This is a genomic window from Aeromonas sp. 603757 (assembly GCF_049171255.1).
Taxonomy (GTDB): Bacteria; Pseudomonadota; Gammaproteobacteria; order Enterobacterales; family Aeromonadaceae; genus Aeromonas; species Aeromonas veronii_A.
In genome coordinates this window covers 114519-171502 of sequence record NZ_JAAKOE010000006.1, presented here as the reverse complement: position 1 = coordinate 171502, position 56984 = coordinate 114519, and the positions used below count along the sequence as shown (strand labels likewise).

Here is a 56984-nt window from a genome sequence, read left to right as displayed (position 1 = left end):
AGCGCCAGGCCACGGTCAGCGGCGCTTCGCGACTCAGCCTTGGCTGCAGAAAGTAACCGGCACAGAGGAAAAACAGCGGCACGGCAAAGCGGCATAACTGGTTGATTGTGCCGCTCAGCCAGAGCCAGGATCCGCTTCCCCACAGGGCGGGATTGAACGGATTGGCGAAGGGGGATACGTGAATGGTCATCACGGCCAGAATGGCCAGTACCCGCCCGCACTCGATACTGGAAATACGCATGGTGGCTCGTCGCTACAGGGGTTGTGATGGCACGCTAAAATTCTTGCCGAAAACTTACAACCAATTGATTCTATTAGTGTGAATCACGCTGTTGAGTAGTTACGTTTTGTAACGGGATGGCGGAAGGTGTTACCTGTAACGGGAGCAAGCTCCCGTTTTTAGGCGCGCTCATGCAGATAAAAAAAGCGAGGCGGGCGCCTCGCTTGGTTGGGGATCTCGAGCTTACTGGTGAGTTAGCATGTTGTTCTGGTTGGCTGCCAGGGTGGTTCTGCCCGAGCTCTCCAGCCAGGTTTTGATCCGCTTGGCGTCGGCGACCCGATCGTTGGTGGTCTCGGCATTGAGCAGCACCATGATCACCGGCTCACGATTGACCTTGGTGCCCAGCACCAGACAGCGGCCCGCTTCGCGGATATAGCCGGTCTTGGAGAGGGTGAACTCCCATTGCCCTTCGCGGATCAGCCGGTTGGAGTTGAGGTAGTGCAGCTGGCGCTTGTTGGTGCGCACATAGCTCTGCTCGTCGGTGGAGTACTGGCGGATCAGCGGATAGGAGGCGGCTGCGGCGGCGAGCTTGGCGAGATCCTGCGCGGTGGAGACATTGCGCGGGTTGAGCCCGGTGCTGTCGGCGTAGCGGGTATTCCACATCCCCAGCATGCGGGCCTTGGCATTCATCGCCTCGACGAAGGCGCGCTGGCCGCCGGGATAGTGGCGGGCCAGCGCCGAGGCGGCGCGGTTTTCAGAGGACATCAGGGCGATATGGAGCATTTCGGCGCGGCTGAGCCTGGAACCGATGGCCAGGCGCGAGCCGGTTCCCTTGATGCGGTCGATGTCGGCATTGGTCACGGTGAGCATTTCGTTGAGGCGCAGGTTGGCATCCAGCACTACCAGCGCCGTCATCAGCTTGGTGAGTGAGGCGATGGGCATGACCCGGTTGCCGTTGCGCTCGGAGATCACCTCGCCGGTTCTGTGGTTGGCCACCACGAAAGCGGCCGAGCTGAGGTTGGGCACATCCCGTCGCTCGAGAAAGCCGCTGCTGCTCTTGCTGCTGGCGGAAAAGGGGTTGGCATGGGCACTGTCCATAGTGGCCGGCAGCATTACTGCGCCAAGCAACAGGGGAAGGAGGGAACGCATCATCATGATCAGCTCTACCGGACGAAATACAGGGATATCTCGCTAAGTTATATGTCGTGAACTGGCGCTTCACAATCATTCTCACCTTGATATTGATAATTTACGGCGTTGAGCGCGCTCTGATGGCGAGGAGAGCGTAAAAGAGGTCTCCATGGAGTCTTTTTTTTGCATTGAAACTATGGGCTGGCCGTGATGGCGAGCGGAAGCCGGCGCTAAAAAAATCGGGACCAGAACGGTCCCGATTGGCATGGAGCATTGCTTATCGTTTAGTGGGCATCTTCCTGCTTTATCTTGAAGCGCATGGCGATCACCACGAACAGCAGCGGGCCAATGATGGTCCAGACGCCGGTGGAGATATCGCCGGAGATAAAGGGGGCGACCACGGTAAAGACGTTGCCGAAGGCGACCAGGATCAGGCTGATGATGGTAGCCAGCAGCACGGAACCCGCGCTCTTGAAGAAGATCAGGTCCTTGCCCAGCGCCGGGTTGTTGCGATAGCGATACCAGGCGTAGATGAGGAACATGTAGGGCAGGGTCATGCCGACGTTGGTCATGGTGATGATCAGCTCATAGAGGGCGGCGGCCCCTTCCGGGTTGATCAGGGTAAAGATGGACTTGGCGGCAATGAACAGACAGACCACCCAGGCTTGCACCTTGAGGGCTTCAATCCGCACGCCATTCTCGTTCTCGCGTTGGAAACGCTCCGGCCAGAAGTAACTCGGGGTGCCGGTGATGAACTGGCGCAGTGGCGCGTATGAGAGGGCGATAAAGGCGCCCAGATAGCTCAGGAACATGCCAAGGCCAGCAAAGCGCATGAACACCTGTCCCAGCCACTCGCCACCGAGATGGCGCCCCAGCTCCAGCATGATGATGAAGAGGGCGGAGAGAGAGGTGATCCCCTCGGCCGGGAAGTCGCTCCAGCGCATGATGGAGCCGACCGCCAGAAAGCCGATGATGTAGCAGAGCACGATGAAGGCGCCGGAGAGGAAGATGCCGCGTTTGAGGTCACGCTCCGGATCTTCCAGCTCGTCAGCCACCCCGGCCATCGCCTCGACCCCGCCGTAGGCGAAGATGGCGAATACCATGAAGCCGAGGAAGGGGATGATGTCGTTGAATGCGGCATTGGGAGAGGCTGCCAGTGATGCCTGGGTGAGGGGCTCCTGCAGGGTCATGCCGCTCACCGCGAAGGTGAAGACGCCACCGACCAGCAGCAACACGTTGAGTGCCACCACGGAGAGACCGCCGATGGCCGCCACTTTGGCGAAGCGGGCGCTACCCAGGGTGATGAGCTTGGTGACGGTGGCAACCAGCGCGATGGCGACCACACCCAGAATAAAGGGGCCAAAGTCGATGCCGGTACCCAGGGTGACCGGGATGACGGTGATGTCGCGGCCAAACAGCATGAAGGAGAGGGGCACCCACATAGAGAGCGCCTTGCCAAACATCCAGATGACGTAGGAGGCGAACCACATGGTCAGCCCGATAAAGGCGAATCGGGTCGAGACCGAGTGGCGCATCCAGGTAAAGATGCCGCCCGCCTCTTTGCGAAAGCCGGTGCCGAATTCGATCATCATCAAAATGAACGGGATGAAGAAGAACAGTCCGCCGATCACGAACATCGGAATGGCGGCATATCCCATTCGGTAAAAACCGATCCCGATATTAGTGACGCCAAATACCGATGTTAATATCATCAATATAAAGGCGCCCAACTTCAGCTTTTTTGCTGACATATTAAAAACTCCCTGATGGTGCTGGATTTAAAATAATCAAAAATTAAACAGACGAAACCGGACCCATTAATAACGCGGTAGCGCCATGCCATCCTGCTGTGGCGGGCGCGATCGGGTCATCTCTGACCGGGCTGGCTTACCCGTCAGGCGGTCAATGAATGTATGGGCGGAGCGGCATGGTCTGTGCCATGCGCGGTATTGGTCAGCGTTGCCGAAAATTAACTGTGAACGATTTTATCATTAATGCTGCTTGGCAGGTAAGTTTCCCAAATGAAGCTGTGGTTGAAATAAACAGACCTGCCAGTTAATTGATACGTTGCGGATGTAAACATTTACGCCCGGGCCGACACTTATTTCCATTATTGGTATTCGGCATATTTGGCGGAGTGAATTACGCCATCCTGTCAGATAAATCTGCACCAATGGCGACAGCGCTTATCCTCCCAGCCGGGTCAGCAGCACGCCGCCGGTGATAATGGCCGCCGCCGTCAGCCGCATGCGCCCGAGCGGCTCTTTCAGCAGCCAGACCGAGAGCAGCATGGCAAACAGCACACTGCTTTCGCGCAGAGCCGCGACCACGCCAATGGGGGCTTGGGTCATGGCCCAGATAACAATCCCGTAGGCGAGCAGTGACATGGCACCTCCTGCCATTCCCGCCATCGCATGGCGACGGATCTGGCGCCATGCGTTGCGTTTCTGGTGGACGATCAGCACCAGCAGCATCGCCAGCCCGGTGCAGGCAAAGAGCCAGAGTGTGTAGCGTACCGGTTCACCCCCTGCGCGGGCGCCGGCTCCATCCGAGAGGGTATAGGTCGCCGTAAACATGGCCGTGATCAGGGCCGCCCGAACTGCCTTGCTGTCAAGGCGCTGCTGCCCACCTCGCCAGGCCATCAGCAAGACCCCCATGATCAGCACGCAGGCGCCGACGATGCCGCCGTAACCGGGGTAGTCCCCCAGCAGCAGGGCACTTAACACCATGGCAAGCAGCGGGGCACTGCCACGGGCTAGCGGATAGATCTGGCCAAAATCGCCCTGATTGTAGGCATGGCTGAGAAACAGGCAGTAACCGATATGGAGCAGGACTGAGAGGCCGAGCCAGGGCAGCTCGGCAGCAGAGGGAAGTCCCATGGGCAGCAGCGCCACGGCGGCGATAAGCCCTGAAAAGATCGCCACCAGTGACACCCCCACCAGCCGCTCTTCGCCAATTTTGACCAGCGCATTCCAGCTGGCGTGAAGCAGGGCTGCCAGCAGAACGGCAAAAAAGACGGTGGTGCTCATGGGAAAAGGCTCTCGGGCGATGGGGGCCAACAGCATACCCGTCTGGAGCCTGATTGGCCGAGATCTTTATCAAAGCTTCGGTTTCTCGGGGTTCTTCTCCTGCTTGGTGGTGCTGCCCAGTTGCCCCAGCACCAGTTTGGGGTGGGGATCTGTCTGCAGCGGAATATCCTGCAACTGCGTTCCCTGCTGGTGGCGATGGATGATTACTGCGGCCATCTTGCCCAGCGCCTCGTAGCTGCTGATGGTGCCAACGCTGCAGCCGTGCTCGACGAACAGCTCTGCACTGCAGATGGTAGGGATGGCAGCTGCGTTGAGTGCATTCAGCAAACGGGGGGCGATGGAGAGCAGATAGCTGTCTGCGGCCAGAAAGACGATGTCGTTTTTGGCATCCTGTTGCAGCCGCTTCAACTCGTTCTCCAGTCGCTTTGGATCCGGTGCTATACGCCAGGTTGCGACTTGCCATTGGTAACCTTTGGCCGCGTTGATCAGCATGTCGGCCACCAGCAGGGTGTTTTGCTCCCGCGGGTTGAAGGGTAGCAGCAGCCGCTTATCCGATGGGAGGTACTTGCTGGCATTGGCCAGTTGCAGCGCCATCGGCACCATATTGCTTACCCCGGCGACCATGCTGTTCTGAGCCTTGTCCTCAGAGAGAAAACCTGCCCCGACAGGATCTGAAACCACATTGAATATCATGGGCTTGCGATTGGCGACCAAACTCTTTGTCATGGTGGTGGCTGTGGTACCGAAGGTGTAGATGTAGTCGTATTCGGCCAGTTTCGGCAGCATCTGCTGACGTAGCATGGTCGCCAGCGCCGTGCGATCCTGATTGGCATTGTAGACGGTGATGGTGGTCTGATAGCCAAGTCGGGTCAGTTCGGCCCGAAAGCCCGCCTCGGCGGCGGTTTCGCCACGCCACAGTACCATGGCGATATTGAGGGCGTGAGCGGGAAGAGCCAGCAGCAAGAGCAGGACGAAAAGCAGCCTGACCATGATCATCTCTCCGGCGATACATCTACTGTTGAGCCTAGGCCAGTTTGTGGTTTTCTGAGCAACAGCGACGAAAAAGCGCGATGGCAAGCCATCGCGCTTTGGGTATCAGAAAACCTCGATTAGAAGTCGTAGCGAGCAGCCAGCTGGAAGTCATCCTTGTTGGCGGTCGCTTTGCCGGCAACGCTGTCCAGATTGTTGATGCGGTACTCGCCGATCACCCGCAGGTTCTTGTTGAACTTGTACTGGGCTCCCAGGGTGTAGTAATCCACATTGTCTTTCTTGGTGCCAGCCTTGTCCTGCTCCTGTTTGTTCCACAGCGCCATCAGACCGAAGCCATTCTCGAAGTTGTAGCCCAGCGCGGCTTCCCAACCGGTGTGATCGGTGCCGGTCGCCAGGAAGTCGCTGCCATCGGCATAACTGAGGGCGGCGTAGGCGGCCTTGTTGTCAAACTTGGCGGAGATCAGCCACAGTTTTGCATCTTCTTCACCGCTCTTGTCGCGCAGGCCGACGTTATAGGCAGTACCCAGCGACAGGTTGAAAGGGAAGGTATAGGCCACGGCTGCTCCGTAGGCCGCGTCGCTATCCTTGCTGGTAGTCTCTTCGGTGTCACCACCGTCGAACTTGTAGCTGGTGTCGAGCTGGAAGCCATTGAACAGGCCGGAGTATTTCAGTACGGAACCGGCGCGGTTGGTGGCGAAGGTGTCGGTCTTTGCACCCAGCGCTTCGTTACCGTAGCCGTCGGAGAGGGAGACATCAGTCCAGTCCGCCAGGAAACCCGGGGCACCTTTCTGGCGACCGAAGGTCACTGTACCCCAGTCAGCGCCCACACCGGCAAAGGCCAGACGGGTACGCAGGTTGTCGGAGCTCTCGCTGATGGTCTTCTCGCTGTCGTTGATGTACATCTGCACTTCGTACTGGGCCAGCGCCTTCAGACCGCTCTGGATCTGGGTCTCGGCCTTGGCACCGAAGCGGACAAACTGGTTAGCCCCTTGCTTGGCGCTGTAATCCTTGGTGCCATTCGGGTTGGCGGTATCGACGTTTTCTTTCTTGTCGCCGAAGAATTGACCGGCGTAGATGCGGCCATACAGGTCCAGCATGGCGGTATCATTTTTATACACCTCAACGGCTTGCGCCTGGAAGGCGGCTGTCAGAGCCAGTGCCACTACAGTCAGCTTTTTCATCTTAATCCCTTGTGTTGCAAGCTTTTGTTTTGAAGACGGGGCCATCCTAGGGAAGATGCATGACAGCGGGGTGACAACTGGATGAAGAGTCGATGGCAATTGGGTTGCAATTGGATGAATTGGCTACATTTATGCACCTGGCAGCTACTTTTGTGCGCAAAGGTTTGCCCTTGTGGTAGAATGCCGCCCGTTTTCGAGCTCCATAGGTTGGATATGCGATGAGACGTGAACTGGCAATCGAGTTTTCCCGAGTGACGGAAGCGGCTGCACTGGCTGGCTACAAGTGGCTCGGACGTGGTGACAAGAATATCGCTGATGGGGCGGCCGTAGCGGCCATGCGCCACATTCTCAACCAGATCGAGATCGATGGTGAGATTGTGATCGGCGAAGGTGAAATTGATGAAGCGCCGATGCTCTATATCGGCGAGAAGGTCGGTACCGGACACGGCGACGCGGTGGATATCGCGGTCGATCCCATCGAGGGTACCCGCATGACCGCCATGGGTCAGGCCAACGCGCTGGCCGTGCTGGCGGTGGGCGACAAGGGTTCTTTCCTGAAAGCACCTGACATGTACATGGAAAAGCTGATCGTCGGGCCCAAGGCCAAAGGCGCCATCGACCTGGATCAGGCTCTCGAGCTGAACCTGAAGTCCGTGGCCAAGGCGCTGGGCAAGCCGCTCTCCCGTTTGACTGTCATTACCCTGGCCAAGCCGCGTCATGACAAGGCAATCAAGGAGATGCAGGGTCTGGGCGTGCGGGTGTTCGCCATTCCTGATGGTGACGTTGCCGCCTCCATCCTCACCTGTCTGCCGGACAGCGAAGTCGACATGCTTTATGGCATCGGCGGCGCACCGGAAGGGGTGATCTCCGCGGCGGTGATCCGCGCGCTGGATGGCGACATGCAGGCCCGTCTGGTGCCGCGTCACCGGGTCAAGGGCGACAGCCCGGAAGTGCGTGCGCTGGGCGAGCAGGAAATTGCCCGCTGCGAAGCGCTGGGCATCGACGTCAACAAGGTGCTCAAGCTGGAAGATATGGCGAAGAATGACAACGTCATCTTCTCCGCCACCGGCATCACCAAGGGTGATTTGCTGGATGGCATCACCAGCGATGGCGTGATGGCGACCACCGAGACTCTGTTGATCCGTGGTAAATCCCGTACCATTCGTCGTATCAAGTCGATCCATTACCTGGAGCGCAAAGACAGCGTGGTACGTGACATCATCCTGTGATGATGGCTCGCTGAACCGGCTGTGTTGTTTGAAGCCCGATCGCCCGTGCGGTCGGGCTTTTTCTTGTGCGCCAGCTACGTTTGTGCCGCCGCTTCGGCTATGGTGGTTCAGACCGTCTCAAAGGAGTGGAGTCTATGGAGTGTCGTAGTGGCTGCGCGGCCTGTTGCATCGCCCCCAGTATCAGCAGTGCCATTCCCGGTATGCCAGATGGCAAACCGGCAGGTGTCCCCTGTATCCAGCTCGATAGCGCCCTTGGCTGCAAGATTTTCGGTCAACCGGAGCGGCCAGCGGTGTGCGGCGGTTTTCGCCCCATGATGGATGTGTGCGGCAGCCATCGCGCCGAGGCTATCTGGCTGATCGGCGAGCTGGAACGGCTCACCACCTGACGAGGGCAGGGCGAAGAGATAAAAAAAGAGGCCGCATCATGCGGCCTCTCGCGTTTCTATTTGCCGGGGATCAGATCCCCGCCAGTTCCAGTGCCTGACGATAGTACTCGTTGGCCTTGTTGGTGAGGCGGCGCTTGTCCATCAGCTGGCCGAGGGCGTGATAGGCGGCGGCGCTCGGCGCCCGCTCCACCTCCTGCTCCAGCAGCTTCTGGGCATCGTCCAGTTGACCGGCCAGCAGATAGAGCTGGGCCAGTGCGGTGTCCACCTCCGGTTGCCCCTGCTGCTTTTGCAACAGCGCCAGCAGCGGCTGATAGCTGTCGAGTTTCAGCTTGGGTAGGCGAGCCAGCAGCTGCGGCATCGGCTGTTTGCGCAGCGCCTCCTGCCACAGGGTGGCGGCCTCGCCGTCGGCGCCCAGCTGGCGCAGCAGATCGCCGTAGCAGGCCAGCAGCTCTGGCTCAAGGCGCAGCTTGCGCGGCAGATCCTGCCACACCGCCTTGAGGGTCTCGAGGCTGCTGGCAGCCTGTTGCAGGCGACCAGACCAGGCCTGTTGCAGCAGCTCTTCTTCCTGTTTCGGGGTCAGCTTGCCTACCTTGTGCAGTGCCGGGATCAGGTCGCACAGAGCGCTCCAGTTCTGACGGGCCAGATGCACCTGGCGCAGCTGATCCAGCACCATGGGGTGGCGCGGGTTGAGGGCGTAGACCGACTCCAGCATCGCCAGCGCCGTGTCGTACTGGCCCTGCTCGATCTGCAGCTGGGTCTGGGTCAGGGTGAGCGCCAGCTCGGCCTTGGGATTCTCCTCCTGCGCTTTTTGCAGGTATTGATCCCGGCGGGCGTCGTCACCACGGGCCTGTGCCGCCTTGGCGGCGCTCAGGTAGTTGAGCAGCGGGGTGTCGCTGTTGCTGGCCCCCTTGATCATCAGCTTTTCAGCCTGACTGTAGTGCCCTTCGGCCATCGCCAGGGTGGCGGCGACGGTCTGCTGATTGGCCTTGCGGCGGCGGCGCGAGCCGTACCAGCCGAGGGTCTTGCGGCGCAGGCCGAATACCCGGCCCAGCAGCCACTCGACGATCAGCAGGGCGCCGTAGAACAGCACGGCCAGGATCACCGCGCTGGTGACGGAAGATTCGATGGTGTAATTGCCAAGGGCAATCAGCACATAGCCCTTGTTGCCGGAGGCTTGCGGGCCAAAGATCAGCCCTGCGACCATCACGGCGACCAGAATGATTATACGGATCATGGTGCCCTCCTCAGCTGCTGGCCAGAATGCGTTGCAGGCGTTCGGTCAGCACCTGCTCCAGCATGGCCTGGGTCTTGAACTGGGCCGGATAGTCGATCTGGATCTGCTCACCCTTGAGCTTGTCGATCTCGCCCTGCATGTAGCGGGTGGCGCTGTTGTCGGTGTCGAAATATTGGGTCAGCCAGCGCTGGGCCTTGTCCAGGCTGTCTTCGTAGAGCGCCTGCTGCTCGCGATAGACGGAGAGCTGGGCCTGCAATAGCTTGGTTTTGAGGTTTTCACGCAGGAAGATCTCCTGCTGCGGCGAGAGCAGCGCCTCGACCGCGCCATCGCGGCGACGGATGGTGACGAAGTTCTCGGTGAACTTGACCCAGTTCTTCTTCAGGTTGCTCTCCCACTCGTCGGGATTGGCGCTGACCGCCTGATCCGGCTCGGCCTTGGCTTCCGGCATGCTGACGGTGGAGAGGGGCAGCAGCTCGATCTGGTCGGACAGTGCCGCCAGCTTGAGGGTCAGCCCCTCGCGGTCGATGCGCGGCATCCCCTTGAGCTTGGCGATATCCTCGGCCAGCGCCTTGCGGATCGGCATCAGGCTGGGGTCGTTGAGGGCGGCGATGCGCTCGTCAGCGTTGCCGAGCAAGGTGATGGCGGAGACGAGGTCATGTTCCAGCCACAGTTTGCGGCCCGCCATTCGTACCAGATATTCGGATTCGGCCAGCATCCAGTCGTTGGGGCGCTTGTCATTCAGGTCCAGTACCCGGTTCTGCAGACCCTGCATCTCCCCCTGCAGCCGCTGCTGGGTTTGATCCAGCGCGGCCAGCTGCTCGGCATCCTTGCTGCTGGTCTGGTCGATCTTGCTCAGGGCGCTCGCCAGCTGTTGCTTGAGCTGGGCCAGTTCAGCCTGCTGGGCAACGGCGTTCTTGTGGCCGTGCAGATAGAGACCGCCGGTCAGGCCAAGGGCCAGCAGGATGGCGACCCCTCCCAGTACGGCACCGGAGCGGCTCTTGCTGCCATTGACCGCAGCGGTCGGCTGGGGTTTGACCTGGGATTCTTGTTGTTCTGTCATTCCATCTTCCTCAGTTCCAGTGCGGCCGTCAGGGCCTGGTTGGATGCACCTTGGGCAATCGTGATATGGATAAAGCCCGCAGCACTGGCCATCTCGGCCACGCGCGGGCTGGGGACCACCAGCAGGCGGTCAAAAAGCCAGGGCCGCTGGTGGTCGGGAACCAGCTCCAGCAGCCGTTGCAGCAGTTCACCACTGGTAATGAGCAGGCTGTCCAGCCCCGCTGCCTGCCAGTGGCGGGTCAATGTCTCCCCGTCTAGCTCGGGGTAGTGGCGTTCATAGGCCGCACAATAGTGCACCAGAGCACCGCGTGAGGCCAGTGTGCTGGCGATGAGATCCCGCCCGCCATTGCCGCGCAGGATCAGTACCCGTTTGCCTGCTACCTGCTGCAGGGCGGGCAGGGCCAGCAGCCCTTCGCTGCGCGGGTCATCCGGGCAGCTCGCCGTGATGCCGATGGCTGCAAACGCATCTGTGCTGGCCTGACCCACCGCAAAGTACTCAATATGTGGCCAGGTCTGACCAGTTTGCAACAGAAAATCGTGTGCAAAATGAACGGCATGGATGCTGACGGCGATAACCACGTCGGCACTGCGCAGCAGGTCGGGCAGGAGAGGGAGTTCGCTGCCCGCCACGGTTTCCAGCAGCGGGCAGCAGAGTGGTGCATGGCCGTGCTGGCGCAACAACTGCACCAGTTCGGCGGCCTGGGCGGCCGGACGCACCACCAGCGGGGTCATGCGCGGTAGACCTCGGCGAGGATCTCGTCGGCACCGGCGGCCAGCAGGCGCTGGGCCAGTTGCTCGCCGAGGGCCTCACCATCGGCCAGCGGGCCGCGGATCTCGTCATGGATTACCTGGCTGCCATCCGGGCTACCCACCAGACCGCGCAGCCAGATCTGCTCGCCTTCGACCAGTGCGTAGGCACCGATAGGCACCTGACATCCCCCTTGCAGGGCGCGATTCATGGCGCGTTCGGTCAGCACCCGGGCGCGGGTCTCGGCGTGCTCCAGCGGCGCCAGCAGGGCGTGAAGCTCAACATCGTCGAGGCGACATTCGATACCGACGGCACCCTGACCGTTGGCGGGCAGGCTCTGCTCCGGCTCGATAAAGGCGGTGATGCGGTGCGCCATCTCCAGTCGTTTCAGACCGGCGGCGGCGAGGATGATGGCGTCGTACTCACCGGCATCCAGCTTGGCGAGGCGGGTGTTGACGTTGCCACGCAGGTCGCGGATCACCAAATCCGGGCGCGCCGCGCGCAACTGGCACTGGCGGCGCAGGCTGGAGGTGCCGACCACGGCCCCTTGCGGCAGTTCGGCAATAGCCTTGAAACGGTTGGAAACGAAGGCGTCGCGGGGATCTTCCCGCTCGCAGATAGTGTGCAGACCAAGTCCCTCGGGGAACTCCACCGGCACGTCTTTCATGGAGTGAACGGCGATATCGGCCCGCCCTTCCAGCATGGCGGTCTCCAGCTCCTTGACGAACAACCCCTTGCCACCGACCTTGGCCAGCGGGGTATCGAGGATCTTGTCACCCTGAGTGCTCATGGGCACCAGTTCGACCTGCAACTGCGGGTGCAGGGCTTCGAGCCGGTCTTTGACAAAGTTGGCCTGCCACAGGGCCAGAGGGCTCTTGCGAGTGGCAATTTTCAGGGTTCGGGCTGCCATATCAATCAGTTGTTTCATTTTTAGAAGGAAATCGATATTACCACCCTTTGCCCGGGCTTTCATGGCGGAGCCGGCAAAAGCGGGGCCAAGCTCAAAAATGCATGCTGAAAATGATTTTCATTAAGCAAGCGGCCTTGATTAATTCATTGAATGCATTGGAATTTAATGATTTCCCCTGATACTTGATGTGGTCATACCAGAAATAATCTGACGTTTAGCTGAAGGCTTGTTTACCACCGCTGTTTGCATTGTTAACATGATCACACTTTTTTGACGTATCCCTCTTTTGGTGCGTCATTTTCACTTAGGTGATAGGCAGGGCATTGCAGGAACACATCGATACGCTGGTTGCGCGTTATGACGACATTACCCGTCTCAAGACGCAACGGGCGTTAGGTCTCATGAGTCGCTACGGGCAGCAGGTATTCCAACTGCTGCCCGTCATGCTGCACTTCAATCACCCCCTGCTCCCCGGTTATGTCTCCGGTGATGTTCCTCATGGCATCTGGAGCTTCAGCGCCAGCGCCGAGCAGCAAGCCTTTATCGATGACCTCTGTCGCAACGCCAACTGTCAGAGCGGCCTAGCAACCCATGATCGAGCCATTCAGGGGCTCTACTCCATGGGCAGCACCTCCTCCATCGGCCAGTGCTGTCACTCCGATCTCGATATCTGGGTTTGCCACGTGGCTGGCTTGTCGCAGGAGCGGCTCGCCCTGCTGGAGCAGAAGTGCCGGTTGCTCTCCAAGTGGGCGGAGCAGCGCGGGGTCGACCTCAACTTCTTCCTGATCCCCGAAGACAAGTTCCGCCAGACCAACGATGCCGAGATGCAGGGAGAGAGCTGTGGCAGCGCCCAGCACCTGCTGCTGCTTGACGAGTTCTACCGCAGCGCCATGCGCATCGCCGGTAAGCGACTCATCTGGTATCTGGTTCCTGTCGAGTGTGATGATCACTACGACGACTATGTGAACGGGTTGTTCGAGAGTGGCAAGCTCAGGCAGGATGACTGGCTCGATCTCGGCAGTTTTGACCGGATTCCGGCGGAGGAGTATTTCGGCTCTGCCCTGTGGCAGCTCTACAAGGGGATCGATTCCCCCTATAAGGCGGTGCTCAAGTCGGTGCTGATGGAGGCTTATTCCCACGAGTACCCCAACACCCGGTTGCTATCGATGATCAGCCGCGACTGGTTTCAGCACAACGAGGGGATGCACTACCGGCTCGACAACTATTGTCTGATGCTGGACAAGGTGACCAATTACCTCAAGTCCATCGGCGACATGGCGCGACTCGATCTGGTGCGCCGCTGCTTCTACCTCAAGGTGTGCGATGGCCTCAGTCATCCCAAGGATGATCACTCTCCCGAGTGGCGCCGCGAGCAGATGAGCCAACTGGTCTCCTACTGGGGTTGGAGCCAGGATAAACTGTACCACCTCGATCATCGCCACGAGTGGAAGGTCGAGGAGGTGAAGATCGCCCATGCCGAGTTGCTGGAGGCTCTGATGCAGAGCTACCGCAATCTGATCCAGTTCGCCCGTCGCAACAACATCAGCGAGTCGATCAACCCGGAAGATATCGGCATCCTGTCGCGCAAACTCTATGCCGCATTCGAGAGCCTGCCAGGCAAGGTGCAGCGGGTGAACCTCAAGATCGCACCGGATCTGAGCGAGCCTGATCTCAGCTTCGTGCAGGTGCCGCACGGTCGCCTCAACCGTGCCGGCTGGTATCTCTACAAACATTCGCTGGAGCCGGTGGACATCATTGGCCGGGCGCCGCTCGAGTTCAACGGTTACATCAGCAAGCTGGTCTCCTGGGCCTACTTCAACGATCTGCTGACCCCCCAGTCGCGGGTGCACCTGTTCAATCAGGGCTCGGATCTGCACATCGACAATCTGCACCAGTTCTGTCGCGATCTCTCCGGCTGCTTCCCCGAGAAGTACCCGCTTGCCACCAACCTGGCCCTCAGCCGCCCGTGCGAGATCCGCCAGCTCTCCATCTTCCTCAATCTGGAGATGGACCCGACCAGCCATTGGGTCGGTCAGGTGATCGAGTTCGACGCCAACACCGTGGATGTTTTCTCGTTCGGTCGCAATCAGGAGTGTCTGGTTGGCTCGGTGGATCTGGTCTACCGCAACTCCTGGAGCGAGATCCGCACCCTGCACTTCCAGGGGGATGAAGCTGTGGTCGATGCCCTCACCACCATCCTAGGCAAGATGCATCAGGATGCCGCCGCTCCCGAGATGATCGAGGTGTTCTGCTATAGCCAGCACTTCCGTTCTCTGGTGCGCTCCCGCTTCCAGACCCTGGTGGCGGAGTGTATCGATCTGCGCCTGGCCCGCGACAAGCAGCAGCTGGTCAAGACCATGGCGCTCGGCCGTGAAAAGTACGGCATCTTCTTCGAGCGGCGCGGGGTGTCGGTGAAGAAGCTGGAAAACGCCATCGATTTTTACCGCCACATCTCCCACAACAAGCTGGATCATCTGCCGCTGCGGCTCGACAAGACCCACAGCCAGCATCTGCCGAGCATCGTCGATGCCTACGCCAGCGAAGGGCTGGTGCAGTTCTTCTTCGATACCCGTGATGCGGGCACCAACATCTATATCCTCGATGAGGCGAACCGGGTGGAGATCTACCAGCACTTTGCCGGCAACAAGGATGAGCTGGTGGCGGGGGTCAACCGCTTCTACACCTCCAATCACGAGCGGTTCAGCGATGATGGGCAGTTCATCAACTTCAACCTGCCGCAGTACTACGAGATAGTACAAGTGAATGGCGAGCTGGATGTGATCCCCTATCGCAGTCAGGGCACTCTGCGCGAACAGGTGCCACCCGCTCGGGAAGTGGGCTGACCCGTCAGTTGGAATCGCAATAAAAAACGGCCTGCAGATGCAGGCCGTTTGCTTTGCCGGAAGGGCTCACGCGCCGAGGCGGGCCAGCAGCCAGCTGCGAATGTCGCCCAGCTGCGGGCGGCAGATCTCGTGACGCATCGGGTACTCGTGCCACTCGGGGGCGAGTCCGGCGCTTTCCAGCCAGTTCTTGGCATCCCAACCGAGCGACAGGCTCACCACATCGTCATAGATGCCGTGCATGTAGCAGATGGGCAGGGTGCGAGCAGCCTCGCTCATCTCGCCGAGCAGCTGGTCGGGGGCTGCCAGATAGGTGGACATGCAGAGCAGGCCCGCCAGCTGTGCCTGGTAGCGCAACGCGGTGAAGGAGGCAATCACCCCGCCCTGAGAGAAACCTGCCAGCACGATATGCTCGGGGGCAAACCCGTCGGCCACCAGCTGATCGAGCAATGCGACAATCTGGTCGGCTGATTCACGGACATGGGACTCCACGGCCCGCTCGGCGGGATCCTCGAAGCTCCTGATGTCGTACCAGCCGCGCATCTTGTAGCCCATGTTGATAGTGATGGGGCGCTCGGGGGCATCCGGCAGCAGGTGACGCACCGGTAGCTCGGCGGGCAGATCCAGCGCGTCCACCAGCGGGGCGAGACCGGCGCCGGAATCACCCAGCCCATGCAACCAGATCACCGCGTGACGGGCGCCCTGCGGGTGCAGGTCGATCATGGGAACACCACCTCTTCGCCCGCCTGAGCGGTGCAGGATTGGCTCAGCAGCGCCTTGAGCTCGTGGCCGAAGCGGTTGTCGATCCAGGTGTCACCCTGCAGTTCGAAGTGGAAGCCGTTCTCGCGGGTGGCGACCCAAATCTGGTGCAGTGGCTCCTGCTTGTTGATGATGATCTTGGTCTTGTTCTCGAAAGAGAGGGTCAATACGCCGCCGCTGCGTTCGCAGTCGATATCCGGATACCCCTCGTCGAGCGTGTCTTCCACATATTGGAAAAAGGCGTCGGTCAGGGCGTGATACTCGTGATCCTTCATCGGTTTATCCTGTTGCTTTTAACAATGTGAGTGCGATTATAGAGGGCCAAAAATTTTTTCGCAGCGAACCATTATGATCACCCAGTTCACCAAGTGTCTGCTTGCCACTCTTCTGTCCCTCGGGTTGGCCGCGTGCGGTCTGAAGGGGCCGCTCTATATGCCGCCCCCCGAGCAGCCACAGAGCCAGAGTACACCGCAAGCAGCACCGCCTGCGACCACTGAGGCTGCCACCGAGGCCGCGCCGCACTAATGCCGCACACATTCTAGGAAGGAACCGCCCCCTTGGATCACTTTAACTACGACGCCGACGGCCAGCTTCAGGCCGAGCAAACCTCGCTGCAACAGCTTGCCGAGCAGTACGGTACCCCGCTTTACGTCTACTCCCGTGCGACCCTCGAGCGCCACTGGCACGCCTTCGACAAGGCCGCTGGCGATATTCCCCATCTGATCTGCTATGCGGTGAAGGCCAACTCCAATCTGGCGCTGCTCAACCTGCTGGCCCGTCTGGGCTCGGGGTTTGACATCGTCTCCGGTGGCGAGCTGTCGCGGGTTCTTGCGGCGGGCGGTGATCCGGCCAAGGTGGTCTTCTCCGGTGTAGCAAAGAGCGAAGCGGAGATGCGCCTCGCGCTGGATAAAGAGATCCTCTGCTTCAATCTGGAGTCGGAAGCCGAGCTGGAGCGCCTCAATCGGGTGGCGGGCAGCATGGGCAAGAAGGCTCGCGTCTCGGTGCGGGTCAATCCGGATATCGATGCCGGTACCCACCCCTATATCTCCACCGGCCTCAAGCAGAACAAGTTCGGCATTCCCATCGAGCAGGCGCCCGCTATCTATCGCAAGGCGGCCGCGATGGCGAACATCGAGATCGTCGGGGTGGATTGCCATATCGGCTCGCAACTCACTGAATTGAATCCCTTTATGGAAGCGGCTGACAAGTTGCTGCGGTTGATCGACGGGCTGGCTGCAGAAGGGATTCATATCCACCATCTGGATGTGGGGGGCGGTCTTGGGGTCAACTATGGTTCCGAGCAGCCACCGCACCCGACCGAGTATGCCGAAGCGCTCAAGCAGAAGCTGGCGGGGCGGGACCTGACCCTGCTGTTCGAGCCGGGCCGCGCCATCGTCGCCAACGCCGGCGTGCTGCTGACCCGGGTTGAGTATCTGAAACCTGGCGAGACCCGCAACTTCGCGCTGATCGATGCCGGCATGAACGACATGCTGCGCCCCTCGCTCTACGGCGCCTGGATGAACATCATCGAGGTGGATAGCCGTGCCGGTCATGCTCCCGCGCTCTATGACGTGGTGGGCCCGGTGTGCGAGACCGGCGACTTCCTCGGCAAGGAGCGCACTCTGGCCATCGCCGAGGGGTCGCTGCTGGCGGTGCGTTCGGCCGGAGCCTACGGCTTTACCATGTCATCCAACTACAATACCCGTCCGCGGGCAGCCGAAGTGCTGGTGGACGGTGCCGAGGCGCACCTGATCCGCGAGCGTGAGCAGTTGGCCGATCTCTGGCGCGGTGAGCACCTGCTGCCCTGATGCAGTAGATAGAGATGACAGAATTTTACAGCCCTGACAGCACAGGAGTGCGCGATGTGGACAGATTGTTCCAGGATGCATGGGGCTGTGGCCAATGACTTCATAGTGGTTGATGGCGAGTATTTACAGCCCTAACAGCACAGGAATGCACGATGTTGATAGATTGTTCCAGGATGCATGGGGCTGTGGACAACGACTTCATAGTGGTTGACGGTGAGTTTTTACAGCCCTAACAGCACAGGAATGCACGATGTTGATAGATTTTTCCAAGATGCATGGCTTGGGCAACGACTTCATGGTGGTGGATGGCGTCACCCAGAAGGTATTTTTCAGCAATGACGTCATCAAGAAGCTGGCAGATCGCCACTTCGGGATCGGCTTTGACCAGCTGCTGCTGGTGGAGCCGCCCTATGACCCTGAACTCGACTTTCACTATCGCATTTTCAATGCCGATGGCAGCGAGGTGGAGCAGTGTGGCAACGGTGCCCGCTGTTTTGCCCGTTTCGTGCGTCTCAAGGGGCTGATCAACCGGGATCGCATCGCGGTCAGTACCGCCCGGGGTCGCATCGTGTTGCAGCTGGAGGGGGAGAATCAGGTCACGGTCAACATGGGGGTTCCCCAGTTTGAGCCGGGCAAGATCCCGTTCCGGGCCCAGAAGGCGGAAAAAACCTATCTGTTGCGGGCGCAGGAGCATACCGTGATGTGTGGCGTGGTCTCCATGGGCAATCCCCACTGCGTCATCGAGGTGCCTTCGGTCGCCGATGCGCCGGTCGAGACGCTCGGTGCCATCATGGAGCGCCACGAGCGTTTTCCCGAGCGGGTCAACGTTGGATTCATGGAGATGGTCAATGCTACCGAGATCAAGCTGCGTGTATTCGAGCGGGGCTGTGGCGAGACCCTGGCCTGCGGCACCGGTGCCTGTGCGGCGGCGGTGATTGGCATCAGTCAGGGCAAGCTCAAGGAGCGGGTCACCGTCAGTCTGCCGGGCGGCAAGCTGACCATCGCCTGGAAGGGGCCGGGCCAGCCGGTCTACATGACAGGCCCCGCCGAGCATGTGTTTGACGGCCAGATAGAGGTTTAGCCGATAAAGGTTCAGGTACGGGGGGCGTTGGCCCCCTTTGCCCATGATGTCGGGGCCGCGAGTCCCATTTCTCTGATGGATCAACCAATTTATGAGCGAACTCAAACGGCAGGAGCAATCGGTGGATGAAGCCACTGTGCTGGAGTACCTGGCCCGTTATCCCGAGTTTTTCCAACGCCATGCCGCCGTGCTGGACCGGATCCGCATTCCCCATGAACGCAAAGGGTCGGTCTCGCTGGTCGAGCGCCAGCTGGAGCGCCAGCGCGAGCGGATCGAACAGCTGGAGCAGGAGATCACCGAATTGATGGAGATCGCCAGCGAGAACGAGCGCATATTCCGGGTCTATGCCGATCTCTACGGCGAGCTGTACGGCTGCCAGACCCTGTTCGAAGTGAGTGCCGTGATGGGCAAGGCCTTTGTCCAGCGGCTGCGCCTGACCGGGCTGCGGCTCTGGCTCAATCCCAAGAAGTTTACCCTGAGCGGGCCCGAGCAGCGCTTTCTGGCACAGGGCAAGCAGCTCGAATCCCTGCTGGGTCAGCGTCTGCCGGGGCAGGATTACTACTTTGGCCGCCTGAGCCAGAGCGAGAAGCAGGCGCTGTTTGGCCACGATGTGCTGGTCAACTCGGTGGCCCTGATGCGGCTCGGCGATCTCGGTGTGCTGGCCTTCGCCAGCTCGGATCCCGGCCACTTTACTCCCCACAACGACACCCTGCTGCTGGGCCAACTGGGGCGCCTGCTGCAACTGCGTCTGCCCGAGTTGACTCATGGCTAGAACACCGGCCAGGGCGCCCGCCAAAGCTCCCGTCGTCACACCGCCACTGCCCGCGGCACTGGCGGACGAGCTGGCGGCCTTTATCGAATACCTGAGGGTCGAGCGTCAGCTCAGCCCTCATACCCGCAATAACTATCAAGCCCATCTGGAGGCGATGACCGCCGAGCTGGTAGCCCTGGGGCTCACTGACTGGGGTCGGCTTGAGGCGAGTCAGGTGCGCACTCTGGTGACCCGGATGCACAAGGCGGGCCTTGCTCCTCGTTCCCTTTCCACCAAGGTCTCGGCCCTGCGCAGCTTTTGCGACTGGCAGGTGCGGCAGGGGCGACTGACCGCCAATCCGGCCCGTGGCATCGTCACCCCCAAACAGGGGAGGCCGCTGCCGAAAAACCTCGATGTGGACGAGATGCACCAGCTGCTCAACATCACCGACGAGCAGGATCCGCTGGCGGTGCGGGATCGCGCCATCATGGAGCTGATGTACTCTTCAGGGCTGCGTCTGGCCGAGCTGGTGGGGATCAATCTGGTGGATCTGAAGCTCGACGACCGCCAGCTCAAGGTGACCGGCAAGGGCTCGCGGGAGCGGGTGCTGCCCATCGGCCGGATGGCGGTCGAGTGGCTGCAGAAGTGGCTCAAGGTGCGCCCGCTGCTGGCTGGGGATGAGAGCGAGGCGCTGTTTGTCTCCAGCCGCAAGCAGCGGCTGTCGGCCCGCTCGGTGCAGGCTCGCCTCGATGGCTGGGGCAACAAGCAGGCGCTCAACGCCCACGTCCATCCCCACAAGCTGCGCCACAGCTTCGCCACCCATATGCTGGAGTCTTCCGGCGATCTGCGGGCGGTTCAGGAGCTGCTGGGACATGCCGACCTCTCCACCACCCAGATCTATACCCACCTCGACTTCCAGCATCTGGCCAAGGTCTACGACAGCGCTCACCCAAGGGCCAAGCGTGACCCGGATGCACAGGACGATGAATAACGGGCCCTGAGCCCCGTTGCAGAGGAGAGTCCATGCACTTCTATCGCCGCTGGCAGCCGGTTGCTGCCATCTCGTTTGACCTCGATGACACCCTCTATGACAACGGCCCCGCCATCGTGCGCGCCGAGCAGTGGATGCTGAACCATCTGCGCAGCGAATATCTGGCCACCGCCATGCTCGACAAGCCGCGCTGGCTGGAGCTAAAACGCGCTGTGTTGATGGCTCGGCCCGAGCTGCGCCACGATGTCAGCCTGGCGCGCCAGCAGACCATCCGTACCGCCATGGTCGAGGGGGGGATGGCCGACCAGCAGGCCAGCCGCGAGGCGGAGCAGGTGTTTGCTGCGTTTCTGGCAGAGCGCTCGAAGATCGAGGTGAGCGAGTCCACTCATCAGCTGCTGACCAGACTGGCCGAACGCTATCCGCTGGTGGTGATCACCAACGGCAATCTGGATCTGCTTCAGGCAGGGCTGGATCGCTACTTCACGCTGGTCTGCAAGGCGGGGGCGGGCGCCAGAATGAAACCGGCGCCGGATATGTTTGAGCAGACCCGCAGCGCCCTCAAGCTGCCAGCGGAGCGGATCCTCCATGTGGGGGATCATCCCGAGACCGATGTGCTGGGGGCCCGTTTGCACGGCTTTCGCGCCGCCTGGCTCAACGAACGGCAGCAACCGTGGCAACGGCTGCAACTGTTGCCGGACGTGGAGCTGACGGCTCTGGAGGATCTGGCTGAGCTGCTGCTCTGATGGCGCTGGCGGGTGGCCCGGCTCAGGCGGTAATGGCTGTCATCGAATAGCGATATATGGCAAGGGGTTACGCCCGCTATTTGCGACAAACCAGCCCGAGCAGGGTGTAGCGGTCGCGCTGGTTGACGCGGCAGTAACTGATGCCGACGGGCAGCGCCTGCTGCAGGGTGATGGCGCTGTTCTGATAGCGGCAGACCAGATAGAGTGGGCGCAGGCTGCCATCGAGCTGGCTCCAGTAGTGGATCTCGTCGCTGTCGCCATTATCCGGTTTGAGCTGAACCCGCTCATCGGGATTTCCGTCAAACAGGGAGAGACGATCCAGCCGATGGGTGAGGCGCTCGCCAGGTTTGCCGTTGTCGTTGCGGGTCACGGCCTGCCAGCCCTGCTGCGGGGTCAGCAGCTGCTGGCGAGTCTCGATGGTGGCAGGACAATCAAATTGCAGGCTGGCGGCAAGGGCCAGGGTTGTCAGTAACATGGCTGCTGTTCTCTCTTCACGTCCTCAACAAGATGCCATGCTACGTCATCTGTCCCCGAACAGCTTCATCAGTTTATCAAGCAGATCAAGCTGTTGTGGTGGCCGTTTCATTGACTCTGCCTCTCGTTCCAGCAGTGCCTGTTGCTCCTGCTGACGGTCACTCAGTACTCGATAGAGGGGCTCGACCAGTGACTCGCGCTGGGCGACCAGCTCCTGGAACATGCTCTGATTGATGCGATAGGTTTCGACGGTGGTCACCGCCCGCACGGTGAAGGTACTGGGTTCGCCGGTGAGCAGGCTCAGTTCCCCGAAGAAGTCACCTGCGCCGAGAGTGCCCAGTTTCAACTCTTTCCCTTCCAAGTTAATCAGCATCTCGGCTTCACCTTTGACCAGTACGAACAGCCAGCTGGAGACCTCACCCTGCTCCAGCATGATGTCACCGCTGACAAAGGGGGCAAACTTCACCTGGTCCGCCAGTCTGATCAGCTCATCCTCCTGCAACATGGCAAACAGCGGCAGCTTGCGCAGGGTATCGGTTCGTTCGGCGGTGTGGCGCTTGTGGCGGGCATCCAGGTGCTGCTTCTCCTTGGCCATAAAGACATTGAAGATCGGTGGGGTAAGACGGCGATCGTTGCGACGCAGGGCGGCATCGATCAGGCTGCGTACCATGGAGTCGGTCGGATCGTCGCGAGCCAGATCGGTCAGCCAGTAGCGCACCGCATAACGGGCAATCCCCCCCTCGACATTCATCAGCAGGCAATCCGGTTGCGGATGCTTGGCGACGCAGGGGAGCTTGGTCTCTCGCAGGGATTTCTCGATCAGGGCGATGATCTGGGTCGGCAGGGTATCCAGGGTCAGATCGAACCAGACCCAGCGTCGCCACTGCAGCGGCTCGCCACGGCGACGCCCGAGCACGGTGAAGCGCTGTTTGAGCAGATGACTGTTGGGGATGACCACAGTTTCCCAGTTGCGGGTCTCGATGGTGGTGGCACGCCAGTTGATCTCCACTACCCGGCCCTGGGTGGTGTCCACTTGCAGCCAGTCCCCGATGGCGATGGAGTTGTCGAGCTGAATGGAGACCCCGGCCAGCAGATTGCCCAAAGTATCCTGCATGGCGAAGGCGATGACCGCGGTGATCACCGCCGAGGTGGTGACTATCTCCCCGAGCGCCATGCCGGAGGCGTAGAGGCGAAACAGACCCCAGCCGATATAGCCGATGGTGATGACGATGTCGGCGATGATCCGCGGGATGCGGATCTGGCAGAGGGGCAGAAGAAATTCGAACAGCAGTATCCCCCACACTTTTACCAATATCAGGCCCGCCAGCAGGGTGGAGATCTCGATCAGCAATTGATGGGGCAGCGGCAGTTTGAACCAGCCCCCTTCCAACTGGATCAGCAGGATCACGACAGTGCTTATCATCACGAAGCTGAGCTCGGAGAGCAGCTCCCGTCGTTGCCCGGGGCGGCGCCAGAAGTGGAGCAGCATCAGAGAGAGTGTGAGCAGGGTCCAGAACGGGTGTTCGCGGATCCATATCAGTGTGGGTAGCGCAGTGAGGTTGTCGCTGAACATGACGGCCCCTTGTGATGGTTTTATTTCCAGCATAGCCGTTCCGGCACGGGGAAATGGTGCGTTGGGGCAGCAATTTATTTATCCTGTGCAGAACCGGGCAAAGGAGTGCGATTGAGTGAAATTTTCAAAGAAAATCATCTGTTTGATGGCCCTGTTGCCACTGGCTGGCTGCGATCTGCTGGTCGAGAAGTATCGGGTCGAATTCCGGGATGGCTCCTGGCGTGAAATAGCTATTACCCCCTTCTCCAGCGAGGCGCGCTGGCGCGAGGGGTGTGCCACCGGCGAGGTGCTGAGCGATATGAAGGTGCCCATCAAACGGGGTGATACGGTCAATGGCCGCGAGCAGTTGCTGATCGGCGGCGAGAAGTTCGAGCTGGATGACAACAACCTCTACCGCAGCAACGGCATGGTGTTTGGCCATTCGCCTGACCATATCCAGCGTGGGCTCAAGGGGATGGATATTTGCCGTACCCTGCGCCCCGAGCGGGGCGGATTGCCCAAGCTCAAGGCGCGAGGATTTGGTGAATAAGCGTTAACGATTATCTCTCTGACGGCGTCGGCAGGCGTCACCAAAGGCCTGGAAGATCTTGATGGAGTGAGGATTCTCGCTGGCTTTCCACTCCGGGTGCCACTGTACTGCCAGCAGGAAAGGGGAGAGGGTAGGGGCATGGATGGCCTCGACCAGTCCATCTTCGGCATGGGCCAGCGGCTCTAGGCCATCACCAAGACGGTTTAGCCCCTGTCCATGCAGGGAGTTGACCGGTATCTGTTCAGCCCCCATCAGTTCGGCAAACCAGCTGCCCGGCAGCAGCTCAATCTGATGGCTTGGCCCATACTGTTCGTCGACCGGATCGTCGGCATCTTCCCGATGATCGTCATAACCCGGTTCGGTGTAGACCTTCTGGTGGATATCTCCGCCCAGTGCCACGTTGATCTCCTGCATGCCGCGACAGATCCCGAGGATCGGCATGCCACGGGCGAGGGCTCCCTTAATGAGGGGCAGATCGAACAGGTCGCGATCCCTGTCCTGCTGTTTCTCCGGGGTGAGGTTCTCCTGTCCGTAAAGCGCCGGATCGATGTTGGAGCCGGCGCCGCTCAGATAGATGCCGTCAGCCAGATCCAGATACTGCTCCAGATCGGCGGTGCCACAGCAGGTGGGCACCAGCAGCGGGACACAGCCGCTGATCTCGACCAGCGGCATGATGTATTTGTGGGTCATTACCTGATAGGCGTGGCCGTTGCGGGGCTGGGCCCCCATGGTCATCAGCACGACGGGTTTACGGTTGGTGACGAGTATGGAATTTGGCATAGAACACCCTGATTATCCCTGGCGTTGAAGTCTCATCCTGCACCTTGGGCAGACCCTTGCACATCGGCTGGGCAAGGGCATGCCTCAAGGTATGGTCATGGGATCCCGCGTCTTACCGGGTGGCAGAATCGAATCGTCGGTCAGCCTCGGCAGCGACAGCCTGGATCCTCTCCCCAGTCTGCCAAGGCTGTTCAATATGTCAAACAAAATGATGCAAAATTGTTAATGCGATAGTTTTGAATGGTTCTTTAGTGGCGATTTTACTGGGAAAAACGGATAGGGATGTATGCCAGGAACACCAGAGTGGTGGATATATTAAACGCACAGGGAGGGGGTAGGGGAAAAGGCATCAAGATAAACACGCCTCCGCAAGGGGAGGCGTGTTTCGGGGGTCACAGCAGGTCTTCGATCTCGCCGCGCAGATACTGGTACATCTCGCGGTAGGCGACCGGCGGCTTGTTCAGCTCCCGCTCCTTGTTGGCGGAGCGGATCAGCTGGCGCAGCTTCTGGCGATCCAGCTCGTGGAACTGGGACATCAGCTCGTTGAGGGCGCTGTCACCTTCGGTGATCAGGCGCTCGCGCCACTGCTCCAGGCGATGCAGGCGTGCATTCACGGTGGAGTGACGGTTCTTGATGATGGAGAGCGCTTCGGCAATCGGCTCGATATCGCGGCTGCGCATCAGGCGGCCGATGAACTGCAGATGGCGACGGAAGGACTCATCCTTCTTCGGCTTGAGTTTGCGACCCAGCTCGACAGCTTCTGCAAGCTCTTCATCCAACGGGATTTTTTCCAGCTCGCTGTGGCTGAGGGAGACGATCTCTTCCCCCATTTTCTGCAATGCTTCGGCATCGCGCTTGAGCTGGCTCTTGCTGGGGCCCCAGTCTTCGAACTCGTTGTCGTCTTGATATTGACTCATCGGTCTCTTGATTCCTGTCATTCACGTTTGGTGGATATGTTACCAGCTTCTCCCGCTGGGCGCAGGGGTCTGATATGCTTACCCCCCCTTTCCTTCTTTCATACAGATGTGAGTTATGGATCAGCAAGACCAAATCCGCCAGGATCAAGCCCATCTCGAGGCCGTGGTTGCCGAAGCCCTGGAGATAGCCAAAGGACTGGGCGCCTCGCTGGCCGAAGTCTCCATCAGCAAGCAGACCGGGTTGTCGGTGAACACCCGGGGTTGTGAACTGGAAAGCATTGAATTCAATAAGGATGGCGCCCTCGGCATCGCCGTCTATCGCGATGGTTGCAAGGGATCTTCCTCGACCACCGATCTGAGCAAACCCGCCATTCGTGCCGCCGTTGAAGCGGCCATCGAGATTGCCCGCCACACCTCGGCGGATGATTGCGCCGGTCTGGCGGACGCCGAGCTGCTGGCCTGGGATGCCCCCGACCTGCAACTGTGTCACCAAATCGAGCTGGATCCCCAGCGCGGCATCGATCTGGCCATCGAGTGCGAACGACTCGCTCTGGGTCGCGATGTCCGTATCAAGCACTCCGACGGTGCCGGTTTCTCCAGCCATCTTGGCATCAAGGTCTATGGTAACAGCCACGGCTTCGTCAAAGGCTACGCGGCGTCGCGTAACTCCCTGAGCTGCGTGCTGATCGGCGAGCAGGATGGCGACATGCAGCGGGATTACGGCTACTCCTCCAGCCGTTCCCTCGACGGGCTCTGGAGCGCGCAGCGCATCGCCGACGAGGCGGTGGAGCGTACCGTCTCCCGTCTCGGCGCCCGCAAGATTTCTACCCGCCATGCCCCTGTGCTGTTCCACCCCGATACTGCCTCCGGCCTGTGGGGCCATCTGGTAATGGCCATCAGCGGGGGCAACCTCTATCGCAAGTCGAGCTTCCTGCTCGACAAGTTGGGCAAGCAGATCCTGCCAGAGTGGCTCACCATTCAGGAGTTCCCTCACCTGCTTGGCGGGCTCGCCAGTACTCCGTTTGATGGGGAAGGGGTGCGTACCTGCGATATGGATATCATCCGTAACGGCGAGCTGATGAGCTGGCTGCTTACCTCCTACTCCGCTCGCAAGCTGGGGTTGACCACCACGGGTCACGCTGGTGGCATCCACAACTGGCAGGTTTCCAATACCGGCCAGGATTTTCAGGGCATGCTGAAAGAGATGGGCACCGGCCTGTTGGTGACCGAGCTGATGGGGCAGGGGGTCAATATCGTCAATGGCGACTACTCCCGCGGCGCCGCCGGTTTCTGGGTCGAGAATGGCGAGATAGCCTATCCGGTCGAGGAGATCACCATCGCCGGCAATCTGGCCGAGATGTTCGGCCACATCGTGGCGGTGGGCCGTGACGAGGATGAGCGCTCCAGTCTCAAGACCGGCTCGGTGCTGGTAGAGAATATGAAGCTGGCGGGTCACTGATCGCCGCTGCAGCGAGATAGATATTGTCTAGTCCTTAAATAGGTTTACACATTTTCAACTAGCATTTCTCTACTCAGAACCCCCTATGTACCGCATCGGGGGTTCTGTATTTCAACGCATGATGCGGCCGCTCCGCGTTGTAAATATCCACCGCTTCACGCACCATTTCCCGCGCTTGCGCCAAATCCTGCGGGCTTTGCAACAATAACTCTCCTTTCAAAATCCCGTTCACCCGCTCCGCCAACGCATTCTGGTAACAGTCATACCCATCCGTCATCGAGCATTTCACCCCGTACCGTTCATGTAATGACTGATACAGCCCCGAGCAATACTGCACGCCGCGGTCTGAGTGATGGATGAGTTCACCGCCGCCACGCCGTTGCTTCAGCGCTTTCTTGAACGCCATCGCCACCGATTCGGCATGCATTCCTTCGTGTACGTGATGGCCCACTATCTTGCGTGAGTACGCATCCGTCACCAGGCTCAGGTACAGCGGTCCGCTCCTGGCTGGCAGATAGGTGATATCAGCGACCCAGACCTGCTCCAGGGCCACCGGTGTGACCTGCTCTGGCCCCGCCTTGAGCAAGTTGGGATGACGATAGAAACGGTGAAAACTGTGGGTGGTCTTGTGATACGCCCGTTTGGGCAGCACCAGCAGGCGGTGCTCGGCCAATATCTGAAACAGCCTGTCCCGCCCTACTTTGAGCCCGCCATCATCCTGAACCTGGAGCAGATAATGCAGCTTGCGAGTACCCACCCGAGGTTGTCGCAGTCGAACCTGACGCACAAAGCGCACCACCTGCAGCCCTTGTGCATGGCGCTCGTCGGCGACCCGATTGCGCTTGTAGTAAGCCTGCCGGCTTATCCCCAGAAACAGGCAAGCCCTGACGATGGTCAGCTTCTCGACTTGCCGCTGCGAGAGGACTTGCCGGGTCGCTTTTTTACGATGGAGACGCCGTAGTCATTCTTCAGTACATCGACAACGGCCTCAAAGAACTGGGCCTTCTGGCTCATCAGCGCCAGCTGTTGCTCGAGTTCCTTGATGCGCTGTTCTGGCGTCTGGTTGTCGGGGTCAGGCATGGTGATGCTCCTGCCGGCACGTACAGAAGCCCCCTGGCTCCAATCTTGCCGACCATGTTTACGCAACCATACCAGAACGGTGGAGCGGCCCTGAATGCCATAACGCACCTGAGCCTGTTTGTAGGTGAGCTCGCCTTTTTCAATCTGCTCGACCAGTGACAGTTTAAAAGTCAGCGAGTAATCGCGCTGTGTCCGTTTCACACCTTGTCCCATCGAGTTCTCCATTTATTGGGGGGAAAGGTGTAAACCATATTCAGGATGGGACATATCCATAAAAAGAGGGTCGCAATCGCGGCCCTCTGTCTTATTTGCCTGGCGGATTAACCGGCCTTGACGCTGCGGCGACGCTGCAGCCAGACGATCACCCCGAACAGCAGGAAGCCCGGGATCCACATCCACTCCTTGCGCCAGCGATCGGTGGGCGCCTTGACGGTGAGGATCTCCTGATCGAACTCCAGCCCCATGGTGGCGGCCGGGCTGCCAAAGGCGACGTTGTCGATCAGCGTCTTGCCATCCTGCTCATAGAGGCTCAGCCCCAGATTGGCCAGCCGCTCCTCGCCATTTGCCCCATCCGGTACGGCGACCAGCAGGGTGAACTTGCGTGGCTTGCCCACGGCATCTTCACCGAGGATCCGCAGCCGCAGGGTGCTCTCCGCCTCCACTTCACCCATGGTTTGGGCCAGCTGGGCAGGCGGGGTCTCGCGATAGGGGTCGTGCACCATGTCCATCCAGAAACCCGGGCGGAACAGGGTAAAGGCGACCAGCAACAGCAGCACGCTTTCGTACCAGCGGCTCTTCACCAGGAACCAGCCCTGAGTGGCGGCGGCGAAGATCAGCATGGCGATGGTCGCCACGATGAAGATCAGCACCCCGTGGGCGAAGTCCACGTCGATCAGCAGCAGATCGGTGTTGAAGATAAACAGGAACGGCAGCGCCGCGGTACGCAGGCTGTAGTAAAACGCCGTGATCCCGGTCTTGATGGGATCGCCCTTGGAGACAGCGGCAGCCGCGAAGGAAGCCAGCCCCACCGGCGGCGTCACATCCGCCATGATGCCGAAGTAGAAGACGAACAGGTGCACCGCGATCAGCGGCACGATCAGCCCGTTTTGCTGCCCCAGCGTCACCACCACTGGTGCCAGCAGGCTGGAGACCACTATGTAGTTGGCAGTGGTCGGCAGCCCCATGCCAAGGATCAGGCTCAGCAGAGCGGTTAGCAGCAGCATCAGCAGCAGGTTGCCCATGGAGAGGAACTCCACCAGATCCGCCAGCACCAGACCGACCCCGGTCTGGGAGACCGCACCCACGATAATCCCCGCGGTGGCGGTGGCAATGCCGATACCGATCATGTTGCGGGCACCGGCGACCAGCCCTTCCCGCAGATCCACCACGCCGTCAGCGACGGTGCCGTAGTCGTGCTTGCCGTCCTTGCGCAGCCAGTTGAGCAGCGGGCGCTGGGTCAGCAGGATGATCACCAGCATCACGGTCCCCCAGAAGGCCGACAGCCCCGGCGAGAGGCGTTCCACCATCAGGCACCACACCAGTACCACCACCGGCAGCAGGAAGTGCAGGCCGGAGAGCAGCACGGCGCGGGTGTTGGGCAATTCGGTGAGCGGCTTGTCGGGATCTTCGGCAGGCAGCGGTTCATTGCTGGCAGCGATCTTCAGCAGGGCCACATAGGCGGCAGCCAGCAGTACCGAGATCCCCGGCAGGGCGTAGTCACCCAGAGCAGGTTTGAGCCAGCCGAGGCCATAGTAGACCGCCAGTGACAGGCCGCTGATGAGGGCCGCGCCAAAGGCAAAACCGGTCAGGCGACGCAGCCAGGGTTTGGGTTGATGGTTGCCGATGGGCTGCATGCCCAGTTTCAGCGCCTCCAGATGGACGATGTAGAGCAGCGCTATGTAGGAGATGGTGGCAGGCAGGAAGGCGTGCTTGATGATCTCCACATAGGGGATGCCCACGTATTCGACCATCAGGAAAGCCGCAGCCCCCATCACAGGTGGCATGATCTGGCCGTTGACCGAGGAGGCCACTTCCACCGCCCCCGCTTTCTCTGAACTGAAGCCCACCTTCTTCATCATCGGGATGGTGAAGGTGCCGGTGGTCACCACGTTGGCAATCGACGAGCCGGAAATCAGACCGGTCAGGCCGGAGGCGACCACTGCTGCCTTGGCCGGGCCGCCGCGCAGGTGACCGAGCAGGCTGAAGGCGAGCTGGATAAAGTAGTGACCGGCACCGGCACGCTCCAGCAGGGCGCCAAACAGCACGAACAGGAACACGAAGCTGGTGGAGACGCCAAGGGCAATGCCGAACACCCCTTCGGTGGTGATCCACTGGTGGTTGGCCAGCGCGGTAAAGCCTACCCCGCGATGTGCCAGCAGTCCCGGCATCCAGGGGCCCGCCAGGCTGTAGATCAGAAAGACGATGGCGATGACCGCGAGTGCCGGCCCCAGGGCGCGGCGCGCCGCTTCCAGCAGCAGCGGAATGCCGATGCAGGCGGTCACCAGATCGGCGGTGGTGAGGGTGCCGGGACGCAGTGCCAGCGCTTCATACATCACGAACAGGTAAGACGCGGCGCCAGCAGCGATCAGACCGAGGGCGATATCGCCGAGGGGAACCCGATCCCGCGGCGAGGAGCGAAATGCCGGGAATACCAGAAAAGCGAGCAACAGGGCAAAGGTGAGGTGAATGGAGCGGGTTTCGGTGTCATTGAGTACGCCAAACCCCACCATGAAGGGGAGTGGCGAGGCGATCCAGAGCTGGAACAGCGACCAGGCCAGCGCCAGTGCGGTGATGAGCCAGCCCATGATGCCAAGCGGCAGGCGAGCGCCCACATCCTGGGCGATCAGTTCCTCGGTAGAGAGTTGTTTATCTTGCATAGGGTTAACTTGTGCCAACGAGTACAACAAGAGCGACACCCGCCCCCGCAATCAGGCGGCAGACGGGTGTCGAAGAGAGTGACAAAGGCCCCGGGGCCTTCAATCAGAGCCAGCCGCGCTCTTTGTAGTAGCGGGCAGCCCCTTCATGCAGCGGTGCAGAGAGACCCACCTTGATCATGTCGGCCTCTTTCAGGTCGGCAAAGGCAGGGTGCAGGCGCTTGAAGCGATCCAGGTTGTCGAACACCGACTTGACCAGCTGATAGACCACTTCCGGATCGGTTTTGGCGCTGGTGGAGAGCACCGCTTTGCCACCGATGGAGGGGGTCGGTTTATCGCTGCCCTTGTAGATGCCGCCCGGGATCTCGGCCTTGCTGTAGTAGCTCTTCTCGGCCAGCAGCTTGTCGATGTCGGCGCCGGTCACAGGTACCAGTACTGCATCTGTGGTGGTGGAGGCTTCCTGAATGGCGCCGTTCGGGTGACCGACGAAGTAGCTCATGGCATCGATGTTGTTGTCACCGAGGGCGGAGGCCTGTTCGGCCGGTTTCAGCTCGGAGACCAGACCGAAGTCACCCTTTTTCCAGCCTTTGACCGCCATGATCTCTTCCATGGTGTCACGCTGGCCGGAGCCCGGGTTGCCGATGTTGACGCGCTTGCCCTTCAGATCGTCGAAGCTGGCGATCTTGGCATCGCGGCGAGCCAGGATGGTGAACACCTCGCTCTGCAGGGAGAAGACGGCGCGCATATCGTCCATGGCCCCTTCGGCCTGGAACGGTGGCAGCCCTTTCATCGCCTTGAACTGGTGGTCGGATTGCATGATGCCGAAGTTGAATTCACCGCTGCGGATGCCGTTGACGTTGGCAACACCGCCGCCACTGGCCGGGGCGTTGCACTTGATCTGGTGATCGGCGGCGCCGCGATTGAGGAAGCGGCAGATGGACTGGCCAGCGACATAGTAGACGCCGGTCTGACCGCCGGTGCCTATGGTCACGAAGCGCTCCTGCGCTTGTACCGGACCACCGAATGAGACACCGACCAGAGCCGCCGACAGGGCGCATGCCAAAGTTAATCCTTTCATTTTTTCTCCCTTTTCTTTGATTTTGTTTATCCGATCCCCGGATAAATTGATGGCAATCCCGTTCTGCGCCGGGCTTGCCTGCTCTTCTCGTTGCGCGAAAGCGGGGGAGTTGATTCCCCCCTTTCCGGCAGTCACCCTCATCCTGTGGTGAGGCTACCGACCTCCTGTCGGTCGAAGATAAATTGGCCCCTGAGGGGCCAAATAAAAAGTTGCAAGCACTCCGATTAAGCACATTCACCCAACATAAATCAAACGAAATGGCAAAATCACGGAGTTTAATCTTGAGAAACATGACCTTGATCATTCATTTTCTAGCCGAAGATTAATTTGATATGAAGGGAAATGGAAGAGGGAAAAACTAGGAGGGGATTCTTATGCGGCCCTTGTGTGACAAGGGCCGGGGTCATAATGGATCAGTTGGCCGGGGTGGCCAGATCCAGGATAAAGGCGTATTCCAGCGCGATATCTTCGTAGGCTTTGAAGCGGCCCGACTTGCCACCGTGGCCGGCGTCCATGTCGGTGTTCAGTAACAACTTGTTATCATCCGTCTTCAGCTCGCGCAGCTTGGCGACCCACTTGGCGGGCTCCCAATACTGCACTTGAGAGTCGTGCAGTCCGGTGGTGACCAGCAGGTTGGGATAGGCTTGTGCCTTGACCTGATCGTAGGGGCTGTAGCTCTTCATGTAGTCGTAGTAGCGCTTCTGGTTCGGGTTACCCCACTCGTCATACTCCCCGGTGGTGAGGGGGATCGACTCGTCCAGCATGGTGGTGACCACATCGACGAACGGCACCTGCGCCACCACGCCGCGATAGAGTTCGGGCGCCTGATTGATGACTGCCCCCATCAGCAGGCCGCCGGCGCTGCCGCCCATGGCGTAGACCTGATCCCTGGCACCGTAGCCTTGCTCCACCAGCGCCTTGGTGACATCGATGAAGTCATTGAAGGTGTTCTGCTTTTTCAGCAACTTGCCATCTTCGTACCAGTGACGGCCCAGCTCTTCACCACCCCGGATATGGGCGATGGCGTAGACGAAGCCTCTGTCCAGCAGGCTCAGGCGCGAGCTGCTGAAGTCGGGATCCATGCTGGCGCCGTAGGATCCATAGCCATAGACCAGCAGCGGATTCTTGGGCGCATCAGCCTGCTCTTTCTTGAACTTGTCCTTGCGATAGACCAGCGACACCGGCACCGATACGCCGTCGCGGGCGGTCACCCAGAGCCGCTCGCTGGCGTACTGGTCGGCCTTGAAGCCGGCCACCGGTTGCTGCTTGAGCAGGATGCGCTTGCCGCTCGCCATGTCCAGCTCATAGGTGGAGGCGGGGGTGGTCATGGAGGAGTAGCCATAGCGCAGGGCGCTGGTATCCGGCTCCGGGTTGTAGGCGAGCCAGGTGACATAGGCGGGATCGTCGAAGGCGATCTCCTTCTCGTCACCGCTCTGCCAGTTGATCTGGCGCAGTCGGGTCAGCCCCTTGTTGCGCTCTTCCAGTACCAGCCAATCCTTGAACAGGGCGTAGCTCTCCAGCAGCACGTCCGGATTGGGGGCGATCACCGCCTTCCAGCGATCGACCGGGCTCTCTTTGGTCTCGTAGAGGCCGAAGTTCTTGCCGTCCTTGTTGGAGCGCACATAGAAGCGGCCGCGGTAGTGATCCAGGCTGTATTCGTGATCCACCTGACGGGGCAGGAACAGGCGGGGGGCGTGCTCCGGCTGGTTGGCATCGATCAGCCGTGCTTCGCCGGTGGTGGTGCTGGAGAGGGCGATGACGATGAAATCTTCCGAGGTGGTGGCGTAGAGGCTGATGTAGAAGGAGTCATCCTTCTCCTCGTAGACCAGCTTGTCCGTGGCCGGATCCGTCCCGAGCGTGTGGCGATAGACCTGATAGGGCAGCAGGGTCTGCGGGTGCTTGCGCACATAGAAGACGGTCTTGTTGTCGTTGGCCCACACCAGATTGCCGGAGGTATTTTCCAGTTTGTCGGTGGCCCACTGGCCGCTCTCCAGATCGAGGAACTGGATCTGGTACTGACGGCGGGAGAGGAAATCTTCCGCCACCGCCAGCCAGCGGTTGTTGCGGCTCACCTCAAGGGCGCCGAGGGCATAGAACTCGTGCCCTTCAGCCCGCAGGTTGCTGTCGAGCAGCAGGCTCGCCTGCTCTTCACCGAGCTTGGTGCGCGAGTAGATCCCGTACTCCTTGCCCGGCTCATAGCGGGTCTGGTAGCGGTAGCCATTTTTCACATAGGGCACCGACTCATCCTGCTGGGGGATGCGGGCAACCATCTCTTTGTAAAGCTGTTCGCGCAGGGGTTGGGTCGGCTTGAGCATGGCCTCGGTATAGGCGTTCTCGGCCTTGAGATAGTCCAACACCTCGGGCTTCTGCCGCTCGTCGTCACGCAGCCAGTAGTAGTTGTCGATGCGGGTATCCCCGTGTTTTTTCAGAGTGCGGGGATGTTTGGCGGCCACGGGCGGCTGGATTGGATGTTCGCTTGTCAGCATGGCGGGCTCTTCATTGGCATAAGTGGGGGGGAGAACTGTCAGAAAGGCTAGCAGCAGAACTCCTCGGGAAAAGGTAAACATGTCGCATCCTTGGCGCTGGAAAGGGTTGGTAGACCTGAGCATCGGCTCCATGAATTGGCGTTAAATCTGCCCCTTGTTGCCGGTGGTTGCAAGCAATCCCTTGTTATTGCAGGAAATGTAATCAAAAAAAGCCGCTATCTCGCGATAGCGGCCCTCTTTCTGGCCATGAGCGGCAAGCGTCCGCTCAGGTGTGCCTCACATGATATGGGAGTGCCCTCTCATGGCCAGTTTTCGTCAGCCGGGGTAGCTCGACCAGCGGTTGGTCGCGCCCTCGTTGCTGATACTCAGTACCTCATAGGGATGGCCCGGAATATCCATGCCCGGCGCACTCTGGGGCATGCCCGGAATGGTCAGGCCACGGATCGCCGGTTTTTCCCTGAGCAGCTTCTGTACATCGGCGGCCGGTACATGCCCCTCGATCACATAGCCATTTACGATACCGGTATGGCAAGAAGCCAGGTCCGGCGCGATTCCGTATTGCTGCTTCACTGCGCCAAGCTGCTCGGTTTCGATGACCTCCAGTTCGAAGCCATTCTGCTCCATGTGCTCGTTCCAGCTTTGGCAGCAGCCACAATATTTGGATTTGTAGACGGTCATCTTCTCGGCCGCGAGGGCCGAAAAGCTGACGGTACCGGCCAGCATGGCCAGTAACAGGGGTTTGTACATCACTCACCTCAGATTGAAAGAAAAGATGCCCGATACGGGATGCGTTTCAGATCTGGGGGCGTGGGGGACGTTCGAGCCGCTCGCACGGAGCGTCCGGCATAAAGAGAGAGGGGGAGGCGAAGTCGGGGGTATCCGGTTCCAGCACGGCGACCGTCAGGCTGTCGCTGCCTACCAGCGTCATCGAGAGGGCGGTGGTAAAGCTGCCGCAGGGCATTGCTTTTTCCAGGGTGCGCTCGCTCTGGCTGCAGTGGGTGGTCAGGGTACAGAGGTCGGTTGCGGCCCGACTGCCAAACGACATCAACACCAGCACCAGACTCCACAAGGGGAGCCAGCGACGGGCGTGAGCGAGTTGGCGACGGGTGAGAACCATGGAATGACTCGAAAATAACAAGGGGCACATGGTAACCCTGTGCCCCGGGGGAGGGTCAAGCCCTCCCCATAGAGTCAGTCAGCCAGGATTAAGGTTGCTGACGGGTCGCCGCCAGCACGATCTCGCGCACGCAGACGTTGGCAGGCTGGTTCCAGGCGTAGAGCACGGCATCGGCGATCACTTCCGGTGCAATGACGCCGCCCATCTGATCTTTCCAGTCGTGGTAACCGGCCTTGATGCTCTCGTCAGTGGTGTGGCTGAGCAGCTCGGTTTCGACCGCACCCGGGGCGATGGTCACCATCCGCACGCCGACATCGGCCACCTCTTCCCGGATGTTCTCGGTCAGGGCGTGCACGGCGAACTTGGTGGCGCAGTAGGCAGCATGGTTCGGGAAGGTCTTGCGACCGGCGATGGAGCTGATGTTGATGATGGTGCCGCTGCGGCGCTCCTTCATGCCTGCCAGCACTGCGTGGACGCCGTTCAGCACCCCCATCACGTTGATGTTGAGCATCTGCTGCCATTCGGCGGGATCCTGCACATCTGCCTGACCCAGCAGCATGACGCCGGCGTTGTTGACCATGCAGCCGACCGGGCCGAATTGGGCTTCTGCCTGCTGGACGGCGGCCTTCATGGCGGCGGTGTCGGTCACATCGACCCCGATGCAGAGGGTATCGGGCAGGTTCAGCGCCTGCATCGGCTCGACCCGGCGGGCCAGCAGCAGCAGCGGATGACCGGCGGCAGAGAAGGCACGGGCGATGGCGGCACCGATCCCGGCGGAGGCGCCGGTGATCACGACGAGAGATTTGGACATGGGTCTTTCCTTCTGATTAAAGAGTCGGTTTGAGCAAACAGGTGGCTGGCCAGCACGGAACCCAATCACTATAGTCACTGTATCTATAAGTGATAAATATTGTTTTCCGCTGGTTATCATCTGAAAAAACTATGGTTGGTTTATGCTGGACTTGAGATTGCTGCGTTTCTTCATCGCCATCTATGAAGAGAAGAACATCACGGCGGCGGCCGAGCGCTGCCACGTCAGCCAGCCCTCCCTCTCGGCGGGACTGCGCCAGCTGGAAGAGGCGCTCGGTGACAGCCTGTTTGTCCGGGGCAAGAAAGGGGTGGTGGCGAAAGATCCGGCCCATTATCTCTATCCTCACGCGGTCAAGCTGGTGGAGGAGGCGCGCCGTCTGCCGGAGCTGTTTCGCCAGAAAGCGACGCGTGCGAGGCTCAATATCGCCATCATGCCGGACTTGAGTCGCCGCCGGGTGGCCGGGCTGCTGCAGCAAGTACAGCGCGTGCTGCCGCAGCTGGATCTCACCCTCTCCGACTACACCACGCCCGCCGATTGCCGCTTGACGCTGGATGTCCTGCGCCGGGAGGACGAGATCTTTCTGCCGCTGTGGGAGGAGGATTACGTGCTCTGCGTGCCGGTCGATCATCCCCTGGCCAGTCGCGAAAGGATCGAGTTGGCCGAGCTGCAACATTATGATTTTATTGAGTGCCCGCCCTGCGAAGCCCATCAGCAGACTATCGGCCTGCTGGCCTGTGACCGCCTTACCCTCAATCTGGTGGCCAAGGCCGAGAGCAAGGGGCTGGTGATGGCGCTGGTGCTGGCGGGGGTCGGCATCAGTTTTCTGCCGGACGGGCTGGTGGAGGATGAGGCAGGGCTCTGTACCTTGCCGGTGAGCGGGCCGCGGATGTTTCGCCGGATCGGGCTCTGCTATCCCGCCCACCAGACCCTCAATCCGGCGCTGCGGGAGCTGATCCCCGAGTTGGCAGGCTATGGCGCTTCCTGATAAGGTCGCTCTCCTGTGCACCTTTACGATGCAGCTCCCCAGACTCCCCTTTTCTGTTTACCTCGCCTTGCACCGCAAGGCTTTGTTCGGGTGATGTGGTCATGAAACGCATTCTGGTTATTTTTTCCCATCCCGCGCTGCAGAGCTCGCGGGCCAACAAGCAGCTGTTGCAGGCGATTGAGGGGCTGGAGGGGGTCACGGTTCACGACCTCTATCAGCACTATCCCGACATGTTTATCGATGTGAAGCGGGAGCAGGCGCTGCTCTGTGAGCACGACATCATCGTCTTCCAGCACCCGTTTTACTGGTACTCCTGCCCGGCCATCATGAAAGAGTGGATGGATCTGGTGCTGGAGTATGGCTATGCCTACGGCCCTGAAGCCCACGCCCTCAAGGGCAAGCAGTGGCTGAGCGCCATCACCACCGGCGGGGCGCCGGAGTCCTACTGCAGCGAGGGTTACAACAGCCGACCGCTGCTCGATTTTCTGCTGCCATTTCAGCAGGCGGCCACCTTGTGCGGCATGAACTGGCTGCCCCCTTTCGTGCTCCACTCCTTTCACAAGATCAAGGATCCCGCCGCCCTGCGCCGCTGTGGGCAGGACTACCGCCAGCTGCTTTGCGCCCTGCGTGACGATCAGCTGACCCCGGAGCAACTGGCCGGGCGCCCTTATCTGCGCGACTTGCTGGAGGTGCTCTGATGAAACACGGGCAGCTTGCTGGCCGAGCTTATGAGCCGGATCTGATGTTCACACGGAGGGCTGACTGATGGGCCACGGGATCCTGTTTGATGCCTTTATCTACCTCTCCGCCGCCGTTATCGCGGTACCGCTGGCCAAACGCTGGGGGCTGGGCTCGGTGCTCGGCTACCTGCTGGCGGGGATCATCATAGGCCCCTTTCTGCTGGGGCTGGTGGGGGAACAGAAGGATGTGATGCACTTCGCCGAGTTTGGCGTGGTACTGATGCTGTTTCTGGTCGGTCTTGAATTGCGTCCGGCCCTCTTGTGGCAGCTGAAAGGGCCGATCCTCGGCACCGGTGGCCTGCAGGTGCTGCTCACCACGGCGGCGTTGACCGGCGTGGCGCACCTGATCGGTCTGCCGCTGCAACAGGGACTGGCCATCGGCCTCATTCTGGCACTCTCCTCGACCGCCATCGTGTTGCAGAGCCTGCAGGAGCGCAAGCTGATGCAGAGCGAGAGCGGTCGCTCCGCCTTTGCGGTGCTGCTGTTTCAGGATATTGCGGTCATTCCGATCCTGGCGATCCTGCCGCTGCTGGCCATGGCGCCGGTCGCCAGCAATGGTGGCTCCGAGCTGGCGGGGTGGCAGCATGGTCTGCTGGTGGTCGCGGCCATCTCCGGCATAGTGCTGGGTGGCCACTATCTGATGCGGCCGGTATTTCGTGCCATCGCCCAGTCCCATATGCGGGAGATCTTCGTCGCCGCCGCCCTGCTGCTGGTGATCGCTATCGCTGTGCTGATGGAGTCGGTGGGGCTCTCGCCCGCTCTCGGCTCCTTCCTCGCCGGGGTGGTGCTGGCCGACAGCGAATATCGCCATGAGCTGGAGGCCGACATAGAGCCGTTCAAGGGCTTGCTGCTCGGCCTGTTCTTTATGTCGGTGGGGGCGGGGATCGACTTCGGGCTGTTTGCCGAGCACCCCTTCCTGATACCCACTCTCGTCGTTGGCCTGATGGTGCTCAAATGGCTGGTGCTGATGGCGCTCGGCTTCATTATCCGCATCTCGCCGAGCCAGCGCTGGACCTTCGCGCTGGCGTTGGCGCAGGGGGGCGAGTTTGCCTTCGTGCTCTTTTCGTTTGCCGCGCAAAACAGGGTGCTGCCCGGTGAGACCATCTCGCTGCTGACGCTGGTGGTAGCGCTCTCGATGGCGCTCACCCCACTGCTGCTGATCCTCAATGATCGGGTGATCCAGCCCTGGTTCGATTACCGTAACCAGAGCGATGCGCCGCAGCATGAGCAACCTGAGCTGGTGGAGCATCCGGTGATCATCGCGGGCTTCGGCCGCTTCGGTCAGATCGTGGGGCGTCTGCTGCACGGTCACGGCATCGGTACCACCATCCTCGAGCAGGATGCCAGCCAGATAGAGACCCTGCGCAAGTATGGCTATCAGGTCTTCTATGGCGATGCCAGCCGGATCGATCTGCTCCATGCCGCAGGGGCGCACAAGGCGAAGCTGCTGGTGCTCTCCATCAACGATCCGGCTACCTCGCTGGCGGTGATCGAGATGGTGCAGAAGCACTTCCCGCACCTGAAGATCCTGGCGCGAGCGCTGGATCGACCCCATGCCCACGAGATCCTGCGCCACGGGGTCGAGAGCGTTCACCGGGAAACCCTGGGCTCGGCGGTCGATCTGGGGGTGGAAGCCCTGACCCAGCTTGGGTTTAGGGCCAACCAGGCCTGGCGGGCGGGGCAGACCTTCAAGCAGCACGATAACTGGCTGTTGCGCGAGCAGGTCAACTATCTGGATGACGAACACACTTATATCAACAAGAGCCTGCAATACCGGGAGATCCTCTCCGATCTGTTGCAAGACGACGAGGAGGGGCAGGAGCGTATCCATGCCCATAACTGGAACAGCGGGCTACCCGACGACGACAAGGAAGCAAAATGATTGCCTATTACCCCATGTTCAAACACCTGCATATGACGCTGGCGCTGGTCAGTCTGCTGCTCTTTATCTATCGCTGGAGTCTGGCGCTGGCCGGCAGCGATCGGTTGCAGCAGAAGTGGCTGAAGATCCTGCCGCATATCAACGACACCTTCCTGCTGCTGTTTGGTGTGTTGCTGGCGGTGGCCTTGCAGTTGAGCCCGGGTCAACAACCCTGGCTGATGGCGAAGCTGATTGCACTGGTGCTCTATATCGGTCTGGGTGTCATGGCGCTCAAGCGCCCGGCCCGCGGTCAGAAGCTGGTGGCCGGTGTGGCAGCGCTGGCGGTGTTTGGCTACATGGTCGGTGCGGCCATCACCAAGTCAGCCTGGTCGTGGCTGATGTGAGCAAAAGGGGAGAGTTATGCTCTCCCCTGAAATCATATTCTGCTATAAATTAATTAATCGGAGTTTTATGCTGGCAATAAATCGCAACATAGAACTTTCATTTGAGGGATTTTGGGCTAATTTTAGCCTCTAGCGGCTCCTTTTTAGAGCGCATTGTCTTTATAAATCAATTGTTTAGTGTGTTTTGTATGAAAATGGCGACAGTTGTCGCAGCAAAACTTGCGACATAGACTGTCGCAAGTCACGACTAGCATACAGTCAACGCTAAACCAGTGAAGGCAAGCACCATGAGCAAGAAGCTGTTACGACAACTGACCTTGGCGCGTTGCATCCCGCACCGCCCTTACAAGCTGACCGCCAGCCAACTCCAGGTAAAACTGGAAGAGGAAGGTATCCACGTCAGTCTGCGTACCGTGCAACGGGACCTGGAGGAGATGTCCGGCATGGGACTGTTCGACCTCACCTCGGACGAGCGCAGCAAACCCCATGGCTGGTGCTTCGAGCGCCACGGCCTCAACGACTTTGCCAATATCATGCCGCTCTCGCTGGCGGTGGCCCTGAAAACCTGGAGTGATCAGGCGAGCCAACTGTTGCCGGCGAGTGTACTGACCGAATTGAATCCGCTGGTCGACAAGGCGAGCCAGGTGATCCGCGACAGCCAGAGTGAACTGGCCGAACGCTGGCTGGAGAGTGTCCACCAGTCACCGCGCCCGTTTGCCGGCAACCCGGAGATCCGCCGCAGCACCCTGATCCGCGATGCGCTCTGGCGTGGTCGCAAGTTCAGTGCCGAGATCCAGCGCGTGATCAAAGAGCGCACCGTGTGGCTCTGCTACGACCGTATCAACCCGCTCGGCATTCTCAATCAGCCGGACGGTCCGATCCTGCTCTGCACTCTGTCCGAGCTGGATCCCAAGGTTTACGGCATCCCGTTCGACCATATCAAGAACGTGGAGCTGACCAACTTCAGCGCCACCCAGCCGAAGGATTTCAATATCCAGAAGCTGATCCGCGATCAGGGTTATCAGGATGTGAGCGGCCCGATCCGCTTCGTCGGCCGGATCGATGCCAACAGCCAGTCGCTGGTGGATAACCAGATCCCCGGCAACAATCCACGCATGACCCGCTATGACAAGCGCAGCGTGGTGGTGGAGACCGAAGTGCAGGACACCCCGGAGTTTCGCAGCTGGTTGAACAACATCGGCGGTGAACTGGAGGTGCTGGCACCTGAATCGCTGCGCAAGGCCTATCTCAATCCGGCCAACCGCTTGAGCTGATTAAAAAATTGGAATGTTGAAGAGTCGAGCCTGGTCTCGGCTCTTTTTTTTGCGGTTTTTTTAAGCATATTTATTCAACTAATTTTTAAGTCTTAACGTCAGGATTGAACCGTTTTCCTGCCCCGTTTTTGGGGGTGAAACCCTTGTAAGAGATCTGCCATAGCGACTGTAAGAGGCTGGCGCTTTGAGCCGTACGCGAAGCCATGCCAGAATGATCGAGCTTTCCCGTGAAACTAAATAAGTGGCTGATATTAAAGGGTTAGTTTTTAAGTTCATTTTTTGAGATGGGAGCTGCATCGGATCTTTATCATCGGATGGCCCTTGTTCGGGGTGCGCATTTCCTTAGTATGGGTCTCACAAGGACGGAGCTGGTTCGGCAGGATGCAGGACAGCGCATAAAGATGGAATAGTCCGCAGGATGTGGACAAGGGACACCTCAGGATGAGCTCGATAATCAGGATGATTATCGTCACGGATGAATAAAGGAACACCGCGGGATGCGGCAGGACACTCTCGGGATGGGAGCAGAACGAACGGAACCTCGTTCTTCAGGATGAACAGGACCTCGCCGGATGCGAGAGGAATACTTCAGGATGAAGTGAGATAACCCGGATGGTTATCTGTCAGGAAGACGCAAGGAACCCCACAGGACGTGGTAATGGACACCTCCAGGATGGAGACAGTGAAGCAGTTCAGGATGAATTGCCAGGCCAGGAACGCCGCAGGACACGCCAACGGATTGGAAAGGGGATATTCCAAAGGATTAGGATAACGTCAGGGATTGCAGGGAGCATTGCAGTTCTACGGACAGGACGACACGACTCTAGGGGACGGCTACCGCCGTCCCCTTTTCTTTTATGGTTTGTCCGAGAGATTGCCGCGCTGGGCGGCGTTGACGATCTCTTGCAGGCGCTGACGAATGTCGACCATGCCAAACACACCAAAGATCAGCACAGTCACAAACTCGGCCTTGGTGACAGCGAAGTAGCGTTTGCAAGCCGCCTTGATCATGCTGGCCTGCAGCCAGTGCAGCAGGGCGACGATCACGCCGCAGACCGGCAGAAAGCCGTTGAGTTTGCCGGGCAGCGGGGCAATCAGGCTCACCAGCACGCCAAACCAGAAGAACAATATCAGCCCCATCGCCAACAGATTAAAGACTCGCTTCATTGTTTACCTCCCTTAGATAGAGTTGATAGCAGACCTGACCGGCTTGTTTGTCCTTGAGTAGTTGCCAGCTGGCGGGCAGCGCCAGATCGGCCATCTCTTTTTCCCGCTCCAGATAGATGAGGGCGTCCGGTGCCAGCCAGCCGCGCTGCTCCAGCAGTTCGCACACTTGCGGCAGCAGCTCGCGGCGAAACGGCGGATCGAGGAACACCAGATCAAACGGCGTGGCCGGGCCTTGCAGCCAGCTCACTGCATCTGACTGGATCACCTGACCCTGACTGCTGCCGAGGGCGGTCAGGTTCTTCTTGATCTGGTCGGCGGCCCCTTTGTCCATCTCGATCAGGGTCACCTGCTCGGCATAGCGCGACAGAGCCTCCAGTCCGAGTCCGCCGCTACCGGCAAACAGATCCAGGCAGCGGGTGCCACGAATGTGGGGGGCCAGCCAGTTGAAGATGGTCTCCTTGACGCGATCCGTGGTGGGTCTGAGCCCCTCCACATCCTTGACCGGCAATTTGCGGCCTCGCCACTGGCCGCTGATGATTCTTACAAAGCCCGATTTTCCTTGCGGGGCGGGACTCTTGCTCGGGTTGCTACGGCTGGATTTCACTCTGGGCATCGCGTTTCATCGTCAGAAAATAAAGTGGTAGTATAAGGCGGTTCATTTTTATGCCGACCCGCCAAGGGACGGCTATCTTAGCAGTCAGCCTTTGATGTGAGTATTTTTAGATGGCAAAAGGTTTGTTTTCCTGGCTGGGTTTCGGCCGCAAGAAAGAAGAGGCTGAGGCTGTCCAACCACAGACACCCCAAGCCACCCCGATTACCGCTGAGCCTGAGGTCACTGCTACCCCCGCTCCCGTTTCCGATGTGATTGTTTCCGATAGTACGCCGGCCGTTGCACCCGAAGTGCCCGCCAGCGCACAGAATCCCGTTTTGCACGACGATTGCTGCCCGCCAACCGAGCTGGATGGTCATGGCCCGCTGGTGGTGGAGGAGTGCGCCTCCGATCTGGAGCCGGTGATCGTCAACGAATCCCTGATGGCAGAAGAGGAGCGTGCCGCCGCAGAGGCGCAAGCTGCCGAAGCTGCCCGTGTTGCCGCCGAGGTTAAAGCCGCAGAAGAGGCTCGCATTGCCGCTGAAGCTCACGCCGCGGAAGAGGCTCGTATTGCTGCTGAAGCTCGCGCTGCAGAAGAGGCTCGCATCGCCGCTGAAGCTCATGCTGCGGAAGAGGCTCGTATTGCTGCCGAGGCTCGTGCTGCGGAAGAGGCTCGTATTGCTGCCGAGGTCCGTGCCGCGGAAGAGGCTCGCATTGCTGCTGAAGCTCACGCTGCGGAAGAGGCGCGTATTGCTGCTGAAGCCCGCGCTGCGGAAGAGGCTCGTATTGCTGCTGAAGCTCGCGCTGCGGAAGAGGCGCGTGTTGCCGCTGAAGCCCGTGCGGCGGAAGAGGCTCGCATTGCTGCTGAAGCCCGTGCGGCGGAAGAGGCGCGTATCGCCGCCGAGGCCCGAGCCGCAGAAGAGGCTCGCATTGCTGCTGAAGCTCGCGCTGCGGAAGAGGCTCGTATTGCTGCTGAAGCCCGCGCTGCAGAAGAGGCTTGTATTGCCGCTGAAGCTCAGGCTGCGGAAGAAGCCCGTATCGCCAAAGAGGCCCAGCGCGCGGAAGATATGCGCCTGGTCGCCGCGATGGAGGCTGAGGCCGCCGCCCTGGCAGCCCTGCCGCTGGCCGCCAAGGTGGACGACGACACTCAGGACAAACCGCAGCGGGAGGGCTTCTTTGCGCGCCTCAAGCGTAGTCTGGTGCGCACCAAGGAGAATATCGGTTCCGGTTTCTTCGGCCTGTTCCGTGGCAAGAAGATCGACGATGAGCTGTTCGAAGAGCTGGAAACCCAGCTGCTGACCGCCGATCTCGGCGTCGACACCACCACCCGTATCATCGAGGGGCTGGTGCAGCACGCGGACCGCAAGCAGCTCAAGGATGCCGAGGCGCTCTACGGCCTGCTCAAGCAGGACATGGGCGAGATGCTGGCCAAGGTGGAGCAGCCGTTGGTGATCGACACCAGCAAAAAGCCTTACGTCATCCTGATGGTCGGCGTGAACGGCGTCGGCAAGACCACCACCATCGGCAAGCTGGCCAAGCAGTTCCAGGCCGAGGGCAAGAGCGTGATGCTGGCGGCTGGCGATACCTTCCGTGCTGCCGCCGTCGAGCAGCTGCAGGTGTGGGGTCAGCGCAACAACATTCCGGTGATTGCCCAGCACACCGGTGCCGACTCCGCTTCCGTTATTTATGACGCCATCGAGGCTGCCCGCTCCCGCGGGGCTGACGTGCTGATCGCCGATACCGCCGGCCGCCTGCAGAACAAGAGCAACCTGATGGAGGAGCTCAAGAAGGTGGTGCGGGTGATGAAGAAGCTGGATGAAGAGGCGCCCCACGAGATCATGCTGACTCTGGATGCCGGCACCGGCCAGAACGCCCTGAGCCAGGCCAAGCTGTTCAGCGAGGCGGTAGGCCTGACCGGTATCACCCTCACCAAGCTGGATGGCACGGCCAAGGGCGGCGTCATCTTCGCGGTGGCCGACAAGTTCCAGATCCCGATCCGCTATATCGGGGTGGGCGAGGGGATCGACGATCTGCGTCCCTTTGTCGCCAACGACTTCATCGAGGCGCTCTTCAGCCGCGATGAATAAGTCCGGCCGCGATGAGTCAGCTCAGCCGTGATGAGTAAGTGTTCCATACCCCGACTCCGGTCGGGGTTTGTCAATGTCAGGGAACCGTTATGATTCGTTTTGACAAGGTCAGCAAGGTATACAGCGGCGGCCATCAGGCGCTGCAAAAGGTCAGCTTTCACCTGCGCAAGGGGGAGATGGCTTTTCTGACCGGGCACTCGGGGGCGGGCAAGAGTACCCTCCTCAAACTGATCAGCGTGATGGAACGTCCGACCGATGGTCGCGTCTTCTTCCATGGCGACGATGTCAGCCATATCCAGCGCAGCCAGATCCCCTATGTTCGCCGCCAGATCGGGATGATCTTTCAGGATCACCGCCTGCTGATGGACCGCACCGTGTTCGACAACGTAGCGCTGCCGCTGGTGATCGATGGTTACAGCCATGCGGACATCAACAAGCGGGTGGCGGCGGCATTGGACAAGGTAGGGTTGCTCGGCAAGGAGCGTTACCAGCCGCGGATGCTCTCCGGGGGTGAACAGCAGCGGGTCGGCATCGCCCGTGCCATCGTCAACAAGCCGCCGCTGCTGCTGGCGGATGAACCGACCGGCAACCTGGATCCCCAGCTCTCCATGGATATCATGCGGCTATTTCAGGAGTTCAACAATTTTGGGGTCTCTGTACTGATTGCTACTCACGATCTGGGGCTGATCGCCCGCATGCGCTATCGCACCCTGACCCTCAAGGCGGGTCGCATGTATTCGGCCGGGGAGGAGCTCTGATGGCTATCGTTCGTCACAAGCAGCCGCCGCTGCGTCGTCTGATGATGTACGGGGTTGACCATGTGCGGCAGGCGTTTGCCAGTCTCGGGGAGCTGTGGCGAAATCCGCTCGCCTCCCTGATGACGCTGGCGGTGCTCGGTGTCAGTCTGGCGTTGCCCTCCTGCTTCCACGTATTGTTGAAAAACGCCGAGGTGGTGGAGGGGAGCTGGCAGAACAGCTCCCAGATCTCCCTCTATCTGCGCAAGGATCTGCCGGAGCAGAGCATTCTCGATCTGCAGCACAGGATCCTGCTCTATCCCGAGGTGGATTCGGTCACCTACCTGAGCCGTGACGATGCGTTGCGGGAGTTTCGCGAGATCTCCGGTTTCGGCGATGCCCTCGATTATCTGGACAGCAACCCGCTACCGCCGGTGCTGAGCGTCATTCCGGATCCGCGCTGGCAGAATCCGGAAGGGGCCGCCGAGTTGCTCGGCAAGCTAAACAATGAGGATGGGGTCGAGCAGGGCAAGCTGGATCTGCAGTGGCTGACCCGCCTGCAGGGGATCATGAACCTGCTGCGTCACACCATTACCGGTATCGCCGTGCTGCTGCTCTCCGCCGTGCTGCTGATCGTCGGCAACACCCTGCGTCTCAACATCCTCAACCAGCGTTCAGAGATCGAGGTGCTCAAGCTGGTGGGGGCAACCGATGCCTTCATCCATCGCCCTTTCCTCTATACCGGCATCTGGTTCGGGGTGATCGGCGGCATGCTGGCATGGTGGCTGACCGAGGTGATGGTGATCTGGAGCGAAGGGGTGGTGAAGGAGCTTGCGGGCTTGTATAACAGTAACTTCCGGCTGGTTGGCATGGGTCTGGTAGATGGGGTGAACCTGATCCTGCTGGGGGCCTTGCTGGGGCTGATTGCTTCCTGGTTTTCGGTTCATCGTCACATTCGAGATATAGAGCCATCCTGATTAATTTATTATCAAAGTAAATCGCTGGATTTTGAGAGGTGGATCAAGTAAAAGAGGCTCCGTTTCTGGCTTGGCCCCCATAGTCAGAGTATTCTGAATAACAATGATCTTCCGGATCTTCGCTAGATCCAGTGAACCTTCTGATTTATAAGCAGTCTATTAAAGCTGAAGCATTTATACGGGTGTGGCCCCTCTGCCTTGCTCGTCAGACTTGGCAAGCATGTGAAGGTTGCGAGCTCCGCAACAATGGACTTAGCATGCTACTTTTCGGGGGTCCTTCATTGTGACCCCCTTTTTTTGACTGTTCATTCATGATTCATCCTGCAGGCTTAAGATAAGCCGGTCTAAAACTGGGCATGTTCTTTGATACACGCCGCAGAATGGCATCCGGTCAGTAGACAGACCCTCTCAGGGTGTTAGACTGATTCGATTGAAAAGTAAGAGGTAACAGATGGGAACTTCATTGCAGCGCACTATGGCTCTGATTCCGCAAGGTAGTCTGGAAGGCTATATCCAGGCAGTAAACTCTATTCCTGTGCTGAGCGCAGAGGAAGAGCGTGAACTGGCTGAGCGTTTGCAGCAGGATGGCGATCTCGAGGCTGCTCGTCAGCTGGTTATGTCGCACCTGCGCTTTGTCGTTCATGTCGCCAAGAGTTATGCCGGTTACGGCCTGCCTCAGGCCGATCTGGTTCAGGAAGGCAACATCGGCCTGATGAAGGCGGTCAAGCGCTTCGACCCGACGGTCGGCGTGCGTCTGGTCTCCTTTGCAGTGCACTGGATCAAGGCCGAAATCCACGAATATGTCCTGCGCAACTGGCGCATGGTCAAGGTGGCGACCACCAAGGCCCAGCGCAAGCTCTTCTTCAACCTGCGCAAATCCAAAAAACGTCTGGGCTGGCTGAACCACGAAGAGGTTCAGGCCGTGGCGGCCGATCTCGGCGTCTCTGCCGCTGACGTGACCGAGATGGAAGCGCGGATGGCCAACTACGATCAGGCGTTCGATCTGGTTGGTGATGATGAAGAAGAGGGCGGTTTCGCTCCGGTTCACTATCTGGAGGATAAATCCTCCGATCTGGCCGCGACCATCGAGAATGACAACTGGGACGATCATGCCACCCGTCGTCTGAGCTCTGCCCTCGCCACCCTGGATGAGCGCAGTCAGCATATCATCCGCGCCCGCTGGCTCGATGATGACAGCAAGACCACTCTGCAGGAGCTGGCCGATACCTACGGCGTCTCTGCCGAGCGTGTGCGTCAGCTTGAGAAAAACGCACTCAAGAAGCTGAAAGATGCCATGGAAGCCTGATGCTTCCTCTCATAAAAACAGGGCCTGATGGCCCTGTTTTTGTTTCGCAAGGATCTGGTCGGCCTTGCTTTGGTTACCCTTGAGTGTGTTATGTTGCCGCCACTGCCACATTAGGGAGAGCAGAAGTGAAACTGTTGAACGACCTGTTTACCAACAACCGTGAGTGGGCCGAACGGATCAAAGCCGAAGATCCCGCTTTCTTTGCCACCCTTTCTGCCCAGCAGGCCCCCGAATACCTCTGGATCGGTTGTTCCGACAGCCGGGTCCCCGCCAACCAGCTGATGGGGTTGCTGCCGGGGGATGTCTTCGTCCACCGCAACGTCGCCAATCTGGTTGTACATACCGATTTCAACTGCCTCTCCGTGCTGCAATACGCGGTAGAAGTGCTCAAGGTGAAGCACATCATCGTCTGCGGTCACTATGGCTGCGGCGGCGTCAAGGCCGCGATGCAGAATCAGGAGCTGGGTCTCATCGACAACTGGCTGCGCAACATCAAGGATGTCTACTTCAAATATGGTGAAGAGCTCGAGGCCATCGAGGATGAGCACGAGCGCTTCGACTACCTGTGCGAGCTGAACGTGGCCGAACAGGTCGCCAACGTCTGCCACACCACCATCATCCAGAACGCCTGGCGCAAGGGGCAGGAGCTGGCGGTGCATGGCTGGATCTACGGGATCAAGGATGGTCTGCTGCACGATCTCGATCTCTGCATCAGCGGCCCGGATCAGATCCCCGACGTCTACCGCGCCTGGCCGGATATGCGTCCGCCCCACCGTCGGCGCTAGGGAGCTTCATGGTGGCGCCAGCCCTCTATCTGCAGATCAAGCAGCACATTCTGGACGGAATCCGCGAACGCCACTATCAGGCGGGGGACAGGATCCCGACCGAAGCGGCCCTGTGCGAGCAGTTCACCGTGAGCCGGATGACGGTCAACCGGGCGTTGCGGGAACTGGTGGCTGAGGGGTGGCTGGTGCGTACCGCCGGTTCCGGCAGCTTCGTGGCGGACAGGCGAACCGAATCGCCGTTGCTGGCCATTCGCAACATCGCTGACGAGATCGCCGAGCGTGGCGGCGAGTACAGTGCCCGGGTGATCCGGCTGCAGCGGCTGGCCGCCGACGAGAAGGTGGCGGTACAACTGGGGCTGCGGGTAGGTGCTCCTATCTTTCACAGCCTGATCGTCCATCAGGCTGATGGTGAGCCGTTGCAGCTGGAGGAGCGCTTCGTCGATGCCGGGCGCTTGCCGGGCTATGGCGAGCAGGATTTTACCCAACAGACCCCCAACCGCTATCTGATGGATGTCTGCCCCCTCTCCGAGATGGAGCACGTGGTGGAAGCCGTGTTGCCGAGCGCCGGTGAGGCGGGATTGTTGCAGATCCGCGTAGATTCCCCCTGCCTGTTGTTGCACAGACGCACCTGGTCGGAGGGGCATCTGGTCTCCTACGCCCGTTTGCTCTCCCCCGGTTCCCGTTACAAGCTAAGCTCCAAGACTCAGCTGGAGTAAATGTCTATACAACTTGATTTTGCAAAGCCCACCTCCTGGTGGGCTTTTTTGTGCTTAAACTCTAAGTTTGATGCTGTTATCAGGATGTGAATTTCGCTCTTTCTTTCGTCATAGAGATCGACTATAAGAATATGTATATACATTTGAGGTCGCTATGAACAAGGAACTGTTGAACTGCGAGCGGGTCTGGCTCAACGTGACGCCCGCTACCCTGAATGATGAGCTGGCCGACTACGGCCTGCTGCCGCTCCACGCCATCGGCGTGAAGGATGGCAAGATCCACGCGCTGGTGCCGATGGCCGAACTGAAGGGGTCGTATCCCGCTCACTGGCAGGATATGCGGGGCAAGCTGGTCACCCCCGGCCTTATCGATTGTCACACCCATCTGGTCTTCGCCGGCAGCCGTGCCGAAGAGTTCGAGCTGCGTCAGCAGGGAGTGCCCTATGCCGAGATCGCCCGTCGGGGCGGTGGCATCATCAGCACGGTGCGTGCCACCCGTGCCGCCAGCGAAGAGCAACTGTTCGAGCTGGCGTTGCCGAGGGTGGCATCCCTGATCCGCGAAGGGGTCACCACGGTGGAGATCAAGTCCGGCTATGGCCTCACTCTGGCTGATGAACTCAAGATGCTGAGGGTGGCCCGCCGACTGGGAGGGGCGCTGCCGATCCGGGTCAAGACCACTCTGCTGGCGGCCCATGCGGTGCCGCCGGAGTATCGCGACGATCCCGATAGTTGGGTCGAGACCATCTGTCAGGAGATCATCCCGGCCGCCGCCGAGGCAGGCTTGGCCGATGCGGTGGATGTCTTCTGCGAGCACATCGGCTTCTCGTTGGCCCAGACCGAGCAGGTCTATCTGGCGGCGGATCAATACGGCCTGCCGGTGAAGGGGCATATGGATCAGCTCTCCAATCTCGGTGGCAGCACACTCGCTGCCAACTTTGGCGCCCTCTCGGTGGACCATCTGGAGTATCTGGATCCGGAAGGGATCCTGGCGCTGGCCCACCGTGGCGTGGTCGCCACCCTGCTGCCCACCGCCTTCTACTTCCTCAAAGAGACCAAGCTGCCGCCGGTCGCCGCGCTGCGCAAGGCGGGGGTAGCGATGGCGGTCTCCTCCGATATCAACCCGGGTACGGCCCCTATCGTCTCGCTGCGGATGGCGATGAACATGGCCTGCACCCTGTTTGGCCTGACCCCGCTGGAGGCCATGGTCGGGGTGACCCGTCACGCCGCCAAAGCACTTGGCGAGCAGGATCGTCTTGGTCAGCTCAGGGTCGGCATGGCGGCCGATTTCCTGATCTGGCACTGCGCCCATCCGGCCGAGCTGAGCTACATGGTCGGCGTCGATCAGCTGGCAGGCCGCATCTTCAACGGCGAGGAGACCCTCCATGGATAAGTTCAACCCGATCGACATGTCGCTCTGGCAGGGGCGGCAGGATCCGGAAGATGGCGAACTGGCCCTGCGCTGGCACGACAAGGTGCTGCCCTGGACCGCCGGAGCACAAGACTCTGCCGGTGTAGTACTGCTTGGTTTTGCCTGCGATGAAGGGGTGCGCCGCAACAAGGGGCGCATTGGTGCTGCCGGGGCGCCGCTGGCGGTGCGCAAGCTGCTGGCCAACACTGCCTGGCACCTGAACCGTCCCGTCTACGATGGCGGAGATGTGAGCTGTACCGATGGCAATCTCGACGCCGCCCACGGCCATCTGGCCGAGCGGGTCGCTGCCGCGCTCGATTTGGGCCACTTCCCGCTGGTGCTGGGGGGCGGTCACGAGGTGGCCTTCGGCAGCTGGAGCGGCCTCAACTTGCATCTGGCGGGTCAGGGGCGAGTCGGCATTATCAATTTTGACGCCCACTTCGACCTGCGCATGAAGCAGGAGCAGGCCAGCTCTGGCACCCCCTTTTTCCAGATTGCCGAGCAGTGCGCCGCTCAGGGCACACCGTTTCACTACGCCTGCCTTGGGGTGGCCGAGACCGCCAATACCCAAGCCCTGTTTGCCCGTGCCAAGGCGCTGGGTGTGTGGCATGTGCTGGACGAGGCGATGACCCAGACCGAGCTGCCAGCCTTGCTAAGCGGGCTGGACGCCTTTATCGCCGATTGTGATCACCTCTATCTGACCATCGATCTCGACGTGCTGCCCGGCGCCGTTATGCCGGGAGTGAGCGCTCCCGCCGCTCGCGGCGTGGAGCTGGCGGTGATCGAACCGCTGATCGCCCATATCCGGGCCAGCGGCAAGCTCAGGCTCGCCGATCTGGCCGAGTACAACCCGACGCTGGATCAGGACAACCGCAGTGCCCGCGTGGCCGCGCGACTGGTTCATCTGTTGACCCGTTAACCCTTTTGGCCGCCCGTCGCCGAAGGCACCCTATTGATACAACAAGGAGTGTGTATGTCTGTGCAACAGCAGGATCCCCGTCATGATCCTAACCGCGTGATCCGTGCCCCGCGCGGCACCGAACTGACCGCCAAGAGCTGGCTCACCGAAGCGCCGCTGCGGATGCTGATGAACAACCTGGACCCCGAGGTGGCCGAGCATCCCCAGTCGCTGGTGGTCTATGGCGGCATCGGTCGCGCCGCCCGCAACTGGGCCTGCTTTGACAAGATCGTCGAGGTGCTGACCCGGCTCGAGGAGGATCAGACCCTGCTGGTGCAATCCGGCAAGCCGGTCGGGGTGTTCCAGACCCACAAGGATGCGCCGCGGGTTCTGATCGCCAACTCCAATCTGGTGCCGCACTGGGCCAACTGGGAGCACTTCAACGAGCTCGATAAGAAGGGCTTGATGATGTACGGCCAGATGACCGCGGGCTCCTGGATCTACATCGGTACCCAGGGGATAGTGCAGGGCACCTACGAGACCTTCTTTGCGGTGGCCAATCAGCACTTCAACGGCGAACCCAAGGGGCGCTGGATCCTGACCGGTGGTCTCGGCGGCATGGGCGGCGCCCAGCCGCTGGCCGCCACCATGGCCGGCTTCTCGATGATCGCCGTGGAGTGCGACGAGACCCGCATCGATTTTCGTCTGCGCACCCGTTATGTGGACAAGAAGGCTCACAGCCTGGATGAGGCGCTGGCCATGGTCGAGGAGGCCAAGCAGAGCGGCAGCGCCATCTCCATCGGTCTGCTCGGCAACGCCGCCGACGTGTTCGCCGAACTGGTGGCCCGTGGCATCACCCCGGACGTGGTGACCGACCAGACCTCCGCCCACGACCCGGTGCACGGCTACCTGCCGCAGGGCTGGAGCGTGGCCAAGTGGCGCGAGCTGCAGCAGAGTGCCCCGCAGGAGGTTAATCTGGCCGCTCGTCGCTCCATGGCCCGCCAGGTGGAGGCGATGCTGACCCTGCAGGAGCGCGGCGCGGCGACTCTGGATTACGGTAACAACATCCGCCAGATGGCGCTGGAGGAGGGGGTGGCGAACGCCTTCGACTTCCCCGGCTTCGTCCCCGCCTATATCCGCCCGCTGTTCTGCGAGGGGATTGGACCGTTCCGCTGGGTGGCCCTTTCCGGCGATCCGGAAGATATCTACAAGACCGATCAGAAGGTGAAAGAGCTGATCCCCGACGATCCTCACCTGCACAACTGGCTCGACATGGCCCGCGAGCGCATCGCGTTTCAGGGGCTACCGGCTCGGATCTGCTGGGTCGGGGTCAAGGATCGGGTACGCCTCGGTCTGGCCTTCAACGAGATGGTGAAAAACGGCGAGCTGAAAGCCCCCATCGTCATCGGCCGCGACCATCTGGATTCCGGCTCGGTGGCGAGCCCGAACCGCGAGACCGAGTCGATGATGGATGGCTCCGATACCGTCTCCGACTGGCCGCTGCTCAACGCCCTGCTCAACACCGCTGGCGGCGCGACCTGGGTGTCGCTGCACCACGGCGGCGGGGTCGGAATGGGCTTCTCCCAGCACTCCGGCGTGGTGATCGTCTGCGATGGTTCCGATGACGCTGCCAAGCGCGTCGGTCGGGTGCTGCGCAACGATCCGGCCACCGGGGTGATGCGCCACGCGGATGCCGGCTACGAGATTGCCATCAACTGTGCCCATGAGGCGAAACTGGATCTGCCGATGATTGACGGCGCCAACGGTGTCAAAGGAAAGGTGTAACACCATGTTTGAATTGACTATTACTCCGGGCGAGCTGGATCTTGCCACCCTGCGCCGCGTCAGCCGCGAGCCGGTACATGTTTCACTGGATCCGGCCGCGCTGCCGGGGATCCACGCCTCAGCTGCTGTGGTTACCAAGGTGATCGAGCAGAACCGGGTGGTGTATGGCATCAACACCGGCTTTGGCCTGTTGGCCAACACCCGCATTCCGGTGGAGCTGCTGGACGAGCTGCAGCGATCCATCGTGCTCTCCCATGCGGCAGGGATTGGCGAGTACATGGATGACGCCACCGTGCGGCTGATGATGGTGCTCAAACTCAACTCGCTGGCGCGGGGCTTCTCCGGGATCCGGCTGACGGTGCTTGAGGCCTTGATGACCCTCATCAACGCCGAAGTCTATCCGGTGGTGCCGAAGAAGGGATCCGTCGGCGCCTCCGGCGATCTGGCGCCGCTGGCTCATATGAGCTGCCTGCTGATCGGGGAGGGCAAGGCTCGCCACAAGGGCGAGCTGATCGACGCCGCTACTGCCCTGAAAATTGCCGGGCTCGAGCCCATCGCGCTGGCGCCCAAAGAAGGATTGGCGCTGCTCAACGGCACTCAGGCCAGCACCGCCTTTGCGCTGGAAGGGCTGTTCCATGCCGAGGATCTGTTCGCTGGTGCCATCACCATCGGCGCCATGAGTGTGGAGGCTGCGCTCGGCAGCCGCAGGCCGTTCGATGCTCGCATCCACGCGGTGCGCGGTCAGCGTGGCCAGATCGACGCGGCCGCCTGCTATCGCCACCTGCTGGTGGATGGCAGCGAGATCGGCATGTCCCATCACAACTGCGAGAAGGTGCAGGATCCCTACTCATTGCGCTGCCAGCCGCAGGTGATGGGGGCCTGCCTGACCCAGATCCGTCAGGCCGCCGAGGTGCTGGTGTGCGAGGCCAACGCGGTCTCCGACAACCCGCTGGTGTTTGCCGATGATGAGGAGATAATCTCCGGCGGCAACTTCCACGCCGAGCCGGTGGCCTTTGCGGCCGATAATCTGGCGCTGGCCATCGCCGAGATAGGTTCCCTCTCCGAGCGGCGGATGGCGCTGCTGATTGACTCTCGGATGTCCGGTCTGCCGGCGTTTCTGGTCAACAACGGCGGGGTGAATTCGGGCTTTATGATCGCTCAGGTCACCTCGGCGGCGCTGGCCTCCGAGAACAAGACCCTGGCCCATCCCGCCTCGGTGGATAGTTTGCCCACTTCCGCCAATCAGGAGGATCACGTCTCCATGGCGACCTTCGCCGGTCGTCGATTGGCTGACATGGCGGAGAATACCCGCGGCATTCTGGCAGTCGAACTGCTGGCGGCGGCACAGGGGCTCGATTTCCGCGCGCCGCTGCGCAGTACCGAGCTGATCGAGCTGGCCAAGGGACGACTGCGGGCAGAGGTGAGCTTCTACGACAAGGACAGGTACTTCGCGCCGGATATCGAAGCGGCCGCCGCCCTGCTGGGCCGTGCCAGCTACAACGACCTGATCCCGGCCGGGGTGCTGCCCAGCCTGTAAGCCTTGATCACCCTTCTCCCCTGGCGGGAGAAGGGTGGGGGATGAGGGGGAAGCCGCTTCACTGGCACCGGTGAGAGCCGGGAGCAGATGACAAAAGACCGCCCAATCGGGCGGTCTTTGCGTTTCTGACGTTGGTTGAACGCGGTTATTCGTGTTCGAACATCAGGAACAGATAAACCACGAACAACACCAGATGGGTCGCACCATGGAGCACATTGGTGCGGCCGCTGCTGAAGGTCACTTTACAGACCATCAAGGTCGTGACCAGCAGCACCATATCGGCGGGGGAGAGGCCGAGGCGTACCTCCTGACCCAGCATGGAGCCGATAAAGAGCACGGCAGGCACGGTGAGGGCGATGGTGGCCAGCACCGAGCCGAAGTAGAGGTTCATTGCCCGCTGCAGCTGGTTGTTGAAGGCGGCCTTGATGGCGCCGACTGCTTCGGGAGCTAGCACGATACATGCGACGATAAAGCCGCCCAGTGCCGCGGGCGCGTCCATCACATGCACCCCGTAGTTGATGGGGATGGCCAGGGTCTTGGCCAGCAGGATCACTACCAGCAGGTAGGCGAGCAGCAGGATGGTGTGATAGACGTTGCTCTGCAGCGGGCCGTGGTGCTCCTCGTAATCCTCGTGATCGCTGTCGACGAAGAAGTGGCTGTGGCTGCGGGTCTGGATCAGCAGAAAGACCCCGTAGAGCAGGATCGAGATGATGATCAGCATCCACGACATGGCGCGCGACATACTGCCGATTGCACCACCTTCGGTGAAGTTGGGCAGCACCAGACAGAGCAGGGCCAGCGGGATGATGGCCACCAGATAGGATTTGACCCCGTCCAGATTAAAGCTCTGGGTGTGGTAGCGCCAGCCGCCAAACAGCAGGGTGAAGCCCACCAGACCGGTACTCACCAGCATCACTACCGCAAACATGGTATCGCGGGCCATGGTGGGGTTGGGCTCGCCGGTCAGCATCACCGAGGAGATCATCACCACCTCCAGCGAGATGACCGAGAGGGTGAGGATCAGGGTGCCGAAGGGCTCGCCCAGCTTGATGGCGAGGGCATCGGAGTGGCGCACTACCGAGAAGATGGCCCAGGTTACGATGGCCAGTAGTGCCGCCGAAACCGGAAGATAGATCCCGAGCGGAGTTGTCTCTGTCAGCAGGTCGCTCCCGATCGTCTTGAAAAAGAGCAGGGTCAGCAGGCCGACGGGCAGGGCAATCTCTTGCCGGATAAATGTCTTCATAGGCAATGGTTCTCATCTCGGGACGGCGCTGGCCGACAGGGATTGATGGGAGGCGTGCGTGAAGGTGCTCACGGTAGCCGAATGCTTATGATAAGGGTTCCATCCTCTCAGGGGCAGATCATTTTGTTGCTGAATGTAAATGGTGGTTCAAGGGCGATGAGCCAGGTCGTGGCAGAGGCTTTGGGAGTGTCAGCCTCTGTGCAAAAGGGTGCGTGTGCTCC

Annotated in this window: 52 protein-coding genes (1 of these 52 only partly in view); 26 read left to right on the top strand and 26 right to left on the bottom strand. The window is 60.3% G+C overall.

Annotated elements, in window-relative coordinates; all coding sequences use genetic code 11:
• The 6 genes from G5332_RS08175 to G5332_RS08150 form a co-directional block, all read right to left on the bottom strand.
• Nucleotides 1-241 carry the 5' portion of an acyltransferase gene (locus G5332_RS08175; protein WP_421311217.1) on the bottom strand. 797 nt of this gene lie to the left of the window's left edge, so the window shows 241 of its 1038 coding nt (coding positions 1-241); the start codon lies at nt 239-241; the stop codon falls past the left edge of the window.
• Between the two features lie 222 nt (nt 242-463).
• Nucleotides 464-1375 (bottom strand): D-alanyl-D-alanine endopeptidase, encoded by a 912-nt coding sequence (gene pbpG, locus G5332_RS08170; protein ID WP_110303977.1) that lies wholly within the window; start codon nt 1373-1375, stop codon nt 464-466.
• A gap of 260 nt (nt 1376-1635) precedes the next feature.
• The gene (gene yjeM / locus G5332_RS08165) at nt 1636-3102 is read right to left on the bottom strand and encodes a glutamate/gamma-aminobutyrate family transporter YjeM (protein WP_421254514.1); all 1467 of its coding nucleotides are present in this window, start codon (nt 3100-3102) and stop codon (nt 1636-1638) included.
• 435 nt (nt 3103-3537) lie between these two features.
• A complete protein-coding gene (locus G5332_RS08160) occupies nt 3538-4416 on the bottom strand; it encodes an EamA family transporter (protein WP_421249436.1) in 879 nt (292 codons plus the stop codon).
• 33 nt (nt 4417-4449) lie between these two features.
• The gene (locus tag G5332_RS08155) at nt 4450-5370 is read right to left on the bottom strand and encodes an ABC transporter substrate-binding protein (protein WP_266134540.1); all 921 of its coding nucleotides are present in this window, start codon (nt 5368-5370) and stop codon (nt 4450-4452) included.
• Nucleotides 5371-5489: 119 nt separating this feature from the next.
• Nucleotides 5490-6551 carry a porin gene (locus G5332_RS08150; protein WP_216952723.1) on the bottom strand — a complete coding sequence of 354 codons (1062 nt, stop codon included), beginning with the start codon at nt 6549-6551 and terminating at the stop codon, nt 5490-5492.
• A 218-nt stretch (nt 6552-6769) separates the two neighbouring features.
• Here G5332_RS08150 and glpX point away from each other — a divergent pair, with 218 nt between their 5' ends.
• Both glpX and G5332_RS08140 read left to right on the top strand, forming a co-directional pair.
• A complete protein-coding gene (gene glpX / locus G5332_RS08145; RefSeq protein ID WP_005336386.1) occupies nt 6770-7780 on the top strand; it encodes a class II fructose-bisphosphatase in 1011 nt (336 codons plus the stop codon).
• A gap of 134 nt (nt 7781-7914) precedes the next feature.
• On the top strand, nt 7915-8166 hold the full coding sequence (locus G5332_RS08140) for a YkgJ family cysteine cluster protein (RefSeq protein WP_005336384.1): 252 nt from the start codon (nt 7915-7917) through the stop codon (nt 8164-8166).
• Between the two features lie 70 nt (nt 8167-8236).
• Here G5332_RS08140 and G5332_RS08135 read toward each other — a convergent pair whose 3' ends face one another.
• The 4 genes from G5332_RS08135 to hemC are packed head-to-tail and all read right to left on the bottom strand — an operon-like array spanning nt 8237 to nt 12117.
• A complete protein-coding gene (locus tag G5332_RS08135) occupies nt 8237-9400 on the bottom strand; it encodes a heme biosynthesis HemY N-terminal domain-containing protein (RefSeq protein WP_421249437.1) in 1164 nt (387 codons plus the stop codon).
• 10 nt (nt 9401-9410) lie between these two features.
• On the bottom strand, nt 9411-10460 hold the full coding sequence (locus G5332_RS08130) for a uroporphyrinogen-III C-methyltransferase (protein WP_005355191.1): 1050 nt from the start codon (nt 10458-10460) through the stop codon (nt 9411-9413).
• Entirely contained in the window at nt 10457-11191 is a 735-nt protein-coding gene (locus G5332_RS08125) for a uroporphyrinogen-III synthase (protein WP_421249438.1), read from the bottom strand. Before G5332_RS08125 ends, G5332_RS08130 begins: the two co-directional genes overlap by 4 nt.
• Nucleotides 11188-12117 (bottom strand): hydroxymethylbilane synthase, encoded by a 930-nt coding sequence (hemC, locus tag G5332_RS08120; RefSeq protein WP_421249473.1) that lies wholly within the window; start codon nt 12115-12117, stop codon nt 11188-11190. The genes G5332_RS08125 and hemC overlap by 4 nt, the downstream gene beginning before the upstream one ends.
• A gap of 323 nt (nt 12118-12440) precedes the next feature.
• Between hemC and G5332_RS08115 the strand changes: the two genes are divergently transcribed.
• On the top strand, nt 12441-14960 hold the full coding sequence (locus tag G5332_RS08115) for a class I adenylate cyclase (protein WP_421172963.1): 2520 nt from the start codon (nt 12441-12443) through the stop codon (nt 14958-14960).
• A 66-nt stretch (nt 14961-15026) separates the two neighbouring features.
• Here the strand turns inward: G5332_RS08115 and G5332_RS08110 are convergent, their stop codons facing one another.
• Together G5332_RS08110 and cyaY are read right to left on the bottom strand one after the other, a co-directional pair.
• Nucleotides 15027-15680 carry an alpha/beta hydrolase gene (locus tag G5332_RS08110; RefSeq protein WP_227341544.1) on the bottom strand — a complete coding sequence of 218 codons (654 nt, stop codon included), beginning with the start codon at nt 15678-15680 and terminating at the stop codon, nt 15027-15029.
• On the bottom strand, nt 15677-15991 hold the full coding sequence (cyaY, locus tag G5332_RS08105) for an iron donor protein CyaY (protein ID WP_227341543.1): 315 nt from the start codon (nt 15989-15991) through the stop codon (nt 15677-15679). Before cyaY ends, G5332_RS08110 begins: the two co-directional genes overlap by 4 nt.
• 73 nt (nt 15992-16064) lie before the next feature.
• On the opposite strand from cyaY, the gene lptM reads away from it, so the two are divergent.
• From lptM to G5332_RS08075, 6 genes are all read left to right on the top strand, one after another.
• Nucleotides 16065-16241: an LPS translocon maturation chaperone LptM gene (gene lptM / locus G5332_RS08100; RefSeq protein ID WP_019444858.1), complete on the top strand. Its 177-nt coding sequence runs from the start codon at nt 16065-16067 to the stop codon at nt 16239-16241.
• A 32-nt stretch (nt 16242-16273) separates the two neighbouring features.
• Nucleotides 16274-17524 (top strand): diaminopimelate decarboxylase, encoded by a 1251-nt coding sequence (gene lysA / locus G5332_RS08095; protein WP_421311216.1) that lies wholly within the window; start codon nt 16274-16276, stop codon nt 17522-17524.
• A gap of 250 nt (nt 17525-17774) precedes the next feature.
• The gene (gene dapF / locus G5332_RS08090; protein WP_005336371.1) at nt 17775-18605 is read left to right on the top strand and encodes a diaminopimelate epimerase; all 831 of its coding nucleotides are present in this window, start codon (nt 17775-17777) and stop codon (nt 18603-18605) included.
• A gap of 91 nt (nt 18606-18696) precedes the next feature.
• Nucleotides 18697-19377: a DUF484 family protein gene (locus G5332_RS08085; RefSeq protein WP_421254518.1), complete on the top strand. Its 681-nt coding sequence runs from the start codon at nt 18697-18699 to the stop codon at nt 19375-19377.
• Nucleotides 19370-20347 (top strand): tyrosine recombinase XerC, encoded by a 978-nt coding sequence (xerC, locus tag G5332_RS08080; protein ID WP_227341541.1) that lies wholly within the window; start codon nt 19370-19372, stop codon nt 20345-20347. The genes G5332_RS08085 and xerC overlap by 8 nt, the downstream gene beginning before the upstream one ends.
• Nucleotides 20348-20379: 32 nt before the next feature.
• Nucleotides 20380-21090 carry an HAD-IA family hydrolase gene (locus tag G5332_RS08075; protein WP_227341540.1) on the top strand — a complete coding sequence of 237 codons (711 nt, stop codon included), beginning with the start codon at nt 20380-20382 and terminating at the stop codon, nt 21088-21090.
• 76 nt (nt 21091-21166) lie between these two features.
• Here the strand turns inward: G5332_RS08075 and G5332_RS08070 are convergent, their stop codons facing one another.
• Nucleotides 21167-21565: an STY0301 family protein gene (locus G5332_RS08070; RefSeq protein ID WP_227341539.1), complete on the bottom strand. Its 399-nt coding sequence runs from the start codon at nt 21563-21565 to the stop codon at nt 21167-21169.
• A 45-nt stretch (nt 21566-21610) separates the two neighbouring features.
• Nucleotides 21611-23137: a mechanosensitive ion channel family protein gene (locus G5332_RS08065; protein WP_227343124.1), complete on the bottom strand. Its 1527-nt coding sequence runs from the start codon at nt 23135-23137 to the stop codon at nt 21611-21613.
• A gap of 145 nt (nt 23138-23282) precedes the next feature.
• Between G5332_RS08065 and G5332_RS08060 the strand changes: the two genes are divergently transcribed.
• Nucleotides 23283-23666 (top strand): hypothetical protein, encoded by a 384-nt coding sequence (locus tag G5332_RS08060; RefSeq protein WP_227343122.1) that lies wholly within the window; start codon nt 23283-23285, stop codon nt 23664-23666.
• A 3-nt stretch (nt 23667-23669) separates the two neighbouring features.
• Here G5332_RS08060 and G5332_RS08055 read toward each other — a convergent pair whose 3' ends face one another.
• Together G5332_RS08055 and yjgA are read right to left on the bottom strand one after the other, a co-directional pair.
• Nucleotides 23670-24446 carry a gamma-glutamyl-gamma-aminobutyrate hydrolase family protein gene (locus tag G5332_RS08055; RefSeq protein ID WP_216952729.1) on the bottom strand — a complete coding sequence of 259 codons (777 nt, stop codon included), beginning with the start codon at nt 24444-24446 and terminating at the stop codon, nt 23670-23672.
• Between the two features lie 392 nt (nt 24447-24838).
• Nucleotides 24839-25363, bottom strand: a complete 525-nt coding sequence (yjgA, locus tag G5332_RS08050) for a ribosome biogenesis factor YjgA (RefSeq protein ID WP_005336359.1) — start codon at nt 25361-25363, stop codon at nt 24839-24841.
• A 115-nt stretch (nt 25364-25478) separates the two neighbouring features.
• Between yjgA and pmbA the strand changes: the two genes are divergently transcribed.
• Nucleotides 25479-26822 carry a metalloprotease PmbA gene (pmbA, locus tag G5332_RS08045; protein ID WP_227341538.1) on the top strand — a complete coding sequence of 448 codons (1344 nt, stop codon included), beginning with the start codon at nt 25479-25481 and terminating at the stop codon, nt 26820-26822.
• Nucleotides 26823-26895: 73 nt separating this feature from the next.
• On the opposite strand, the gene G5332_RS08040 is transcribed toward pmbA, so the two are convergent.
• The 7 genes from G5332_RS08040 to G5332_RS08010 all read right to left on the bottom strand — a co-directional run bounded on the left by G5332_RS08040 (nt 26896) and on the right by G5332_RS08010 (nt 36267).
• Nucleotides 26896-28115 (bottom strand): IS3 family transposase gene (locus G5332_RS08040; protein WP_421249442.1). Its coding sequence is split into 2 segments (ribosomal slippage): nt 26896-27767 and nt 27767-28115, totalling 1221 coding nucleotides; the frame shifts between segments, so codons are not numbered across the junction.
• A 107-nt stretch (nt 28116-28222) separates the two neighbouring features.
• Nucleotides 28223-30778 (bottom strand): TRAP transporter permease, encoded by a 2556-nt coding sequence (locus G5332_RS08035; RefSeq protein WP_263084904.1) that lies wholly within the window; start codon nt 30776-30778, stop codon nt 28223-28225.
• Between the two features lie 103 nt (nt 30779-30881).
• Nucleotides 30882-31853, bottom strand: coding sequence for a TAXI family TRAP transporter solute-binding subunit (locus G5332_RS08030; RefSeq protein WP_005339950.1), 972 nt, complete (start codon nt 31851-31853; stop codon nt 30882-30884).
• A 413-nt stretch (nt 31854-32266) separates the two neighbouring features.
• Nucleotides 32267-34420, bottom strand: coding sequence for a S9 family peptidase (locus G5332_RS08025; protein ID WP_421311215.1), 2154 nt, complete (start codon nt 34418-34420; stop codon nt 32267-32269).
• Between the two features lie 234 nt (nt 34421-34654).
• A complete protein-coding gene (locus G5332_RS08020) occupies nt 34655-35086 on the bottom strand; it encodes a DUF411 domain-containing protein (RefSeq protein WP_376869172.1) in 432 nt (143 codons plus the stop codon).
• A gap of 46 nt (nt 35087-35132) precedes the next feature.
• Nucleotides 35133-35456, bottom strand: coding sequence for a hypothetical protein (locus G5332_RS08015; protein ID WP_021231559.1), 324 nt, complete (start codon nt 35454-35456; stop codon nt 35133-35135).
• A gap of 88 nt (nt 35457-35544) precedes the next feature.
• On the bottom strand, nt 35545-36267 hold the full coding sequence (locus tag G5332_RS08010) for an SDR family oxidoreductase (RefSeq protein ID WP_019444689.1): 723 nt from the start codon (nt 36265-36267) through the stop codon (nt 35545-35547).
• A gap of 142 nt (nt 36268-36409) precedes the next feature.
• On the opposite strand from G5332_RS08010, the gene G5332_RS08005 reads away from it, so the two are divergent.
• From G5332_RS08005 to G5332_RS07985, 5 genes are all read left to right on the top strand, one after another.
• The gene (locus tag G5332_RS08005) at nt 36410-37252 is read left to right on the top strand and encodes a LysR family transcriptional regulator (protein ID WP_421249443.1); all 843 of its coding nucleotides are present in this window, start codon (nt 36410-36412) and stop codon (nt 37250-37252) included.
• A 101-nt stretch (nt 37253-37353) separates the two neighbouring features.
• Nucleotides 37354-37950 carry an NAD(P)H-dependent oxidoreductase gene (locus tag G5332_RS08000; protein ID WP_005339958.1) on the top strand — a complete coding sequence of 199 codons (597 nt, stop codon included), beginning with the start codon at nt 37354-37356 and terminating at the stop codon, nt 37948-37950.
• 67 nt (nt 37951-38017) lie between these two features.
• On the top strand, nt 38018-39874 hold the full coding sequence (locus tag G5332_RS07995) for a monovalent cation:proton antiporter-2 (CPA2) family protein (protein WP_128816427.1): 1857 nt from the start codon (nt 38018-38020) through the stop codon (nt 39872-39874).
• Complete coding sequence (locus G5332_RS07990) at nt 39871-40257, top strand: SirB2 family protein (protein WP_042081419.1); 387 nt, start codon at nt 39871-39873, stop codon at nt 40255-40257. Before G5332_RS07995 ends, G5332_RS07990 begins: the two co-directional genes overlap by 4 nt.
• A 287-nt stretch (nt 40258-40544) precedes the next feature.
• The gene (locus tag G5332_RS07985; RefSeq protein ID WP_005339987.1) at nt 40545-41531 is read left to right on the top strand and encodes a helix-turn-helix transcriptional regulator; all 987 of its coding nucleotides are present in this window, start codon (nt 40545-40547) and stop codon (nt 41529-41531) included.
• 855 nt (nt 41532-42386) lie between these two features.
• Here G5332_RS07985 and G5332_RS07980 read toward each other — a convergent pair.
• The gene (locus tag G5332_RS07980; protein ID WP_005342853.1) at nt 42387-42698 is read right to left on the bottom strand and encodes a DUF1145 domain-containing protein; all 312 of its coding nucleotides are present in this window, start codon (nt 42696-42698) and stop codon (nt 42387-42389) included.
• Nucleotides 42682-43311 (bottom strand): 16S rRNA (guanine(966)-N(2))-methyltransferase RsmD, encoded by a 630-nt coding sequence (rsmD, locus tag G5332_RS07975; protein ID WP_005339991.1) that lies wholly within the window; start codon nt 43309-43311, stop codon nt 42682-42684. The genes G5332_RS07980 and rsmD overlap by 17 nt, the downstream gene beginning before the upstream one ends.
• A gap of 110 nt (nt 43312-43421) precedes the next feature.
• Between rsmD and ftsY the strand changes: the two genes are divergently transcribed.
• The 10 genes from ftsY to hutH all read left to right on the top strand — a co-directional run bounded on the left by ftsY (nt 43422) and on the right by hutH (nt 55520).
• Nucleotides 43422-45374: a signal recognition particle-docking protein FtsY gene (gene ftsY / locus G5332_RS07970; RefSeq protein ID WP_421311214.1), complete on the top strand. Its 1953-nt coding sequence runs from the start codon at nt 43422-43424 to the stop codon at nt 45372-45374.
• 89 nt (nt 45375-45463) lie between these two features.
• A complete protein-coding gene (gene ftsE / locus G5332_RS07965) occupies nt 45464-46132 on the top strand; it encodes a cell division ATP-binding protein FtsE (protein ID WP_005339995.1) in 669 nt (222 codons plus the stop codon).
• Nucleotides 46132-47085: a permease-like cell division protein FtsX gene (gene ftsX / locus G5332_RS07960; protein ID WP_005342860.1), complete on the top strand. Its 954-nt coding sequence runs from the start codon at nt 46132-46134 to the stop codon at nt 47083-47085. Before ftsE ends, ftsX begins: the two co-directional genes overlap by 1 nt.
• 451 nt (nt 47086-47536) lie before the next feature.
• Nucleotides 47537-48391: an RNA polymerase sigma factor RpoH gene (gene rpoH / locus G5332_RS07955; protein ID WP_005339997.1), complete on the top strand. Its 855-nt coding sequence runs from the start codon at nt 47537-47539 to the stop codon at nt 48389-48391.
• Nucleotides 48392-48516: 125 nt separating this feature from the next.
• Nucleotides 48517-49176 carry a carbonate dehydratase gene (can, locus tag G5332_RS07950; RefSeq protein ID WP_005339998.1) on the top strand — a complete coding sequence of 220 codons (660 nt, stop codon included), beginning with the start codon at nt 48517-48519 and terminating at the stop codon, nt 49174-49176.
• Between the two features lie 11 nt (nt 49177-49187).
• Nucleotides 49188-49892, top strand: coding sequence for a histidine utilization repressor (gene hutC, locus G5332_RS07945; protein WP_041202413.1), 705 nt, complete (start codon nt 49188-49190; stop codon nt 49890-49892).
• Nucleotides 49893-50046: 154 nt separating this feature from the next.
• Entirely contained in the window at nt 50047-51282 is a 1236-nt protein-coding gene (hutI, locus tag G5332_RS07940) for an imidazolonepropionase (RefSeq protein ID WP_227341531.1), read from the top strand.
• A complete protein-coding gene (gene hutG, locus G5332_RS07935; protein ID WP_421172666.1) occupies nt 51275-52219 on the top strand; it encodes a formimidoylglutamase in 945 nt (314 codons plus the stop codon). The genes hutI and hutG overlap by 8 nt, the downstream gene beginning before the upstream one ends.
• A gap of 54 nt (nt 52220-52273) precedes the next feature.
• Nucleotides 52274-53983: a urocanate hydratase gene (gene hutU / locus G5332_RS07930; RefSeq protein WP_421172667.1), complete on the top strand. Its 1710-nt coding sequence runs from the start codon at nt 52274-52276 to the stop codon at nt 53981-53983.
• Nucleotides 53984-53987: 4 nt separating this feature from the next.
• Nucleotides 53988-55520 carry a histidine ammonia-lyase gene (gene hutH / locus G5332_RS07925; protein ID WP_227341528.1) on the top strand — a complete coding sequence of 511 codons (1533 nt, stop codon included), beginning with the start codon at nt 53988-53990 and terminating at the stop codon, nt 55518-55520.
• A 145-nt stretch (nt 55521-55665) separates the two neighbouring features.
• Here hutH and G5332_RS07920 read toward each other — a convergent pair whose 3' ends face one another.
• Nucleotides 55666-56763 (bottom strand): calcium:proton antiporter, encoded by a 1098-nt coding sequence (locus G5332_RS07920; protein WP_266134562.1) that lies wholly within the window; start codon nt 56761-56763, stop codon nt 55666-55668.
• Nucleotides 56764-56984: the final 221 nt, after the last annotated feature.

Bases quoted from the DNA above. Each gene is read 5' to 3' on its own strand.
- pbpG (WP_110303977.1), bottom strand. From the start codon at position 1,375: ATGATGATGCGTTCCCTCCTTCCCCTGTTGCTTGGCGCAGTAATGCTG.
- yjeM (WP_421254514.1), bottom strand. From the start codon at position 3,102: ATGTCAGCAAAAAAGCTGAAGTTGGGCGCCTTTATATTGATGATATTA.
- G5332_RS08160 (WP_421249436.1), bottom strand. From the start codon at position 4,416: ATGCTGTTGGCCCCCATCGCCCGAGAGCCTTTTCCCATGAGCACCACC.
- G5332_RS08155 (WP_266134540.1), bottom strand. From the start codon at position 5,370: ATGGTCAGGCTGCTTTTCGTCCTGCTCTTGCTGCTGGCTCTTCCCGCT.
- G5332_RS08150 (WP_216952723.1), bottom strand. From the start codon at position 6,551: ATGAAAAAGCTGACTGTAGTGGCACTGGCTCTGACAGCCGCCTTCCAG.
- glpX (WP_005336386.1), top strand. From the start codon at position 6,770: ATGAGACGTGAACTGGCAATCGAGTTTTCCCGAGTGACGGAAGCGGCT.
- G5332_RS08140 (WP_005336384.1), top strand. From the start codon at position 7,915: ATGGAGTGTCGTAGTGGCTGCGCGGCCTGTTGCATCGCCCCCAGTATC.
- G5332_RS08135 (WP_421249437.1), bottom strand. From the start codon at position 9,400: ATGATCCGTATAATCATTCTGGTCGCCGTGATGGTCGCAGGGCTGATC.
- G5332_RS08130 (WP_005355191.1), bottom strand. From the start codon at position 10,460: ATGACAGAACAACAAGAATCCCAGGTCAAACCCCAGCCGACCGCTGCG.
- G5332_RS08125 (WP_421249438.1), bottom strand. From the start codon at position 11,191: ATGACCCCGCTGGTGGTGCGTCCGGCCGCCCAGGCCGCCGAACTGGTG.
- hemC (WP_421249473.1), bottom strand. From the start codon at position 12,117: ATGGCAGCCCGAACCCTGAAAATTGCCACTCGCAAGAGCCCTCTGGCC.
- G5332_RS08110 (WP_227341544.1), bottom strand. From the start codon at position 15,680: ATGATCGACCTGCACCCGCAGGGCGCCCGTCACGCGGTGATCTGGTTG.
- cyaY (WP_227341543.1), bottom strand. From the start codon at position 15,991: ATGAAGGATCACGAGTATCACGCCCTGACCGACGCCTTTTTCCAATAT.
- lptM (WP_019444858.1), top strand. From the start codon at position 16,065: ATGATCACCCAGTTCACCAAGTGTCTGCTTGCCACTCTTCTGTCCCTC.
- dapF (WP_005336371.1), top strand. From the start codon at position 17,775: ATGTTGATAGATTTTTCCAAGATGCATGGCTTGGGCAACGACTTCATG.
- G5332_RS08085 (WP_421254518.1), top strand. From the start codon at position 18,697: ATGAGCGAACTCAAACGGCAGGAGCAATCGGTGGATGAAGCCACTGTG.
- xerC (WP_227341541.1), top strand. From the start codon at position 19,370: ATGGCTAGAACACCGGCCAGGGCGCCCGCCAAAGCTCCCGTCGTCACA.
- G5332_RS08075 (WP_227341540.1), top strand. From the start codon at position 20,380: ATGCACTTCTATCGCCGCTGGCAGCCGGTTGCTGCCATCTCGTTTGAC.
- G5332_RS08070 (WP_227341539.1), bottom strand. From the start codon at position 21,565: ATGTTACTGACAACCCTGGCCCTTGCCGCCAGCCTGCAATTTGATTGT.
- G5332_RS08065 (WP_227343124.1), bottom strand. From the start codon at position 23,137: ATGTTCAGCGACAACCTCACTGCGCTACCCACACTGATATGGATCCGC.
- G5332_RS08060 (WP_227343122.1), top strand. From the start codon at position 23,283: ATGGCCCTGTTGCCACTGGCTGGCTGCGATCTGCTGGTCGAGAAGTAT.
- G5332_RS08055 (WP_216952729.1), bottom strand. From the start codon at position 24,446: ATGCCAAATTCCATACTCGTCACCAACCGTAAACCCGTCGTGCTGATG.
- yjgA (WP_005336359.1), bottom strand. From the start codon at position 25,363: ATGAGTCAATATCAAGACGACAACGAGTTCGAAGACTGGGGCCCCAGC.
- pmbA (WP_227341538.1), top strand. From the start codon at position 25,479: ATGGATCAGCAAGACCAAATCCGCCAGGATCAAGCCCATCTCGAGGCC.
- G5332_RS08035 (WP_263084904.1), bottom strand. From the start codon at position 30,778: ATGCAAGATAAACAACTCTCTACCGAGGAACTGATCGCCCAGGATGTG.
- G5332_RS08030 (WP_005339950.1), bottom strand. From the start codon at position 31,853: ATGAAAGGATTAACTTTGGCATGCGCCCTGTCGGCGGCTCTGGTCGGT.
- G5332_RS08025 (WP_421311215.1), bottom strand. From the start codon at position 34,420: ATGTTTACCTTTTCCCGAGGAGTTCTGCTGCTAGCCTTTCTGACAGTT.
- G5332_RS08020 (WP_376869172.1), bottom strand. From the start codon at position 35,086: ATGTACAAACCCCTGTTACTGGCCATGCTGGCCGGTACCGTCAGCTTT.
- G5332_RS08015 (WP_021231559.1), bottom strand. From the start codon at position 35,456: ATGGTTCTCACCCGTCGCCAACTCGCTCACGCCCGTCGCTGGCTCCCC.
- G5332_RS08010 (WP_019444689.1), bottom strand. From the start codon at position 36,267: ATGTCCAAATCTCTCGTCGTGATCACCGGCGCCTCCGCCGGGATCGGT.
- G5332_RS08005 (WP_421249443.1), top strand. From the start codon at position 36,410: ATGCTGGACTTGAGATTGCTGCGTTTCTTCATCGCCATCTATGAAGAG.
- G5332_RS08000 (WP_005339958.1), top strand. From the start codon at position 37,354: ATGAAACGCATTCTGGTTATTTTTTCCCATCCCGCGCTGCAGAGCTCG.
- G5332_RS07995 (WP_128816427.1), top strand. From the start codon at position 38,018: ATGGGCCACGGGATCCTGTTTGATGCCTTTATCTACCTCTCCGCCGCC.
- G5332_RS07990 (WP_042081419.1), top strand. From the start codon at position 39,871: ATGATTGCCTATTACCCCATGTTCAAACACCTGCATATGACGCTGGCG.
- G5332_RS07985 (WP_005339987.1), top strand. From the start codon at position 40,545: ATGAGCAAGAAGCTGTTACGACAACTGACCTTGGCGCGTTGCATCCCG.
- G5332_RS07980 (WP_005342853.1), bottom strand. From the start codon at position 42,698: ATGAAGCGAGTCTTTAATCTGTTGGCGATGGGGCTGATATTGTTCTTC.
- rsmD (WP_005339991.1), bottom strand. From the start codon at position 43,311: ATGCCCAGAGTGAAATCCAGCCGTAGCAACCCGAGCAAGAGTCCCGCC.
- ftsY (WP_421311214.1), top strand. From the start codon at position 43,422: ATGGCAAAAGGTTTGTTTTCCTGGCTGGGTTTCGGCCGCAAGAAAGAA.
- ftsE (WP_005339995.1), top strand. From the start codon at position 45,464: ATGATTCGTTTTGACAAGGTCAGCAAGGTATACAGCGGCGGCCATCAG.
- ftsX (WP_005342860.1), top strand. From the start codon at position 46,132: ATGGCTATCGTTCGTCACAAGCAGCCGCCGCTGCGTCGTCTGATGATG.
- rpoH (WP_005339997.1), top strand. From the start codon at position 47,537: ATGGGAACTTCATTGCAGCGCACTATGGCTCTGATTCCGCAAGGTAGT.
- hutI (WP_227341531.1), top strand. From the start codon at position 50,047: ATGAACAAGGAACTGTTGAACTGCGAGCGGGTCTGGCTCAACGTGACG.
- hutG (WP_421172666.1), top strand. From the start codon at position 51,275: ATGGATAAGTTCAACCCGATCGACATGTCGCTCTGGCAGGGGCGGCAG.
- hutU (WP_421172667.1), top strand. From the start codon at position 52,274: ATGTCTGTGCAACAGCAGGATCCCCGTCATGATCCTAACCGCGTGATC.
- hutH (WP_227341528.1), top strand. From the start codon at position 53,988: ATGTTTGAATTGACTATTACTCCGGGCGAGCTGGATCTTGCCACCCTG.
- G5332_RS07920 (WP_266134562.1), bottom strand. From the start codon at position 56,763: ATGAAGACATTTATCCGGCAAGAGATTGCCCTGCCCGTCGGCCTGCTG.